The organism is Janthinobacterium salmonicoloratum, assembly GCF_051380845.1.
GTDB classification, from domain to species: Bacteria; Pseudomonadota; Gammaproteobacteria; order Burkholderiales; family Burkholderiaceae_D; genus Janthinobacterium; species Janthinobacterium lividum_F.
Window position 1 is genome coordinate 57672 of the sequence record NZ_JBNYXV010000007.1, and the last position, 57302, is coordinate 114973.

The 57302-nt window shown below is 62.1% G+C and carries 53 protein-coding genes and 1 pseudogene (2 of these 54 cut by a window edge); 46 read left to right on the forward strand and 8 right to left on the reverse strand.

Annotated features, from left to right (window positions below):
- From ACQ4WY_RS24600 to tatC, 26 genes are all read left to right on the forward strand, one after another.
- Positions 1 to 769 carry the 3' portion of a glutamate synthase-related protein gene (locus ACQ4WY_RS24600; RefSeq protein ID WP_436506324.1) on the forward strand. It extends 3932 nt beyond the left edge of the window, so only the last 769 of its 4701 coding nucleotides appear in the window; the start codon falls outside the window, past its left edge; the stop codon is at positions 767 to 769.
- A gap of 79 nt (positions 770 to 848) precedes the next feature.
- A complete protein-coding gene (locus ACQ4WY_RS24605) occupies positions 849 to 2312 on the forward strand; it encodes a glutamate synthase subunit beta (protein ID WP_436506326.1) in 1464 nt (487 codons plus the stop codon).
- Between the two features lie 259 nt (positions 2313 to 2571).
- Positions 2572 to 3381 carry an ABC transporter ATP-binding protein gene (locus tag ACQ4WY_RS24610; RefSeq protein ID WP_436506327.1) on the forward strand — a complete coding sequence of 270 codons (810 nt, stop codon included), beginning with the start codon at positions 2572 to 2574 and terminating at the stop codon, positions 3379 to 3381.
- Positions 3378 to 4163 carry a lipid asymmetry maintenance ABC transporter permease subunit MlaE gene (gene mlaE, locus ACQ4WY_RS24615; protein WP_436506328.1) on the forward strand — a complete coding sequence of 262 codons (786 nt, stop codon included), beginning with the start codon at positions 3378 to 3380 and terminating at the stop codon, positions 4161 to 4163. The genes ACQ4WY_RS24610 and mlaE overlap by 4 nt, the downstream gene beginning before the upstream one ends.
- Positions 4164 to 4242: 79 nt before the next feature.
- Positions 4243 to 4713, forward strand: coding sequence for an outer membrane lipid asymmetry maintenance protein MlaD (mlaD, locus tag ACQ4WY_RS24620; protein WP_353659525.1), 471 nt, complete (start codon positions 4243 to 4245; stop codon positions 4711 to 4713).
- Complete coding sequence (locus ACQ4WY_RS24625) at positions 4710 to 5594, forward strand: MlaA family lipoprotein (RefSeq protein WP_436506329.1); 885 nt, start codon at positions 4710 to 4712, stop codon at positions 5592 to 5594. Before mlaD ends, ACQ4WY_RS24625 begins: the two co-directional genes overlap by 4 nt.
- Before the next feature lie 72 nt (positions 5595 to 5666).
- On the forward strand, positions 5667 to 6302 hold the full coding sequence (locus ACQ4WY_RS24630; RefSeq protein ID WP_353659527.1) for an MlaC/ttg2D family ABC transporter substrate-binding protein: 636 nt from the start codon (positions 5667 to 5669) through the stop codon (positions 6300 to 6302).
- 52 nt (positions 6303 to 6354) lie between these two features.
- Positions 6355 to 6702, forward strand: coding sequence for an STAS domain-containing protein (locus ACQ4WY_RS24635; protein ID WP_034780949.1), 348 nt, complete (start codon positions 6355 to 6357; stop codon positions 6700 to 6702).
- 203 nt (positions 6703 to 6905) lie between these two features.
- Entirely contained in the window at positions 6906 to 7823 is a 918-nt protein-coding gene (locus tag ACQ4WY_RS24640) for an ABC transporter ATP-binding protein (RefSeq protein ID WP_436506331.1), read from the forward strand.
- The gene (locus ACQ4WY_RS24645) at positions 7820 to 8581 is read left to right on the forward strand and encodes an ABC transporter permease (protein ID WP_034753822.1); all 762 of its coding nucleotides are present in this window, start codon (positions 7820 to 7822) and stop codon (positions 8579 to 8581) included. The genes ACQ4WY_RS24640 and ACQ4WY_RS24645 overlap by 4 nt, the downstream gene beginning before the upstream one ends.
- Before the next feature lie 46 nt (positions 8582 to 8627).
- Positions 8628 to 8864, forward strand: coding sequence for a BolA family protein (locus ACQ4WY_RS24650; protein WP_034753824.1), 237 nt, complete (start codon positions 8628 to 8630; stop codon positions 8862 to 8864).
- A gap of 4 nt (positions 8865 to 8868) precedes the next feature.
- Positions 8869 to 10119 (forward strand): UDP-N-acetylglucosamine 1-carboxyvinyltransferase, encoded by a 1251-nt coding sequence (gene murA / locus ACQ4WY_RS24655; protein ID WP_436506333.1) that lies wholly within the window; start codon positions 8869 to 8871, stop codon positions 10117 to 10119.
- A 6-nt stretch (positions 10120 to 10125) separates the two neighbouring features.
- Positions 10126 to 10800: an ATP phosphoribosyltransferase gene (hisG, locus tag ACQ4WY_RS24660; RefSeq protein ID WP_436506334.1), complete on the forward strand. Its 675-nt coding sequence runs from the start codon at positions 10126 to 10128 to the stop codon at positions 10798 to 10800.
- 24 nt (positions 10801 to 10824) lie between these two features.
- Positions 10825 to 12150: a histidinol dehydrogenase gene (gene hisD / locus ACQ4WY_RS24665; protein ID WP_436506335.1), complete on the forward strand. Its 1326-nt coding sequence runs from the start codon at positions 10825 to 10827 to the stop codon at positions 12148 to 12150.
- Positions 12147 to 13079: a DNA-methyltransferase gene (locus ACQ4WY_RS24670; RefSeq protein WP_436506337.1), complete on the forward strand. Its 933-nt coding sequence runs from the start codon at positions 12147 to 12149 to the stop codon at positions 13077 to 13079. The genes hisD and ACQ4WY_RS24670 overlap by 4 nt, the downstream gene beginning before the upstream one ends.
- Before the next feature lie 33 nt (positions 13080 to 13112).
- A complete protein-coding gene (gene hisC, locus ACQ4WY_RS24675; RefSeq protein ID WP_436506338.1) occupies positions 13113 to 14207 on the forward strand; it encodes a histidinol-phosphate transaminase in 1095 nt (364 codons plus the stop codon).
- Positions 14208 to 14226: 19 nt separating this feature from the next.
- Entirely contained in the window at positions 14227 to 14817 is a 591-nt protein-coding gene (gene hisB / locus ACQ4WY_RS24680) for an imidazoleglycerol-phosphate dehydratase HisB (RefSeq protein ID WP_010402123.1), read from the forward strand.
- A 35-nt stretch (positions 14818 to 14852) separates the two neighbouring features.
- Positions 14853 to 15491, forward strand: coding sequence for an imidazole glycerol phosphate synthase subunit HisH (hisH, locus tag ACQ4WY_RS24685; RefSeq protein WP_436506339.1), 639 nt, complete (start codon positions 14853 to 14855; stop codon positions 15489 to 15491).
- Positions 15492 to 15572: 81 nt separating this feature from the next.
- Positions 15573 to 16346, forward strand: coding sequence for a 1-(5-phosphoribosyl)-5-[(5-phosphoribosylamino)methylideneamino]imidazole-4-carboxamide isomerase (gene hisA, locus ACQ4WY_RS24690; RefSeq protein ID WP_070219639.1), 774 nt, complete (start codon positions 15573 to 15575; stop codon positions 16344 to 16346).
- Between the two features lie 58 nt (positions 16347 to 16404).
- On the forward strand, positions 16405 to 17166 hold the full coding sequence (gene hisF, locus ACQ4WY_RS24695; RefSeq protein ID WP_070219637.1) for an imidazole glycerol phosphate synthase subunit HisF: 762 nt from the start codon (positions 16405 to 16407) through the stop codon (positions 17164 to 17166).
- 34 nt (positions 17167 to 17200) lie between these two features.
- Complete coding sequence (gene hisI / locus ACQ4WY_RS24700) at positions 17201 to 17638, forward strand: phosphoribosyl-AMP cyclohydrolase (RefSeq protein ID WP_353659535.1); 438 nt, start codon at positions 17201 to 17203, stop codon at positions 17636 to 17638.
- Positions 17635 to 18006 (forward strand): phosphoribosyl-ATP diphosphatase, encoded by a 372-nt coding sequence (locus ACQ4WY_RS24705; RefSeq protein ID WP_436506340.1) that lies wholly within the window; start codon positions 17635 to 17637, stop codon positions 18004 to 18006. Before hisI ends, ACQ4WY_RS24705 begins: the two co-directional genes overlap by 4 nt.
- A gap of 15 nt (positions 18007 to 18021) precedes the next feature.
- Positions 18022 to 18393 carry a histidine triad nucleotide-binding protein gene (locus ACQ4WY_RS24710; RefSeq protein ID WP_289952478.1) on the forward strand — a complete coding sequence of 124 codons (372 nt, stop codon included), beginning with the start codon at positions 18022 to 18024 and terminating at the stop codon, positions 18391 to 18393.
- Between the two features lie 80 nt (positions 18394 to 18473).
- Positions 18474 to 18710: a Sec-independent protein translocase subunit TatA gene (tatA, locus tag ACQ4WY_RS24715; RefSeq protein ID WP_353659536.1), complete on the forward strand. Its 237-nt coding sequence runs from the start codon at positions 18474 to 18476 to the stop codon at positions 18708 to 18710.
- Between the two features lie 48 nt (positions 18711 to 18758).
- Positions 18759 to 19292: a Sec-independent protein translocase protein TatB gene (tatB, locus tag ACQ4WY_RS24720; RefSeq protein WP_353659537.1), complete on the forward strand. Its 534-nt coding sequence runs from the start codon at positions 18759 to 18761 to the stop codon at positions 19290 to 19292.
- A complete protein-coding gene (gene tatC, locus ACQ4WY_RS24725) occupies positions 19289 to 20044 on the forward strand; it encodes a twin-arginine translocase subunit TatC (RefSeq protein ID WP_436506341.1) in 756 nt (251 codons plus the stop codon). Before tatB ends, tatC begins: the two co-directional genes overlap by 4 nt.
- Before the next feature lie 267 nt (positions 20045 to 20311).
- Here the strand turns inward: tatC and ACQ4WY_RS24730 are convergent, their stop codons facing one another.
- From ACQ4WY_RS24730 to ACQ4WY_RS24745, 4 genes are all read right to left on the reverse strand, one after another.
- On the reverse strand, positions 20312 to 22171 hold the full coding sequence (locus ACQ4WY_RS24730; RefSeq protein ID WP_436506450.1) for a DUF885 domain-containing protein: 1860 nt from the start codon (positions 22169 to 22171) through the stop codon (positions 20312 to 20314).
- 169 nt (positions 22172 to 22340) lie between these two features.
- Complete coding sequence (locus ACQ4WY_RS24735) at positions 22341 to 22829, reverse strand: hypothetical protein (protein ID WP_436506343.1); 489 nt, start codon at positions 22827 to 22829, stop codon at positions 22341 to 22343.
- Between the two features lie 55 nt (positions 22830 to 22884).
- Complete coding sequence (locus tag ACQ4WY_RS24740) at positions 22885 to 27066, reverse strand: DEAD/DEAH box helicase (protein WP_436506344.1); 4182 nt, start codon at positions 27064 to 27066, stop codon at positions 22885 to 22887.
- Positions 27063 to 29006 carry a dipeptidyl-peptidase 5 gene (locus ACQ4WY_RS24745; protein ID WP_436506345.1) on the reverse strand — a complete coding sequence of 648 codons (1944 nt, stop codon included), beginning with the start codon at positions 29004 to 29006 and terminating at the stop codon, positions 27063 to 27065. Before ACQ4WY_RS24745 ends, ACQ4WY_RS24740 begins: the two co-directional genes overlap by 4 nt.
- Positions 29007 to 29204: 198 nt before the next feature.
- Between ACQ4WY_RS24745 and hemE the strand changes: the two genes are divergently transcribed.
- Both hemE and ACQ4WY_RS24755 read left to right on the forward strand, forming a co-directional pair.
- Positions 29205 to 30290 carry a uroporphyrinogen decarboxylase gene (gene hemE / locus ACQ4WY_RS24750; protein ID WP_436506346.1) on the forward strand — a complete coding sequence of 362 codons (1086 nt, stop codon included), beginning with the start codon at positions 29205 to 29207 and terminating at the stop codon, positions 30288 to 30290.
- A gap of 840 nt (positions 30291 to 31130) precedes the next feature.
- A complete protein-coding gene (locus tag ACQ4WY_RS24755; RefSeq protein ID WP_436506347.1) occupies positions 31131 to 33182 on the forward strand; it encodes a primosomal protein N' in 2052 nt (683 codons plus the stop codon).
- Here ACQ4WY_RS24755 and ACQ4WY_RS24760 read toward each other — a convergent pair whose 3' ends face one another.
- Complete coding sequence (locus tag ACQ4WY_RS24760) at positions 33183 to 34073, reverse strand: ArgP/LysG family DNA-binding transcriptional regulator (RefSeq protein WP_436506348.1); 891 nt, start codon at positions 34071 to 34073, stop codon at positions 33183 to 33185. It abuts the gene before it with no gap.
- 129 nt (positions 34074 to 34202) lie between these two features.
- Here ACQ4WY_RS24760 and ACQ4WY_RS24765 point away from each other — a divergent pair, with 129 nt between their 5' ends.
- Both ACQ4WY_RS24765 and ACQ4WY_RS24770 read left to right on the forward strand, forming a co-directional pair.
- Entirely contained in the window at positions 34203 to 35651 is a 1449-nt protein-coding gene (locus tag ACQ4WY_RS24765; protein WP_436506350.1) for a dihydrolipoyl dehydrogenase, read from the forward strand.
- Between the two features lie 164 nt (positions 35652 to 35815).
- Entirely contained in the window at positions 35816 to 36937 is a 1122-nt protein-coding gene (locus ACQ4WY_RS24770; RefSeq protein WP_436506351.1) for an HD-GYP domain-containing protein, read from the forward strand.
- 9 nt (positions 36938 to 36946) lie between these two features.
- Here the strand turns inward: ACQ4WY_RS24770 and ACQ4WY_RS24775 are convergent, their stop codons facing one another.
- Positions 36947 to 37432 carry an SRPBCC family protein gene (locus tag ACQ4WY_RS24775; protein ID WP_101483211.1) on the reverse strand — a complete coding sequence of 162 codons (486 nt, stop codon included), beginning with the start codon at positions 37430 to 37432 and terminating at the stop codon, positions 36947 to 36949.
- A 211-nt stretch (positions 37433 to 37643) separates the two neighbouring features.
- On the opposite strand from ACQ4WY_RS24775, the gene ACQ4WY_RS24780 reads away from it, so the two are divergent.
- Complete coding sequence (locus ACQ4WY_RS24780; protein ID WP_166448575.1) at positions 37644 to 39704, forward strand: UvrD-helicase domain-containing protein; 2061 nt, start codon at positions 37644 to 37646, stop codon at positions 39702 to 39704.
- Positions 39705 to 39715: 11 nt separating this feature from the next.
- On the opposite strand, the gene ACQ4WY_RS24785 is transcribed toward ACQ4WY_RS24780, so the two are convergent.
- Together ACQ4WY_RS24785 and ACQ4WY_RS24790 are read right to left on the reverse strand one after the other, a co-directional pair.
- Positions 39716 to 40072 carry an addiction module antidote protein gene (locus ACQ4WY_RS24785; RefSeq protein ID WP_353659549.1) on the reverse strand — a complete coding sequence of 119 codons (357 nt, stop codon included), beginning with the start codon at positions 40070 to 40072 and terminating at the stop codon, positions 39716 to 39718.
- Positions 40069 to 40455, reverse strand: a complete 387-nt coding sequence (locus ACQ4WY_RS24790) for a type II toxin-antitoxin system RelE/ParE family toxin (protein WP_436506352.1) — start codon at positions 40453 to 40455, stop codon at positions 40069 to 40071. The genes ACQ4WY_RS24785 and ACQ4WY_RS24790 overlap by 4 nt, the downstream gene beginning before the upstream one ends.
- A gap of 158 nt (positions 40456 to 40613) precedes the next feature.
- Between ACQ4WY_RS24790 and ACQ4WY_RS24795 the strand changes: the two genes are divergently transcribed.
- The 15 genes and pseudogenes from ACQ4WY_RS24795 to ACQ4WY_RS24865 form a co-directional block, all read left to right on the forward strand.
- Entirely contained in the window at positions 40614 to 40832 is a 219-nt protein-coding gene (locus ACQ4WY_RS24795; RefSeq protein ID WP_436506354.1) for a SlyX family protein, read from the forward strand.
- A 155-nt stretch (positions 40833 to 40987) separates the two neighbouring features.
- Positions 40988 to 43144: a M3 family metallopeptidase gene (locus tag ACQ4WY_RS24800; protein ID WP_436506355.1), complete on the forward strand. Its 2157-nt coding sequence runs from the start codon at positions 40988 to 40990 to the stop codon at positions 43142 to 43144.
- Between the two features lie 238 nt (positions 43145 to 43382).
- Entirely contained in the window at positions 43383 to 45536 is a 2154-nt protein-coding gene (locus tag ACQ4WY_RS24805) for a M3 family metallopeptidase (RefSeq protein ID WP_436506356.1), read from the forward strand.
- 109 nt (positions 45537 to 45645) lie between these two features.
- The gene (locus ACQ4WY_RS24810; protein WP_070219603.1) at positions 45646 to 45858 is read left to right on the forward strand and encodes a VF530 family protein; all 213 of its coding nucleotides are present in this window, start codon (positions 45646 to 45648) and stop codon (positions 45856 to 45858) included.
- 11 nt (positions 45859 to 45869) lie between these two features.
- Positions 45870 to 46148, forward strand: coding sequence for a DUF4404 family protein (locus ACQ4WY_RS24815; RefSeq protein WP_099411273.1), 279 nt, complete (start codon positions 45870 to 45872; stop codon positions 46146 to 46148).
- Positions 46149 to 46374: 226 nt separating this feature from the next.
- Positions 46375 to 48636, forward strand: coding sequence for a YgiQ family radical SAM protein (locus tag ACQ4WY_RS24820; protein WP_436506451.1), 2262 nt, complete (start codon positions 46375 to 46377; stop codon positions 48634 to 48636).
- Between the two features lie 280 nt (positions 48637 to 48916).
- Positions 48917 to 49021 (forward strand): annotated as a pseudogene (locus ACQ4WY_RS24825) (zinc-ribbon domain-containing protein); the annotation flags it as partial.
- 195 nt (positions 49022 to 49216) lie between these two features.
- Positions 49217 to 49960: a hypothetical protein gene (locus ACQ4WY_RS24830; protein ID WP_436506461.1), complete on the forward strand. Its 744-nt coding sequence runs from the start codon at positions 49217 to 49219 to the stop codon at positions 49958 to 49960.
- 49 nt (positions 49961 to 50009) lie between these two features.
- The gene (locus tag ACQ4WY_RS24835) at positions 50010 to 50735 is read left to right on the forward strand and encodes a hypothetical protein (RefSeq protein WP_436506357.1); all 726 of its coding nucleotides are present in this window, start codon (positions 50010 to 50012) and stop codon (positions 50733 to 50735) included.
- Positions 50736 to 50800: 65 nt separating this feature from the next.
- Positions 50801 to 51913, forward strand: coding sequence for a hypothetical protein (locus ACQ4WY_RS24840; protein ID WP_436506358.1), 1113 nt, complete (start codon positions 50801 to 50803; stop codon positions 51911 to 51913).
- A gap of 8 nt (positions 51914 to 51921) precedes the next feature.
- Positions 51922 to 53016, forward strand: coding sequence for a zinc ribbon domain-containing protein (locus tag ACQ4WY_RS24845; RefSeq protein WP_436506359.1), 1095 nt, complete (start codon positions 51922 to 51924; stop codon positions 53014 to 53016).
- Between the two features lie 165 nt (positions 53017 to 53181).
- Positions 53182 to 54063 (forward strand): EamA family transporter, encoded by an 882-nt coding sequence (locus ACQ4WY_RS24850; protein WP_436506360.1) that lies wholly within the window; start codon positions 53182 to 53184, stop codon positions 54061 to 54063.
- Positions 54064 to 54271: 208 nt separating this feature from the next.
- A complete protein-coding gene (locus tag ACQ4WY_RS24855) occupies positions 54272 to 55231 on the forward strand; it encodes a sugar ABC transporter substrate-binding protein (RefSeq protein WP_436506361.1) in 960 nt (319 codons plus the stop codon).
- Positions 55232 to 55315: 84 nt separating this feature from the next.
- Complete coding sequence (locus tag ACQ4WY_RS24860; protein ID WP_436506362.1) at positions 55316 to 56872, forward strand: sugar ABC transporter ATP-binding protein; 1557 nt, start codon at positions 55316 to 55318, stop codon at positions 56870 to 56872.
- A gap of 18 nt (positions 56873 to 56890) precedes the next feature.
- Positions 56891 to 57302: the 5' portion of an ABC transporter permease gene (locus ACQ4WY_RS24865; RefSeq protein ID WP_436506363.1), read on the forward strand. Its footprint extends 560 nt past the window's final position; 412 of the gene's 972 nt are visible here — the first part of the coding sequence; it begins with the start codon at positions 56891 to 56893; its stop codon lies beyond the right edge, outside the window.

Sequence of the window (57302 nt, forward strand, 5' to 3'; positions counted from 1 at the left end):
CGGCGAAGTGGCGAAGAAATATGGCCACGCCGGTTTGCCGGACGACACCATCCACATCCAGTTGCAAGGCACGGCGGGCCAGTCGGCCTGCGCCTTCCTGGCGCACGGCATCACGATCGACCTGGTGGGCGAGGGTAATGATTACGTGGGCAAGGGCTTGTCGGGCGGACGCATCATCGTGCGGCCGAATACGGAATTCCGCGGCTGGGCCGTCGACAACATCATTATCGGCAACACGGTGCTGTACGGCGCCATCGCCGGCGAAGCCTTCTTCAATGGCGTGGCCGGTGAACGTTTTGCCGTGCGCAACTCGGGCGCCACTACGGTGGTCGAGGGCCTGGGCGACCATGGCTGCGAATACATGACGGGCGGCACGGTCGTGGTGTTGGGCAATACGGGACGCAACTTCGCGGCCGGCATGTCGGGCGGCATCGCCTATGTGTATGACCCGGCCGGCGACTTTGGCAGCAAGTGCAACACGGCCATGGTCGGCCTGGACAAGGTCGTTTCTGCAGCGGAACAGCATCTCGACCGCGATGCCTGGCATACGCAGCACCGCGACGGCGTGCCGGAAGCGGACGAGGTCATCCTCAAGCGCCTGATCGAGCGACACTTCAAGCACACGGGCAGCACCCGCGCCCGCGTCCTGCTGGACGACTGGGCCGCGGCGCGCGGCAAGTTCGTGAAAGTCTTCCCGAACGAATACAAGCGCGCGCTGATTGAGATGGCTGCCGATGCCGCCATGGAAGTACAAGCCGTCGCCGCCTGAGCCAGCTAAGCTCATTGCCAAATGAATGACCAGGGAGCGGCCCGGCCGCTCCCCGCCAGCCTAATACAAAGGAACTATCGTGGGTAAAATTACCGGCTTCATGGAATTCAAGCGCCAGGACGAACATTATCTGGAGCCTGCCGCGCGCCTGAAGAACTACAAGGAATTCGTGCTGCACCTGTCGGATGCGCAAGCGACCGTGCAGGGCGCGCGCTGCATGGATTGCGGCATTCCCTTCTGCACCACGGGTTGCCCCGTGAATAACATCATTCCCGACTGGAATGACCTTGTGTACCGCGGCGCCTACCGCGAAGCGCTCGACATCTTGCATTCGACGAATAACTTCCCGGAATTTACGGGCCGCATCTGCCCGGCGCCGTGCGAATCGGCCTGTACCCTGGGCATCCACGAAGATCCGGTCGGCATCAAGTCGATCGAACATAAAATCATCGACATGGGCTGGGAGCACGGCTGGGTCACGCCGCAGCCGGCAGGCTTCAGCACCGGCAAGAAAGTGGCCATCGTCGGCTCCGGCCCCGCCGGCCTGGCGGCGGCGCAGCAACTGGCGCGCGCCGGCCATGCCGTGACCGTGTTTGAAAAGAGCGACCGGGTCGGCGGTTTGTTGCGTTATGGCATTCCCGACTTCAAGATGGAAAAGTCGCATATCGACCTGCGCGTGAAACAGATGGAGGCCGAAGGCGTGGTCTTCCGCACCAGCGTGCTGGTCGGCAAGGATTTTCCTGCCCACGTGAACAACTGGGCCAAGGAAACCATTTTCCCGGAAGACCTGGAAAAAGAATTTGACGCTGTCATCATGGCCGGTGGCGCCGAGCAGCCGCGTGACTTGCCCGTGCCGGGCCGCGAACTGAAAGGCGTGCACTTCGCCATGGATTTCCTGCCGCTGCAAAACAAGGTCAACGCGGGTGACAAGCTCAAGGACCAGATCAAGGCCACGGGCAAGCACGTGGTGGTGATCGGCGGCGGTGACACGGGCTCCGACTGTGTCGGCACCTCGAACCGCCATGGCGCCGCCTCGGTGGCCCAGTTCGAACTGATGCCGCAGCCGCCGGAACAGGAAAACAAGCCGCTGGTCTGGCCGTACTGGCCAACCAAGCTGCGCACCTCGTCCTCGCATGAGGAAGGCTGCGAGCGCGACTGGGCCGTGGCCACCAAGCGTTTCGAAGGCAAGGGCGGCAAGGTGGAAAAGCTGATCGCCTGCCGTGTCGAATGGAAGGACGGCAAGATGAGCGAAGTGCCGAACTCGGAATTCGAGATGAAAGCGGACCTGGTCTTCCTGGCCATGGGTTTTGTTTCCCCTGTACAACAGGTGCTGGAAGCGTTCGGCGTCGATACGGATGCGCGCGGTAATGTCAAGGCGACAACGGATGGCGCAGGCTGCTACCAGACTTCGGTCGCCAAGGTGTTTGCGGCCGGCGACATGCGCCGCGGCCAGTCGCTGGTGGTCTGGGCCATCCGCGAAGGGCGCCAGTGCGCGCGCGCCGTCGATGAGTTCCTGATGGGCACATCCCTGCTGCCGCGCTAAGAAACGAGCATTTGTTCGTTTTTTGCCAGGGCCACGGCGCGGATTGCGACGTGGCCCTTGTTATTTTTACTTATCAAGTCAACAGCTGCGAATGTCATCGGGCAGGGACGTGATGTGGCGGCCGAATTTCCACTACAATATCTGACTTTCAATTCATTAGTGTTGTATTCTTCCCCTTTACGGGGCTGTCTCTAGGGGTGTCTCAGCAGAGGTTGGCGTTTCTGCACTACAATACGCCATTAAAATAGTGAGCTTCGTCGTGCCAAATCTTGTTGAGATCCGTGATTTACACTTTGCCTATGGAGAACGTTCGATTTTATCGGGCCTTCAAATGGATTTCCCACGTGGAAAAGTTGTGGCCGTCATGGGTGGCTCCGGCAGTGGCAAGACGACCGTACTGCGCCTGATCGGCGGGCAGTTGCGTCCCAGGTCCGGTTCCGTGAACGTCGACGGCCAGATCGTGCATACGCTGGCGACCGACGAGTTGTATCAAATGCGCCGCAAGATGGGCATGCTGTTCCAGCACGGGGCCCTGTTTACGGACTTGACGGCGTTCGAGAACGTGGCGTTCCCCCTGCGCGAACACACGGATTTGAATGAAGAGCTGATCCGCACCCTGGTGCTGATGAAGCTGCACGCCGTGGGACTGCGCAATGCGGCGCAATTGAAGCCGGCCGAGATTTCCGGCGGCATGGGCCGCCGCGTCGCGCTCGCGCGCGCCATCGCGCTCGACCCCGAACTGATCATGTACGACGAGCCCTTCGCCGGCCTGGACCCGATTTCCATGGGCGTGACGGCAAATTTGATCCGCAATCTGAACGATGCGCTGGGTTCCACGTCTATCCTGGTATCGCACGACGTGAAGGAGTGTTTCGCCATCGCTGATTATGTCTATTTTCTGTCATCGGGCAAGATTGTGGCGCACGGCACGCCGGCCGAGATGGCCGTGTCGACGCATCCGTACGTCAAGCAGTTCGTCAATGCCGAGGCCGATGGCCCCGTGCCCTTCCATTATCCGGGCAAGTCGCTGGCCGACGACCTGGGCCTGAATACGGGAGCGGGCCGATGATCGCGCGGTTCCTGGCGGCGATCGGAGCATGGTTGCGCAATTCAGTACAAGACCTCGGCTTTGCCGTGCGTTCGTTTTTTATCATTATCGCCTCGTCGGGCGGCCTGTGGCGCCGTCCGGGCCTGGTAATCGAGCAACTGTTTTATCTCGGCAGCCGTTCGGTGGTGATCATCGCCGTCTCTGGCCTGTTTGTCGGCATGGTGCTGGGTTTGCAAGGCTATTACACACTGAGTACCTTTGGCGCGACGCAGTCGCTGGGGCAGTTGGTGGCGCTGTCCTTGATGCGTGAATTGGGTCCGGTCGTCACGGCGCTGCTGTTCGCGGGCCGCGCCGGCACCTCGCTGACGGCGGAAATCGGCCTGATGAAGGCGGGCGAGCAATTGTCGGCCATGGAAATGATGGCCGTCAATCCGATCCAGCGCGTGCTGGCGCCCCGTTTCTGGGCCGGCGTGATCGCCATGCCTATCCTGGGTGGCATCTTCACGGCCGTCGGCGTCATCGGCAGCTACCTGGTCGGCGTGGTGCTGATCGGCGTCGATGAAGGCTCGTTCTGGTCGCAGATGCAGGGCGGCGTGAATGTCTGGAAAGATATCGGCAATGGTACTTATGTCAAAAGCATGGTCTTCGGCATTGCGGTGACGTTCATCGCACTGTTCCAGGGGTACCAGGCACAGCCGACGCCGGAAGACGTGTCCGGCGCGACCACGCGTACGGTGGTCATTTCGTCGTTGATGGTGTGGTGGCTCGATTTCATGATGACGGCGTTGATGTTTAGCAAGTAATTGCCGATCAGCGACAAACAGCGGGCCTGGGCAAGATGTTGCGCAGGCGGCAGCAAGTAAAAATTATTTAGGATTGTTTATGCAACGTAAATCTTTGGATGTCTGGGTCGGCTTGTTCGTCTTGCTGGGTGTGGCGGCAGTGATGTTTCTGGCGTTCAAGGCTGGCAATATGAGCTCGCTGTCTTTCAGCAAGACGTATACCATTAGTGCCAAGTTCGACAATATTGGCGGCCTCAAGCCGCAGGCGCCCGTCAAGGGTGCTGGCGTGGTGGTGGGGCGCGTGGCGGAGATCCGGTTTGACGACAAGACTTACCAGGCGCTGGTGAAACTCGACATCGAAGATGGCTACAAATTTCCGAAAGACAGCTCGGCCAAGATTTTGACGGCCGGTTTGCTGGGTGAGCAATATATCGGCCTGGAAGCAGGCGGTGATTTGGCGAACCTGGCAGAGGGCGACAAGGTCGCCCGTACTCAATCGGCCACAGTGCTGGAGGACCTGATCAATCAGTTCATCTACAGCAAGGCAGCGGAAGGAAAGGACAGCAAATGAGCGAGTCGACCAAGAAATCCCAAGGCAGTCTGGTACGTATCGGCCTGGCCCTGGCCATCGCCGCCAGCGTGAGCGCCTGCGCCACCGGCACCAATCCGCGCGACCCGCTGGAAGGGTACAACCGCGCCATGTTCAAGTTCAACGACACCGTCGACCAGGTCGCCCTGAAACCGGTCGCCACGGCCTACAAGAAGGTCACGCCGTCGTTCGTGCAAACGGGCGTGGGCAATTTCTTCGGCAACTTGTCCGATGTGTGGAGCGCCGTGAACAACTTGCTGCAAGGCAAGGGTGAAGCGGGCCTGCAAGACGTCGTGCGCGTCAGCATGAACTCGACCTTCGGACTTCTCGGCCTGCTCGACATCGCGTCGCAGGCGGGCATTCCCAAGCATAACGAAGACTTTGGCCAGACCCTGGGCTGGTATGGCGTCCAGCCTGGTCCGTACGTGATGCTGCCGCTGCTGGGCCCATCGACCGTGCGCGACACGGCGGCCCTGCCGCTCGATATTGCGGGCGACCCATGGCGCTACAAGGATCCGGTCAATGTGCGTAATATCGGCACGGTGACGCGCGTGGTCGACAAGCGCGCCGCGCTGCTCGACGCGACCAACCTGATGGAAGCGGCTGCGCTGGACCGCTATGAATTCATCCGCGACGGCTTCCTGCAGGCGCGCGAAAGCAAGGTTTTCGATGGCGATACGGACCGCCGCGACCGCAAAGTGCCAAAAAACGACACCAGCGATTATGAGCCGGCCTATGAGGCGCAACCGCAGGCTGTCCCAGCGGAAACGCCGCCTGCGACGGCAGCGGCCGATGTGGCGCCGGCTGACCTCGTAACATCTGGTAGCAAAACCGTGGCTTCCGAGGCAAAGCCTCAGGAGTAAACTCTGGTACAGGAACACCACGGCTGCGATCAACGCCAGCCGGTGCATAGCAACACCATGAAAGGTAGAACCATGAAAATGATGAAACAACTGCTGGCGATGGCCACCATCGCCTTTGCCACCGCCGCCCAGGCCGCCCCCGCCTTGGAAGCGCCGGATGTATTGGTCAAACGCATCAGCCAGGACGTGATCGACACGGCCAAGGCCGACAAGGCCATTCAGGCTGGCGATATCAAGCGCGTCACCGAATTGGTGGAAAGCAAGATCCTGCCATACGTGGATTTCCAGCGCATGACGGCGCTGGCCGCCGGCCGCTTCTGGCGCGATGCCACGCCGGACCAGCAGAAGCAGCTGGCCGCAGAATTCCGCACCCTGCTGATCTACACGTATTCGGGCGCCCTGTCGCAGATCAAGAACGAAACCGTGGAATTCAAGCCGTTGCGCGCCGATCCTAGCGATACGGAAGTGGAAGTGCGCTCGCAGGTGAACGTGGCGCGCGGCGAACCCGTGCCCCTCAACTACCGCGTGGCGAAAACCCCGACCGGCTGGAAGATCTATGACATCAACGTGCTCGGCGCGTGGCTGGTGGAAACGTACAAAAGCAGCTTTGCCAGCGAGATCAGCAAAGGCGGCGTCGATGGCCTGATCAAGACCCTGGCTGCGAAAAACAAGGCCCTGGCCAGCCGTCCCGCTGTCAAAGCCAAATAATCGGCTATCATATAGCTCCTGAACCAGCTCCAGACAAGCGCAGCCCGACGCCATGCCCGACTCTCTCGACACCTTGCAGTCCCTGACTTCCCTGACCGTGCACAATGCCACTTCGGCATTGGAGCAGGGTCTGGACGCCATCCGCTCGGGTCAGACGAAGTTTGATTTGCGCAACGTCAAGGCCGTCGATTCGGCAGCCGTCTCCGTCATGCTGACGTGGCAGCGCGCCGCGCAGGATGCCGGCGGCGTGCTGGAGCTGAAAAACCTGCCGAACAATCTGAAAAACCTCACCAAGCTGTATGGCGTCTGCTCGCTCGTCTCGAGCACCCTGAGCGCCGACGACTGCGCCAGCGCCGGCGGCCACGCCGAACGCAGCCCGTCCGACCTGCATCATCATTGATCCTGTCCCACTCCCCGCATCAGCAGTAGCTTTCAAGCCGGCAGGCCAGCAGCGCCGCCGGATTGATCTCCAAGTGTTCCACGAATTTTCCAACTATAATTGACTGTTGCGCTGTCCTCGCTTGAAGGCGGCGCCCTGCACCGGCCTGGATATCTCCGGCAACTGGCGCATCACACCAGACGCATTACACTTGAAACAAGCACATGACCGCAATTCAAATAACGAATGTAGAAAAGAGCTATAAATCGCTCAAGGCGCTGGGCGGCGTGTCGCTGGCCATCGAGGAGGGCGAATTTTTCGGCCTGCTCGGCCCGAATGGCGCCGGCAAGACCACCCTCATTTCCATCATCGCCGGCCTGATACGCCCCGACGCGGGCACTGTCAAGATCCATGGCCACGATGTGGTCACGGACTTCCGCAATGCGCGCCGCAACCTGGGCGTGGTGCCGCAGGAGCTGGTGTTCGACCCGTTTTTCACCGTGCGCGAAACCCTGCGCCTGCAGTCCGGCTATTTCGGCCTGCCGAACAACGACAAGTGGATCGACGAGGTCATGGAAAACCTCGACCTGACTGGCAAGGCCGACACGAATATGCGCGCCCTGTCCGGCGGCATGAAGCGCCGCGTGCTCGTCGCCCAGGCGCTGGTGCACAAGCCGCCCGTCATCGTGCTCGATGAGCCGACTGCCGGCGTCGACGTGGAACTGCGCCAGACCCTGTGGAAGTTCATCTCGCGCCTGAACCGCGAAGGCGGCCACACGGTCGTGCTGACCACCCACTACCTGGAAGAGGCGCAAGCCATGTGCCAGCGCGTGGCCATGCTGAAAACCGGCAAGGTGGTGGCGCTCGACACCATGTCGGCCCTGATCCGCCGCATCGCCGGCTCGCAGCTGCAGGTGCACCTGAAACACGGCGCCTTGCCGGCCGACCTGCAGCACCTGGTGCTGCACCCGGAAGAACAGCAGGCGCCGAACAAGTTCAGCCTGCGCGTCAACGAATACAGCGAAGTCGAGAAAATCCTCGCCCGCCTGCGCGAATCTGGCGCCGAGATCGATGAAATGCAATTGCAACAAGCCGACCTGGAAGATATCTTCTTGCAGATCATGGATAAAGGTACCGTATGATTTCGACAGGATTTCGCACCCTCGTCTACAAAGAGACGCTGCGCTTCTGGAAAGTGGCGACGCAAACCGTGGCCGCGCCCGTGCTCACGTCGATGCTGTACCTGCTGGTGTTCGGCCATGTGTTGGATGGCCGCGTGGAGCCGAGTCCCGGCGTCAGCTATACGGCCTTTTTGATTCCCGGCCTGGTGATGATGAGCGTGCTGCAAAACGCCTTCGCCAATTCCTCGTCCTCGCTGATCCAGTCGAAGATCACGGGCAACCTGGTGTTCGTGCTGCTCACTCCCCTGTCGCACTGGGAAATCTTCTCGGCGTATGTACTCGCTTCCGTTGCGCGCGGCCTGGCTGTGGGCTTTGGCGTGTTTGCCATCACTTGCTGGTTCGCTGACCTGTCGTTTGTCGCGCCCCTGTGGATCGTCGTCTTCGCCTTCCTGGGCGCCGCCATGCTGGGCACCATGGGCCTGATCGCCGGCATCTGGGCCGAGAAATTCGACCAGCTGGCCGCCTTCCAGAACTTCCTGATCATGCCGGCCACCTTCCTGTCGGGCGTGTTCTATTCGATCCACTCGCTACCTGCCTTCTGGCAGACGGTATCGCACCTGAACCCTTTCTTTTACATGATCGACGGCTTCCGCTACGGCTTCTTCGGCGTATCCGACGTCAGCCCGTGGCTCAGCCTTTCCATCGTCGCCGGCTTCCTCGTGATCCTGGCGCTGGCGTCGATCCGCCTGTTGAAAAGCGGCTATCGTTTGCGCCACTGATTGCGGCACATCACATCACTACATTATTCAATATCAAGGACTTATCGTGACCACCACTCCAGAACTGATCCACGGCTATCTGTCGGCCGGCCTCGAATGCACGCACCTCGAAGTGGAGGGCGATGGCCAGCACTTCCAGGCCGTGATCGTTTCGCCCGCGTTTGCCGGCAAGCGCCTGATCCAGCGCCACCAGATCGTCTACGCGGCGCTGGGCGACCGCATGCGCGAAGAAATCCACGCGCTGTCGATGAAAACCCTGACACCTGAAGAATTCCAAGGATAAGCACATGGACAAGCTCCTCATCAACGGCGGCAACCGCCTGAACGGCGACATCGCCATCTCCGGCGCGAAAAACGCCGCCCTGCCCATCCTGTGCGCCGGTCTCTTGACCGCGGGCGACCTGGACCTGACGAACGTGCCGCACCTGCACGACGTCGCCACCATGTTGAAACTCCTGGGCCAGACGGGCCTGAAAGTGCAGCAGGACGGCGACCGCGTGGTCTTGAACGGCAGCGCCATCGACACCCTGGAAGCGCCGTATGAACTGGTGAAAACCATGCGCGCCTCGATCCTGGTGCTGGGCCCCATGCTGGCGCGCTTCGGCGAAGCCAAGGTCTCGCTGCCGGGCGGCTGCGCCATCGGTTCGCGTCCTGTCGACCAGCACATCAAGGGCCTGGAAGCGCTGGGCGCCGAGATCCGCATCGAGGCGGGCTACATCTACGCCAAGTGCGCCAAGCTGAAAGGCGCGCGCATCGTTACCGACATGATCACCGTCACCGGCACCGAAAACCTGCTGATGGCCGCGACCCTGGCCGAAGGCGAGACCATCCTGGAAAACGCCGCCTGCGAACCGGAAGTGACCGATTTGGCCCACCTGCTGCTGGCCATGGGCGCCAAGATCGACGGCATCGGCACCAGCCGCCTGGTGATCCAGGGCGTGGACGCGCTGCACGGCGCCTCGCATTCGGTGATCGCCGACCGTATCGAAACGGGCACCTTCCTGTGCGCCGTGGCAGCCACCGGCGGCGATATCACCCTGCGCAATGTGCGCACCGATATCCTCGACGCGGCGCTCGACAAGCTGCGCGCCATGGGCCTGACGATGACCTTCGGCGCCGACTGGATCCGCGCCGAGATGTCGGCTCGTCCGAACCCCGTCAGTTTCCGCACCACGGAGTACCCGGGGTTCCCGACCGACATGCAGGCGCAGTTCATGGCCGTGAACACGATCGCCAATGGCGCCAGCCGCGTCACCGAGACGATTTTCGAGAACCGCTTCATGCACGTGCAGGAAATGAACCGCCTGGGCGCCGACATCACCATCGAGGGCAACACGGCCATCATCGCCGGCGTCAAGCAGTTGCGCGGTGCGCCCGTGATGGCGACCGACCTGCGCGCCTCGGCGTCGCTGGTGATCGCGGCCCTGGCCGCCGATGGCGAAACCCTGATCGACCGCATCTATCACCTCGACCGCGGCTACGACCGCATGGAAGTGAAATTGTCGGCCGTCGGCGCGAACATCGTACGCATCAAATAACAAGGAATGAGCATGAACGGATCGAACACGGGCGACAATTCGCAGCTGATACTGGCGCTCTCGAAAGGCCGCATTTTTGAGGACACCATGCCGCTGCTGGAAGCGGCCGGCATCAAGGTACTGGAAAACCCGGAGACCTCGCGCAAGCTGATTTTGGCGACCAACGATCCGAACGTGCGCGTCATCATCGTGCGCGCCAGCGACGTGCCGACCTACGTGCAGTACGGCGCGGCCGATTTCGGCGTGGCGGGCAAGGATGTCTTGCTCGAGCACGGCGGTGAAGGCCTGTACCAGCCGATTGACCTGAATATCGCCGCCTGCCGCATGTCGGTGGCGGTGCAGGCCGGTTTTGACTACGAAAAAGCCGTGCACCAGGGCGCGCGCTTGCGCGTAGCCACCAAGTTCGTGCACACGGCGCGCGAGCATTTCGCCGCCAAGGGCGTGCACGTCGACCTGATCAAGCTGTATGGCTCGATGGAGCTGGCGCCCTTGGTGGGCCTGTCCGACGCCATCGTCGACCTGGTCAGCACGGGCAGCACGCTGCGCGCGAACAACCTCGTCGAGGTCGAGCACATCATGGAAATTTCGTCGCGCCTGGTGGTCAACCAGGCTGCGCTCAAGCTCAAGCGCGAGCGCTTGCAGCCGATCATCGAGGCGTTTGAACGCGCTTCGCAAGCCTAGACACTCAGTAGCAGAAAGCCGATTATGCCGATACAGATACGCAAGCTCGATTCAAGCCAGGATGGTTTCCAACAATCGCTCGACACCTTGCTGGCGTTCGAGGCGGGCACCGATGCAGCGATTGAAACGTCGGTCGCGAAAATCCTGGCCGATGTGAAAACGCGCGGCGACGCCGCCGTACTGGAATACACCAACCGTTTCGACCGCATCCCGCATGGCGGCGCGGCGGAAATGGCGGCCTTCGATATTTCGCAAGCCGAATTGCAGGCGGCCCTGAACGGCTTGCCGTCGGCGCAGCGCGAAGCGCTGCAGATCGCCGCGCAGCGCATCCGCGCCTTCCACGAACGCCAGCGCGAGGAATTGCGCGGTTTTACCTACACCGAGCCCGATGGCACGGTGCTGGGCCAGAAGATCACGCCGCTGGACCGGGTCGGCATCTACGTCCCGGGCGGCAAGGCAGCGTATCCATCGTCCGTGCTGATGAACGCCATTCCCGCGCACGTGGCGGGCGTGGGCGAAATCATCATGGTGGTGCCGACGCCCGATGGCGTGAAAAACCAGATGGTGCTGGCCGCCGCCGCGATTGCCGGCGTGACGCGCGTGATCACCATCGGCGGCGCGCAAGCCGTCGGCGCGCTGGCCTACGGCACGCAGACGATTGCCGCCGTAGATAAAATCGTCGGTCCCGGCAACGCCTATGTGGCTGCCGCCAAGCGTCGCGTGTTCGGCATCGTCGGCATCGACATGATCGCCGGACCGTCCGAAATCCTCGTGCTGTGCGACGGCACGACGGACCCCGACTGGGTCGCGATGGACCTGTTTTCGCAGGCCGAGCACGACGAGCTGGCGCAAGCGATTTTGCTGTGCCCCGACGCCGACTATATCGCGCAAGTCGAACAGAGCATCGCCAAGCTGCTGCCGACGATGCCGCGTCAGGCCACCATCAGCACCTCGCTGCAGGACAGGGGCGCGCTGATCAAGGTGCGTAGTATGCAAGAAGCGTGTGAAATCGCCAATTCCATCGCCGCGGAACACCTGGAAATCTCGGCGGAAAACCCGCAGCAGTGGGCCGAGCAGATACGCCACGCGGGCGCCATGTTCCTGGGCCGCTTCTCGTCCGAATCGCTGGGCGACTATTGCTGCGGTCCCAATCACGTGCTGCCGACCTCGCGCACGGCGCGCTTTTCGTCGCCGCTGGGCGTATACGACTTCCAGAAGCGCTCGTCCATCATTCATGTCAGCGAGGCTGGCGCGCAAACCCTGGGTCGTGTCGCCGCCACCCTGGCGTATGGCGAAGGCTTGCAAGCGCACGCGCGCAGCGCCGAACTGCGTTTGAAGCCGCAGTCATGACGAATATGGCGGATCAGCCGGACTGGGTCAACCGGGTCTATTGCGAAGACGCGCTGGCGGGGCTGGCGCGCATTCCCGATGGCTCGGTGGACCTGATCCTGACGGATCCGCCCTACAACCTGGGCAAGGATTACGGCAATGCCTCGGACCAGCAGTCGGTGGCTGACTACCTGCGCTGGACAGAACAGTGGATCGATGCGGCGCTGCCCAAGCTGAAAGCCAACGGCAGCCTGTATATCTTTCTGACCTGGCGCTATTCGCCGGAGATCTTCGTCATGCTGAAACAGCGCATGGCGATGATGAATGAAATCATCTGGGACCGCCGCGTGCCGTCCATGGGCGGCAGCGTGCGCAGCTTTTCATCGGTGCACGACACCATCGGCTTCTTCGTCAAGCGCAAGGATTACTACTTCGACCTTGACGCGGTGCGCATCGCCTACGACGCGGCCACCAAGAAAGCCCGTTCGCGCTCGATCTTCATCGGCGCCAAATGGCTGGAAGTGGGCTACAACCCGAAAGACTTGTGGAGCGTGTCGCGCCTGCACAAGGAGCACCCGGAACGGGCCGACCACCCGACGCAAAAGCCGCTGGAAATCATCGAGCGCATGGTCAAGGCTTCGTGCCCGCCCGGCGGCGTGGTGCTCGACCTGTTCATGGGCAGCGGCACCACGGCCCTGGCGGCGAAGCGCTGCGGGCGCGCTTTCGTCGGCTTTGAATTGAATCCCGATTACTGTGCCATCATCGAACAGCGCCTGGCGGCATTGACGCAGGAGCTGGCCGCGCCGGCCGCGACTAAGCCCGCCAGGGCGGCAGCGAAGAAAGTGGCGGCTGTCAAGAAGCCGGCTGCCGTGAAGAAGTCACTGGCCGTGAAAAAAGCACCGGCCCGCAAGGCGCGCAGCGCCGCCGTGCCGGAAGACGTCGTCATTTAGTCTCCATTTAATTCCATCAGGAGTGTTTGCAGCATGTCTTTCCTCGATCAGTTAATCAGCAACACCGTGCGGTCCGATGTGCGGGCCGTCAAAAGCTACCAGGTAGCCGATGCCAGCGGTTACATCAAACTCGATGCGATGGAAAACCCGTATCCGCTGCCGCAGCATTTGCGCGAGGAACTGGGCGCGCGCCTGGCCGGCGTGGCGCTGAACCGCTATCCGCCGTCCTACGCCAGCCTGCAGGCGGCCATCTGCGCCAAACTCGGCGTGCCCGCCGGCTATGAGGTCATGCTGGGCAACGGCTCCGATGAACTCATTTCCATCCTGGCCATGGCTTGCGCCCACCAGGAGCCGGGCAAGCGCGCCGTGTTGCTGGCGCCCGTGCCGGCCTTCGTCATGTATGCCCGCTCGGCGCAGTTTGCCGGCATGGATTTCGTCGGTGTGCCGTTGAAGCCGGACTTCAGCCTGGACATGCCGGCCATGCTGGCGGCCATCGAAGAGCACCGCCCGGCGCTGGTGTTCCTCGCCTATCCGAACAACCCGACGGGCAACCTGTTTGCTAGCGCCGATATCGAACGCATTCTCGCCGCCCTCGGCGACACGGGCATCGCCGTCGTCGACGAAGCGTACGAGCCGTTCGCGCAGCACAGTTTCATGGGCCGCCTGCCCGAATTCGAGAACCTGGTGGTGATGCGCACCGTGTCGAAACTGGGCCTGGCCGGCATACGCCTCGGCTATATGTCGGCCGCGCCGGCCTTGCTGGCGCAACTTGAAAAAGTGCGTCCGCCGTACAATGTGAATGTGCTGACGCAGGCGGCGGCCGAATTCGCGCTCGAGCACCTCGACGTGTTGAATGCCCAGGCGGCCTTGCTCAACAGCGCGCGCGACGACCTGGCGCTGCGCCTGGCGGAGCTGCCAGGCGTGACCGTGTTCCCCTCGAAGGCAAATTTTCTTCTGATTCGTGTGGCTGATTCCGACGATGTTTGCGCAAAACTGCTTGCCCGCAGGGTTTTAATTAAAAATATGAGTAAAATGCATGCTGCGCTGGCCAATTGCCTGCGCATCAGCGTCAGCACCCCGGAAGAGAATTCCCTTTTTTATGATGCCTTCAAGGCATCCCTCGTTTAGCCTATCGCCAGAGCCTCCCATGAACCGCACCGCAGAAATCACGCGCAACACCAATGAGACGCAAGTTCGCGTCGCCCTCAATCTGGATGGCACGGGCCAGCAGAAGCTGAACACCGGCGTGCCCTTCCTCGACCATATGCTGGACCAGATCGCCCGTCACGGCTTGATCGACCTGGATATCGAAGCGACGGGCGACGTGCATATCGACAACCACCATACGGTGGAAGACGTGGGCATCACGCTGGGCATGGCCGTGGCCAAGGCCATTGGCGACAAGAAGGGCATCCGCCGCTATGGCCATGCGTACGTGCCGCTGGACGAGGCGCTGTCGCGCGTGGTGCTCGATTTCTCGGGCCGCCCGGGCATCGAGTACCACATCCCGTTTACGCGCGCCATGATCGCCGGCTTCGACGTCGACCTGACCCTGGAATTTTTCCGCGGCTTCGTCAACCATGCAGGCGTGACCTTGCATATCGACAATTTGCGCGGCACGAATGCCCACCACCAATGCGAAACCGTGTTCAAGGCCTTTGGCCGCGCGCTGCGCATGGCTGCCGAGCTCGACGAGCGCGCGGCCGGCATCATTCCATCGACCAAGGGCAGCCTGTAAGCGCCCGCGAACCACTGTAGATTCCGAGATCAAACATGAATAAAATTGTGGTGGTGGATTACGGCATGGGCAACTTGCGCTCGGTGGCGCAAGCGCTGCGTGCCGTGGCGCCGGAAGCCGACGTGCGCATTTCCGGCCTCGCTGCCGATATCGACAGCGCCGACCGCATCGTCTTGCCAGGACAGGGCGCCATGCCCGACTGCATGCGCAGCCTGCGCGAATCGGGCGTGCTGGAAGCGCTGCTGCGCGCCGCCGACAGCAAGCCCGTGCTGGGCGTGTGCATCGGCGAGCAAATGCTGTTCGACGGCAGCGAAGAGGGCGACGCGGCCGGTCTGGGCTTGCTGCCAGGCAAAGTCGTGCGCTTCCAGCTCGACGGCCAGGTGCAGGAAGACGGTTCGCGTTTCAAGGTGCCGCAAATGGGCTGGAACCAAGTGCGTCAAACGGCGTCCCATGCGATGTGGGATGGCATAGACGACAACGCGTATTTTTACTTTGTGCACAGCTATTTTGCTCAACCTCAAGAGGCGGCGCACACGGTGGGCGAGACTATCTATGGCGCGCCGTTCGCGTGCGCCGTTGCCCGTGATAATATTTTCGCGACACAGTTTCACCCTGAAAAAAGCGCTGCCGCTGGCTTGCAGCTGTACAAGAACTTTGTTCACTGGCAACCCTGACGTACCTTTTAATGTACCTGATAGATGTACCTTCGTGGCCATCCGGCTTCGCTCCTCACTCACTCTGACACCACACTGACCATGCTGCTTATTCCCGCCATCGACCTGAAAGACGGTCACTGCGTACGCCTGAAACAAGGCGATATGGAACTTGCCACCGTATTTTCCGAAGACCCGGCCGAAATGGCCCGCCATTGGCTGATGCAAGGCGCGCGCCGGCTGCACCTGGTCGACCTGAACGGTGCCTTTGCCGGCAAGCCGAAGAACGAAGGCGCCGTGAAAGCCATCCTGAAGGCCGTGCAGGATTTCGCCGTGGAAAACGATATCGAGGAAATCCCCGTGCAGCTGGGCGGCGGCATCCGTGACCTCGACACCATCGAGCGCTATCTCGACGCCGGCATCACCTACATCATCATCGGCACGGCGGCCGTGAAAAGCCCCGGTTTCCTGCACGACGCCTGCGGCGCCTTCCCGGGCCACATCATCGTCGGCCTCGATGCCAAGGATGGCAAGGTGGCAACGGATGGCTGGAGCAAGATGTCGGGCCACGAAGTGATCGACCTGGCGAAAAAATTCGAAGCCTACGGCGTCGAATCGATCATCTACACGGACATCGGCCGCGACGGCATGATGGGCGGCATCAATATCGAAGCCACCGTCAAGCTGGCGCAAGCCGTCAAGATCCCCGTCATCGCCTCGGGCGGCCTGCACAATATCGGCGACGTGGAAGCGCTGTGCGCGGTCCAGGCCGAAGGCATCGAAGGCGTGATCTGCGGCCGTTCCATCTATGAAGGCACGATCGACCTGGCGCAGGCGCAAGAGCGCGCCGACGAATTGACCGACGCCGCCGTTTAAGCCAGCCCGGCCGGGTGTGCGCATGCATGCCCGGCCTGGCGACAATCTGGATACCATCATGCTTGCAAAACGTATCATCCCCTGCCTCGACGTGACCAATGGCCGCGTCGTCAAAGGCGTCAATTTCACGGAATTGCGCGACGCCGGCGACCCGGTGGAAATCGCCCGCCGTTATGACGAGCAGGGCGCCGACGAAATCACTTTCCTCGACATTACCGCGTCCAGCGACAACCGCGGCCTGATCTTCGACATCATCGAAGCCGTGGCGTCGCAAGTGTTCATTCCGCTGACCGTGGGCGGCGGCGTGCGCGTGGTGGAAGACGTGCGCCGGCTGCTCAACGCGGGCGCCGACAAGGTCAGCATCAACACCTCGGCCGTGACGAATCCGCAACTGGTGTTTGAGGCATCGCAAAAGCATGGCTCGCAATGCATCGTCGTCGCCATTGATGCCAAGCAGGTGTCGCCCGGCAAGTGGGAAGTGTTTACCCACGGCGGGCGCACTGCCACCGGCCTGGACGCGTTCGAATGGGCGCGTAAAATGGAAAGCCTGGGGGCCGGAGAAATCTTGCTCACCAGCATGGACCGCGACGGCACCAAGGTGGGTTTCGACCTGGGCCTGACGCGTGGCGTGTCCGATGCCGTCAGCATTCCCGTGATTGCCTCGGGTGGCGTAGGCGGCTTGCAGGATCTGGTCGATGGCATCAAGGTGGGCCGCGCGGACGCCGTGCTGGCCGCCAGCATCTTCCATTATGGCCAGCACACGGTGCAGGAAGCCAAGCGTTTCATGGCGCAGCAGGGCATTCCGATGCGCCTGGCGTAACTACAGGCAGTAAATACAAGCAGGGTAGAAGAACATGCAAAACGGAACCATCGTAGCAAGCAATGCCAAGTGGCTGAAAAAGGTCAAATGGGACGAGCACGGCCTGGTGCCCGTGATCGCGCAGGAAGCGGGCAGCAATGACGTGCTGATGTTTGCCTGGATGAACCGCGACGCGTTGGCGCGCACGGTGGAGCTGGGTGAAGCCGTGTACTGGAGCCGTTCGCGCAAGAAATTGTGGCACAAGGGCGAAGAGTCCGGCCACACGCAAAAGGTGCTGGAAATCCGCCTCGATTGCGACGAGGACGTGGTCTTGCTGAAAATCGAGCAAGCCGGCGGCATCGCCTGCCATACGGGCCGCCATTCGTGCTTCTTCCAGAAATTCGAAGGCGATGAAAAAACGGGAGAATGGCAGATCACCGACCCCGTCCTGAAAGACCCTGACACGATTTATGCGGAAAGCAAGAGCAAATGAGTGAAACCTTGAAGCGCCTGGCCGCCGTGATCGAATCGCGCAAGCCGGCCAACGGCGGCGACCCCGCCACGTCCTATGTCGCGCGCCTGTTTGCCAAGGGCGATGACGCCATCCTGAAAAAAATCGGCGAAGAGGCCACGGAAACGGTGATGGCCGCCAAGGATGCGCGGCGCGACAACGACCCGTCGAAGGTCTTGTACGAATGCGCCGACCTGTGGTTTCACTCGCTGGTGATGCTGGCGCAGTTCGACCTGACGCCGCAGCAGGTGCTCGACGAGCTGGCGCGCCGTGAAGGCTTGTCGGGCCTCGAAGAAAAGGCGGCACGCAAGGATGCACTGCGCGACGCTGGCGAAACAGACAAACACTGACCTACTGGAGCGTGCGTGGATAACTGCATTTTCTGCAAGATTGCTGCAAAACAAATTCCTTCGTCTATCGTGTATGAAGACGAGGACTTGCTGGCCTTCAAGGACATCAACCCGGCCGCCCCCGTGCATCTGCTGTTGATCCCGAAGCGCCACGTGGCCAGCCTGTCCGACTGCGATGACAGCCATACGGAAATACTGGGCAAGCTGCTGCGCCTGGCGCCGAAGCTCGCTGCCGAGTTCGGCTGCGCCGTCACGTATGAGGCCGATGGCACGCCTGCCGGCGGCTTCAAGACCATGATCAACAGCGGCCCGAACGGCGGTCAAGAGGTGTATCACCTGCACATGCATGTGTACGGCGGTCCTCGCCCCTGGCGCGGCCAGCACTGATTTCGCCGTACGCCGGGTTCGCGTGTATACTACCGGCATTGGTTGACGCTATTCGGGCACCGTCCCGCAAGGAGAATGTGATGGGTTCATTGAGTATTTGGCACTGGGTGATCGTTCTGGTCATTGTGATGCTGGTCTTCGGCACCAAGAAACTGGGCAATATCGGCGGTGATATCGGCAAAGCCGTCAAAGGTTTCAAGGATGGCGTCAAGGGCGACGATGACGCCGCGGCAGCCAATACCCCTCCTGCTGCGCCATCGCAAGTGGCCGACAAAAGCACCATCGACGTCGAGACGAAAGAGAAAAGCAAGTTCTGATAGCGTGGCGGGGCGCTTGCCTCGTCCGGTAACAGCCCTTGTCCGCTTATGATCGATCTCGGTCTCTCTAAAATCGCCATCATCGGCGTGGTTGCGTTGATAGTCATCGGCCCTGAAAAGCTGCCGAGAGTGGCGCGCATGGCCGGTACCCTGTATGGCCGCGCGCAACGCTACCTGAACCAGGTGAAATCCGAAGTCTCGCGCGAAATTGAAATGGAAGAGCTGAAAAACCTGCAGAAGGAAGTGCAGGATGCGGCCCATTCCGTCAAGCAAAGCGTGGAGAAATCCATGCATGGCGTGGAAAACTCGATCTCCGGCAACCTGGCCGAGGTGGAAAACGCCTGGCGCGGCGATGCAAGCGCGTATGAGGGGCATCACGACGCCCATGAAGCCATGCTGCGCGCTACCAACGATGACCTGGCCCGCAAGGCGCGCGAATTTCGCCGCAAGAAGCTGGTGCGCAATTCCGCCATCCCTGGCTGGTACAAGCAGCGACATGGCGGCAAGCAGCACGTGCAGTCGGCGGCTGCTCGCGTGGCGCGTTTCCGTCCGCGCGCCAGTTCCTCCTCCTTTTACTCATGAGTAGCAAATCCCCGGTGGAAGAAACCTTTATCTCGCATCTGGTCGAGCTGCGCAACCGCCTGGTCAAGGCCTCGATCGGCATCGCCATCGTCTGCGCCGTGCTGTTTTACTGGCCCGGCCCCTCGCATATCTACGATTTTATTGCCGCGCCGATGATCGCTTCGCTGCCGGCCGGCTCGAAAATGATCGCCACCGGCGTCATTTCACCGTTCCTGGTGCCGATGAAAGTGACCCTGGTGATCGCCTTCATCGTTGCCTTGCCCTGGGTGCTGTACCAGATGTGGGCCTTCATCGCCCCCGGCCTGTACACGCATGAAAAGCGCCTGATCGCGCCGCTGGTCATCTCGTCTTCCCTGCTGTTCATCGCCGGCGTGGCTTTCTGTTATTTCTTTGTGTTTGGCCGCGTGTTTCACTTCATCAGCGACTTTTCGCCGTCGTCGATCGCCGTCACGCCCGATATCGAAAACTACCTCGATTTCGTCATGTCGATGTGCCTGGCCTTTGGCGCCACCTTCGAGGTGCCCGTGGTAGTGGTGATCCTCGTGCGCATGGGCTTGGTCAGCATCGCGAAACTCAAGGAAATACGTCCCTACATCATCGTCGGCGCCTTCGTGATTGCCGCCATCGTCACGCCGCCGGACGTGGTCAGCCAGTTCTCGCTGGCCATCCCGATGTGCTTGCTGTTCGAGCTGGGCCTGCTGGTGGCGCCCATCTTCGTCAAGGCCACCCAGGCGCCGGAAGAAGCGTCCTAGACGAAAGCAAGATACTGCAAGCACTATACGCAGGCAAAAGCCGCTGACCTCCCTCGGGAGCAGCGGCTTTTTCATTGGGCAGGCGCTTGGTGAGCATTTACTGCATACGCTTCCCCTTGCTGGAAAATCGGCAATTGCCAGTGAGGAGTGCGGTGGCGCTTGCCTTCCCATGAGCTTAATGGACCGGGACGCCGGTGGTTTGCGGTGGCGCAAACGGATGCAAAAAGGGCGCCGCGGCGCCCTTTGCAAGATGATGTTGCGTACCGCTTAATTCATCAGTTCCTTGATGACTTTCACGGGCGCGCTGCCGTAGCTGAGGAATTGCTCATGGAAATCCTTCAGCACGAATTTGCTACCCAGCGCTTGCTTGCGTTGTTCGCGCAAGTCCATGATCTCGCTGTAACCGCTGAAATAGCTGGTCAGTTGCACCGAGCTGAGCTGCACGCGGCGCCATTTTTCTGTTGCTTCACGCTTGGTCTGGAAGGCCTGGCGCGTCAGCAGGTCGAGTGCCTGTGCTTCCGTCATGCCCAGCACGTGCACGCTGTAGTCGAGGATGGTGTTGGTGACGCTGCGTAAGTTCCACTTCGAATACATCAGCCACATTTCCGGCGCGTTATTGCCATAGCCCGATTCGAGCATCATGCGTTCGCCATACACGGCCCAGCCTTCGATCATGGCGCCGTTGCCGAAGATGGACTTGACCAGCGAGGGCGACTTGTTGGCGTACACAAGCTGCGTGTAGTGGCCGGGGATGGCTTCGTGGATGTTCAGGATCTGCAAGATCCAGTGGTTGTACTCGCGCAAGCTGCTTTCCGCCTGTTCCGCCGTTTCGCCATCGAGTGGCGTCACGTTGTAATAGGTGCGGTCCTGCGGGCGATACGGGCCGGGCGCCTCGATGCTGGCGCCCGCCACGCCGCGCTGGTAAGCGGGCGTTTCACGCACGACCAGGGGCTTTTTCGGGTCCATCGTCAGCAGGTTGTGGCTGCTCACCCATTCCTGCAATTCCGGGATCTGGCGGCGGATTTCCGGTACGAAATCGGCGGGCGCCACGTGATTGCTGGAGAGCTTGTCGATCACCATGCCGATCTTCGCCGTGCGGTCCGCCGGCTTGGCCGTGGCGCCCATGGTTTTCACCCACAGTTCGTCGGACAGGCTATCCATGTGCTCAAGCAGCGTTTCGCGCGCCGCCAGGGCTTTCTGGTACATCTGCTCGGCGCTCACGCTGGCTTGGATATCGTAGGCAAATTTCTGTTCATACAAATCCTTGCCGATGCGGAAGGAACGCGCGTTGCCGTTCTGCGCCAGCGCGGCATCCTGTTCCGTTAGCCAGGCCGCATAGCCTTGCACGGCCGTGCGGGCCGCGGCGATGCGTGCGTTGTACAGCTGTTTTTCCGTCGGCGTCAGGATGGAGCCCTGTGCCGTCTTGTTCAGGTCGTCAAGCACGCTCAGTACGCCGGCGCTCTGGGCGATGGCCAGCTGCGTGTGTTCGCGCGTGGGGTTGACGATGCTGGCGCGGGCGGCCGCATAGTATTGCGGCACGGTGGCGATGCGCTTGAGCAAGGTGCGCAGGCGCTGCGGCTGGGCCGCGTACTCCGTATTCAGGATGAAGTCGATCGAGCCGGCCACGTTGTACTGGGCGGGATTCCATTCGAATTCGCGGAAGGTGGTCAGATACCAGCGGTCCGATTGCAGTTTATTCGTCAGCAAGGCCAGGTCGGTACGTTGCTTGTCCGACATTTTGCTGGCATTCAGCTTGCCGAACTTGCCCAGCCATTCTTCGATGAAGGCCAGTTGCTTCTGGCGGCTGGCCGCGTCGGGAATGCTCAGGTTGGCGGCGCCATCGTACTTGCCGACCGAAATCGCGCTTTCCGGGTCCAGGCGCCACAGGGCCGTGAGGAACTGGCCACTCAGGTTATTCATGGAACGGTCGCTGCTGTTTTCGCTGGCGACAGCGGCGACCGTGGCTGCCGTGGCGGCGCTGACGACGGCCGCTTTCTTGGCGACGGTTTTTTTCTTGCTGCTGCTGGTGCTGGCCTTGCCGTTTTTCTGCGGCTTCTTGGCGGCGCTGGCCGGTGTCAGGGTAAAGGCCATCATCAATGCGGCGAGCGCAACTTTATTTTTTATCAGCATAGTTTATCTCTTGAATATTTTGCTGTTTGTTCTAATCAGAAAATAATAAACTGATAATATAAGTAACAAACAACTATTGAAAGGTTGGCCTTGCTTGTCTGGGCGGCCCAAAGATTAGCATTAATTGCCGCCGCTGCGCAGTTTTTTGCGCCGGGCGCGCGCGGCGCTAGACGACGATGGCGCTGCCGCGCAGCATGTCCTGGTGGCGCGCATTGATGGCCGCCACGGCATCCTTGCCGCGCGCCATGCCGGTAGCGTGGATTTCGATGTCCTGCGTGTAGCGCTGGCTGACGCGGACCGTGTAGGACTGGAACAGCCAGCTCCAGAAGTTGGTTTCATAGACGGCTTCATCCATGTCGCGCCATTTGACGCCCGTGAGTTTCTTTTTCCACGGCAAGATGCCGGACGCCAGCCACACGCCAGCCTCGTCGTAGTACAGCTGATAGCTGCGTATCGTCAGCAGGCGGTAGGCGACGATCAGGGCCGAGCCGATCAGCACGACGAAAGCGGCGCGCGCGTTGTACTTGAAGGCGAGCGGCAAGGCGGCAAAAAACAGCAGCACGGCGATGACGAAGGTGCTGACGTAGGCGGTCCAGGATTTGCCGCACAAAAAGGTGGCGCGCTGGCCGGCGCTGGTGGCGATATAGTCGGTCATGGCGTGGCAGAGAAACAGGGAAAAAGGATCATCGCATGGAACGCGGCTTCGCCGTTCATTTTTTCAAGCCCTCCTGCAGCATGCCCAGCATGTCATTGGCCGACATGCGCGCGGCCGCGTCGCTGCCTTCCAATAAACTGTCGGCCAGGTCGCGCTTGTGCTGGTGTAATTCGACGATGCCTTCCTCGATCGTGTGTTTGGCCACCAGGCGGTAGATGGTGACGGGGCGCAATTGCCCCATGCGGTGGGCGCGGTCCGAGGCCTGGTCTTCCACGGCCGGATTCCACCACGGATCCATGTGGATCACGTAATCGGCCGCCGTCAGGTTGATGCCCATGCCGCCCGCCTTCAGGCTGATCAGGAATACATCGCCTTCTCCCGCCTGGAAGGCATCGACCCGGCGCTTGCGTTCCTGCATGGGCGTGCTGCCGTCGAGATACTGGTAGCTGACGCCGTGCTGCTCCAGGTGCTTGCGGATCAGGGTCAAATGGTCGACGAACTGGCTGAAGACGAGCACCTTGTGGCGGTTTTCCAGCAAGCCCGACAGCAATTGCGCGAAGGCCGCCAGCTTGCTGCTGGCCAGGCCCAGCTCCGGCGCCACCAGTTGCGGATTGCAGCAGGCGCGGCGCAGCTTCATGATCTCGGCCAGGATCTGGATGGCTTTTTTCGACGCCGGCCCCTCCACCATCGCCAGCTTTTCCAGCGCTTCGCGGCGCAAGGATTCGTACAGCGCCGTTTCCTGCGGCGACAGCTCCACTTCCAGCACGATTTCCGTGCGCGATGGCAATTCCGACAGCACTTGCGTCTTCGTGCGGCGCAGGATGAAGGGCGCGATCAGGCGGCGCAGCCGCAATCGCGCGCCAGCCGCCGCCCGCTTGTCCTGATCTTTCTCAATGGGACCGGCAAAGCGCAGGTTGAACTGATCGAGGGTGCCCAGTAAACCGGGGTTAATGAAGCGGAACAGATTCCACAATTCGCCCAGGTGGTTTTCCAGCGGCGTGCCGCTGGCTACCATGCGGAAATCGCCTTGCAGCGCCATCACGGCTTGCGAGCGCTTGGTGGCGCCATTCTTGATGGCCTGCGCTTCATCGAGCACGATGGAATGCCAGCGCACGCCGGCAAACAGGGTGGCTTCCTGCTGCAGCAAGCCATAGCTGGCCACCACCACGTCGAACGGCTGCAATGTTTCCAGCATGTCGGCGCGGTCGCCGCTGCCGAACAGTTTGATATTCAAGGTGGGCGCGAAGCGCTGCGCTTCGCTGATCCAGTTCATGCACACGGACGTGGGGGCGACGACGAGGGTGGGGCCGTTCGGCGCGCGCGCCAGGATCAGGGCCAGCGCCTGTAAGGTCTTGCCGAGTCCCATGTCGTCGGCCAGGCAGGCGCCCACGCCCCAGTGCGCCAAGCGCGCCAGCCATTGGTAGCCGGCCAGCTGGTAGTCGCGCAAGTCCGCCTGCAGGGTGCTGGGCAACTGCGGTTGAAAGTCGTCGAGGGCGCGCAGGCGCAGCAGGTGTTCACGCCACAATTTGTCGGCCTTCACGCCGCCCGCATCGTTGGCCAGCTCTTCCAGCGCGAAGGCGGCCAGCGGGTGGATGTGCACGCCATCGGCATGCGCCTCGCCATATGCGGCCAGCTCCGACAGCCGGCGGTGCAGCTCATCGCTGAGGGCCAGGAACTGGTTGTCGCCCAGGGCCACGAAGCGGCTTTTATTGTTCTGCATCAAATCGAGCAGGGCGCGCAAATCCATCACCTTGTCTTCGTCGATCTGCACTTCGCCGCTGGCGGCAAACCAGTCTTTTTCGCTCTTGATATTCAAGCGCATCTGGCCGCTGTCGATACGTTTCGACACGCGCATGGTTTCGCCTTCGGGCCACGCCAGTACCATGCCGGCGGGATCGAGCGCCTGCAGCTCCACCAGCAGTTGCAGGCCCAGGGCAGGCTGGCCCAGCAGCCACTCGCCATGCTCTTCTTCAGCCTCTTCCAGCACCAGGCAACGACCGATGAGCTGGCGCTGCGCTTCGCGTTCCGCGTTCAGGTCGCGCCGCGCCTGCACGGCCCGGCCCGCCACGTCGGCAAACACGCTTTCGGCGCCGCTGCCGGGCGCGTAATAGGCGCCGTTGTCGAGCAGTGGCCGCACGAGGATCTGCATTTTCAGCCCCTGCTGGTAGGGCAGCAGATGCACGTGCAGGCGGTGGTCGGCCGTGATCGCTTCCGCGTCGCCGGCGCCGCCGCCGATATCCGATTGCACGGTGACCATGGACGAGATGGCGCCGATCGCCTGCATCACCTGTTTTTCCGCGTGGAGAGGCACAGACAGGCCCAGGCCTACGATGGCGCCGATGCGCCGGTGCTCGTCGAGGATGTGCACCACGCGCAAGCGCGTCGGCGTTTCGCGCTGCACCACCACATTGCTGCCGTTGTCGGGTAATGGCGGCTGCATGCCCAGCCACAGCTGCCCCTCGTGCGACTTGATGAGGAGTTCGGGCGCGCCGGCGATCAGTTCCACGCGCGTCTCGGGATGGTCGAGCCAGAAGACGAGCGGGTGGCCCACCAGCAAGACGGCGGCCTTGTCCAGCTCGACTTCATAGCGGGGCGCCGACGAATAGTATTGCTTGAACGGCGCGATGCTGCCTGCCGCGCGGGCGTCTTGCGGTGTGAGGAAATCGATGTCACCCGCCTCTTCGGCCAGACGTTTGAGGCCCATGGCGCGGCCCTTGCTCCAGCCGCCGCGTGCGTCGCGTTTCTGCTCGCGCACTTCCACGGCCGTGAGGCCAAAGCGCGGGTCGAACGTCACCAGCCACACCAGGCGCGAGACGCCGCCCAGCGCTTCGGCGGGCGCGTTCTGTTGCAGGTTGATGAGGGCGCTCAACTGGCGCTGCCACGCTTCCTGGCGTTCGAACCACGGCGCCATGTCCGTCAAGCCGTGTTGCGCCCGTTTGGCTGTCGCAAAGCGCTCTTGCTGCGGCTCGCCCATCAAGCCCAGCAAGCCGGCCGCCTGCGCGGCGATCAGATCGTAGCCGGCGGCGTCCGCTTGCTGCACCAGCGATCGCAGCTGGTCCTTGCGTTCGCTCAATTGCGGTAGCGCCAGCCAGTAGTACAGCAAGGCCTGGAATAGTTGTGCCTGCAGTCCCGTTTCCCAGCTCCGCGTGGGGATGCTTTCCGCCAGCTGCACGCCGCCGCGCACCAGGCGCAAGGTATTCAATTGCTGGTAGACGATGCTGTCGTGGTTCGGCTGCGCGTGCAGCGCGATATCGAGATAGGTCTCCGCGCTTTTCAGCAGCTTGGCGTCGTTGCCGCGCAGCAGGGCCAGCACGTACAGGTGGCCGCCGATGCCCGTAAAGCACAGCTTGCGTTTGCCCGCCTCCTTGCGCAGCCCTTTCAGGGCCGTTTCGAAGCCCGCCACGGCGTGCGCATGTTCGCCGCGCAACAGGGCAATGCTGCTGTCGACAAACAGCGCCTGCGGCCCCTGCTGGCCCGCCAGGTAGCGGGCGGCCGCGTCGAGTTCGCCGCACAGCAGGGCGTCTTCGGCCAGGGCCAGGGGCAGGGCGGCGCCGATATGGTCGCCGGCGGCCGCCTGGCGCGCGTGGTGGGCGCGCGCGTAGCTACGGATGGCGTGCGCCGTGGCCGGCTCGCGCGGGGCATTGCCCAGCAGCACGGCGAGGATGTCATCCTGCAGTTGCGGCATGACGAAAGACAGCATCTCCGGTTCGAACGGCCGGCCGAAAATCTCGATCAGCGGATGCAGCTGCTGCGCTTCATAGCACGCCATGCAGGCGGCCAGGATGGCAGCCACGTGGCGTACCTCGTCATTGCGCAGCAGGGCGATGCGCAGGCGCGCCACGCCTTGCCGGTAGCTGCGTAATTCCACATAGCCATCCCAGTTGCGGCGCACGGGATTGATCAGCTCGATGGCCTGGCACAGGTCGCGAAACACCAGGTGTTCGATGGCGGCGCGCATGGCGGGCCAGCGCAGTCTGGCTTCGCAGGCAAAGCCCCGTCCCACCACCTCGCTGGCCAGCGCCAGACGCGTCAGCCGCAGCAGCATGTTGGTCACCACCAGCAGGGAAAACGGCGTGCCGTCCGGCTCGACGATATTGGCGCGCTGCAAGTGTTCATACACGGCATGCTTGCCCACCGGTTCGCCCGTGATCGCCAGCATGGCCAGGATCATCTGTTCGTGCTGCTCCAGTGCGGCGAACTCGTCCAGCAGGTGCTGCTCTGCATGCAGCTCGCTCATGCGGGCAAATTGGCGATATGCACGGGCGGCTCGCCGGCCGCCACGGGCAGGCCGAACACGCGCTGGTAGAAATACAGTTCCGCATCCAAGGTGCGCACGATGTTTTCCGCCTTGCGGAAGCCGTGCCCCTCGCCTTCCAGCGGTACATAGGCGACGGGCACGCCGCGTGCCTGCAGGGCGTCGACCATCAGCTGCGACTGCTGCGGCGGCACGACCTTGTCATCGAGGCCCTGGAAGAAAATCATCGGGCGCGACAATTTATCCGTGTGGTGGATGGGCGAGCGCTCAAGGTACAGCGCCTCGGCTTGCGGCTGCGAAGCGATCAGGTAATCGGTGTAGCGCGATTCGAACTTGTGCGAATCGTTGTCCAGGCCCTTCAGGTCGGACACGCCATAGTAACTGGCGCCCGCCTTGAAGACGTCGTGGAAGGTCAGGGCGCACAGGGTCGTCAGGCCGCCGGCGCTGCCGCCGCGGATGATCAGGCGTTCCGGGTCGGCCAGGCCGTTGGTCGCCAGGTAGCGCGCGCCGGCGATGCAGTCTTCCACGTCGACGATGCCCCATTGCCCGCGCAGCGCGTCCCGGTATTCGCGGCCGAAACCGCTGCTGCCGCCGTAGTTGACGTCGAGCACGCCGATGCCGCGGCTGGTCCAGTATTGCGTCGCAAGTTTCAAGGTATTGCTGGCCATGCTGGTGGGGCCGCCATGGCTGATGACGATGACGGGTGGCAAGGTTCCTGCCGGCGCCTGCACGTCGCCATTGGTAGGCGGATAAAAGAAGGCGTAAGCCGTGCGGCCATTGCTGCTAGGAAAGCTCAAGCTGCGCGGCACGGACAGGTAGTCGAGCGCGGGCAGTGCCGTGATCGACTGCGCCAGCACTTCCAGCTCATGGTTCGACAAATCGATGCGCGCCAGTTCCAGCGCGATGGTGGGGCTGCCGCCCAGGAGCGCGACGAAGCCGGGCCCCACGCGCAGTTCGCGGATTTCCTGGTAGGGGTGGGGAATCGGCTCGAGCTTGGCCGCCGCGACGTTCAATTGCGCCAGGTAGCTGATGCCGGCCTGGATATACGTGCAGACGATCTCGTCGTCGGAAAGAAAACCGTACATGCTGCCGCCGAAGGTCCAGTGCGGCGTGGCAAATTCCGCTTCCATCGGGCATAGCGCCTCGATGTCGGCGCCATGCAGGCGATACAGATTCCACCAGCCGCTGCTGTCGGAAACGAAGTGCAGCAAGCCGTTCGGCGACCATTCCGGCTGGCAAATCGATTCGCGCGCGCCGCCGGCGATCAGGCGCGGCGAACCCAGGCTGCCGTCCGCCTGCACGTCGGCCAGCCACAGTTCCGTGCCTTGCCACGGCAGGCGCGGGTGATCCCAGCTGATCCAGGCGAGCTGGCTGCCGTCCGGCGACAGGCGCGGCGCCGCATAAAAATCGTGGCCGCGCGCCAGCACCGTTTCGCGTCCGTCGAAGCCGACGGCGGCCAGGCAGTTTTCGGGAAGGGCATGACCTTCTTGCGGATGTTGCTCGCGCACGGCGATCAGGCGGGCACGGGCCGCATCGACAACGAAGTCCGCATGGCGCGTGTTGCCGCCCGTGGTGAACGCTTCGGGCACGCCGTCGCCGCTCACGCGGTACAGGCAGTTGTCGGCGAAATGCGAGAAATACACGGTATCGCCGGCGACGGCATACGCGCCGCCGCCGTATTCATGCACGCGGGTACGCACATTGAAGGGCGCCAGCGTCAGTTCATCGATGCGCGCGCCGCGCTGGCGCAGCAGAGTGTTGCGTCCCGCCTCGCTGGCGCGCCCAGCCAGCCAGTACACATCGCTCCCATCCGCACCGCCCAGGGCCAGCTGCGTCAGCGGCGAGGCGCCAGCGGCGACGATGGCCGCGCTGATCGGCGATGGCCAGATGCCATAAGGGGTGCTGGATGCGGTCGAGGTCATGCGGGCTCCGTATAGTGGGGGGATCAAGGGCCGCCAGGCAGGGTCAGGGCGCGCGGCAGCGTGCATCATCATAATGGAAGGGCTGGCACAACGAAAGTCATCGCTGTGCGTGGCAAATGCTGCAAAGCGACACTTGAATCAATGAAATGGCGGCAATTGGATGCGATAATACCGCTTCTCCAAGCTCGATTGCCTGCCATGCCACAATTTGCTCCGCTCCAGAATGATTCTTTCCTGCGCGCCCTGTTGCGCCAGCCGACCGAGCACACCCCTGTCTGGCTGATGCGCCAGGCGGGCCGCTATTTGCCCGAATACCGCGCCACGCGCGAGCGGGCCGGCTCTTTCCTGGGCCTGGCAAAGAATCCCGATTACGCCACGGAAGTGACCTTGCAGCCGCTGGAGCGTTTCCCGCTCGACGCCGCCATCCTGTTTTCCGACATCCTGACGGTGCCTGACGCGATGGGCCTGGGCCTGTATTTCGCCGATGGCGAAGGCCCGAAGTTCGAGCGTCCGCTGCGCACGGAACAGGACGTGCAGGCTTTGCGCGTGCCGGATCTGGAGTCGCTCGACTACGTCTTCAAGGCCGTCACGCAAATCCGCACGGAATTGAACGGCCGCGTGCCGCTGATCGGTTTTTCCGGCAGCCCGTGGACCCTGGCGTGCTACATGGTGGAAGGCGGCGGCTCGAAAGAGTTTCACACCATCAAGAAGATGCTGTACAACCGCCCGGACCTGATGCACCACATCCTGGCCATCAACGCCACCTCCGTGGCGCAGTACCTGAATGCGCAAATCGATGCCGGCGCGCAAGCCGTGATGATTTTCGATTCCTGGGGCGGTGCGCTGGCCGATGGCGCCTACCAGGAATTCTCGCTGGCCTACATGCAACAAGTGGTGGCGCAGCTGAAGCGCGACAAGGATGGCGTGAAAATCCCCGCCATCGTATTTACCAAGGGCGGCGGCCAGTGGATCGAACAGATCGCCGATATCGGCGCCGATGCCGTGGGCCTGGACTGGACCGTCAACCTGACGCGCGCGCGCCAGCTGGTGGGACATAAGGTGGGCTTGCAGGGCAATCTCGACCCCGCCATCCTGTTCGCCAGCCCCGAGCAGATCCGCGCCGAAGTGGCGAAAGTGCTCAACGCCTTTGGCGCGCCGTCGGCAGGCACGGGCCATGTATTCAACCTGGGCCATGGCATTTCCCAGTTTACGCCGCCGGAATCCGTGGAAGCCATGGTGGAAGCCGTGCACAGCATGAGCCGCGCCATGCGCAGCGGTCAGTAATTCCCCGTTTCCCCTGGCGCAGGGGCAGAGAAGGCAGGCTTTCCAGTGGAAGCCTGCCTTTTTCTTTGCTGCGCACTAGCAAGAAAATACCGACTTATGCACAATTTTTTTTGCTGCGGAAATAAGAGGCAGTCGAAGAGCCATGCCCGGGGAAGCTCTGCAAGTGCTTGATTATTAAGAAATAAAAAATGCCTTGCTCAGCGGACTTTGTTGCAATTGATAAGGTTATTCTTCCGTTTGCTGGCCTTATTCCTTCATTGTCCACAAAGTTATCAACAGATTCTGTGGATAAAATTGAAAAGTAATTTGTTAACCGATACTTAGCGCAGATGTTCAGGTTTCACCTGAAGTGTATGCTGCAGTGCATGATAATTGCACAATGTTTCGCCGCCCGGCAGGCAAAAACGAACGCTTGCCCGGCAATTGTCAAATTTGCCGCATGCGGCAGGTGTTTTTCCGGATCGGACACCTTAAAACGGTGCTGATTTCTGTATAAATAAATTACAAATGGTTCAGTTATGCACAGCGGCGGAAATGCCCCATGGATTTATAGCCTTCCGGGCATCAATTTTTAAGTCATTGATTTTAAATAGTTAATTTTTCTTGCGTGCCCCTCTTGACGGCGATCGAAATCTTCTATCCACATTTTTCTGAAAGTTAATTTTGCTTTGTCCACAAAGTTATCCACAGAATTTTCTTCAGGCACGATGACGCGCTGTTGCGTCCGCCGTTAGGCGTTTGAGGGGCGGAACAAGTATTATGGCCGGCTCGCTTGATGCCTGACATCCCGCCGCGCCATTGACCCTGCGGCGCGCTTTTTTAATGAGATAGGCCACCCCCATGTCGCAGTGCTTTTCGACGTCGTGCATCCTGAAAATCGCGCTCGACACGCCCCTGAACGCCCTGTTCGACTACCGCTGGAACGCATTGGCGGATGCGGACGCTGCCGTGCCGCTGCCGCAAGTGGGGCAGTTGGCGCTGGTGCCGTTCGGCCGGCGCGAAGTGATGGGGCTGATCGTCGGCGTGTCCGACAGCACCGACGTGCCCGCCGCGAAATTGAAGGACGTGCTGGCCGTGCGCAGCCAGCTGGCGCCGCTGTCGGAACAGTGGCTGGCGCTGGCCGCCTTTGCCGCCGTTTACTACCAGCGTCCGCTGGGTGAAGTGGCGCTGCCGGGATTGCCGAAGAATTTGCGGGTGCTCACCACCGTGGCGCTGGACCGGGCCATCAAGAAGCTGGCCAAGCTGGCCGACGCGCATGACGGCACGCCACTGAACATGCCGGCGCTCAATCCTGCTCAGCAGGAAGCAGCCGATGCCATCGGCGGCGCGCAGGGTTTCAAACCCACCCTGCTATATGGGGTGACGGGCAGTGGCAAGACGGAAGTGTATCTGCAAGCCTGCGCCCAGGTGCTGGCGCGCGACGAGGCGGCGCAAATCCTCATCCTGGTGCCGGAAATCAATTTGACGCCCCAGTTGGAAGGCAATATCCGCGCGCGCTTTCCCGGCGTCATGCTGGCAACCTTGCACAGCAGCCTGTCCGAGGGCGAGCGCATGCTGCACTGGCTGGCCGCCCACCAGGGCCAGGCGCGCATCGTCCTCGGCACGCGATTAGCCATCCTGGCGTCCTTGCCGAATCTCAAACTGATTGTCATCGACGAGGAACACGACCCTTCCTATAAGCAGCAGGAAGGCTTGCGCTATTCCGCGCGCGACCTGGCCGTATGGCGCGCCTGGCAATTGCAGATACCCATCGTGCTCGGTTCGGCCACGCCTTCGCTGGAAAGCTGGCACCACGCCCAGACGGGACGCTATCGCAAGCTGGAATTGCGCGAACGGGCCGTCAAGAACGCGGTGTTGCCTCGCGTCAAGATTTTGGACATGGAGCGTGACAAGCCTAAAGATGGCCTGACTTCGCATCTGGTAGCCGCCTTGAAACTGCGCATGGAGCGGGGAGAGCAGTCGCTGCTGTTCTTGAACCGGCGCGGCTATTCGCCCGTGATCTGCTGCGAATCGTGCGGCTGGATCAGCAATTGCACGCGCTGCACCTCGTTCATGGTGCTGCACAAGCCCGAACACCGCCTGCGCTGCCACCATTGCAGCCTGGAATTGCGCATTCCCCGCCATTGCCCCACCTGCGGCAATGTCGACTTGCAGCCGCTGGGACGCGGTACGCAGCGGGTGGAAGAGGGCTTGCAGCAACTGTTTCCCGAGGCGCGCATTTTGCGCATCGATGCCGATTCCACGCGCAAGAAGGGCAGCGCGCAGGAAGCGTTCGACACCGTCCACCGGGGCGAAGTGGATATTTTGATCGGCACGCAGATGGTGGCCAAGGGCCACGATTTCAAAAAGCTGACTTTGGTGGGCATTTTGAATCCGGACACGGCCCTGTTTTCCCAGGATTATCGGGCCAGTGAACGCCTGTTTGCCCAGTTGATGCAGGTGGCGGGCCGGGCCGGGCGTGCCGCGCAGACGGAGGGCGGCAGCGTCAGTGAGGTGCTGATCCAGACGCGCTATGCGCGCCATCCGCTGTATGACGCCGTCGTCAATCACGATTACGACCACTTCGCCACGACCTTGCTGGAAGAGCGGGCCCAGGCGGCGCTGCCGCCGTATCTGTTCCAGGCCCTGCTGCGCGCCGAAGCGCCCGAGCTGGCCACGGCCATCGAGTTCCTGCAGGCGGCCAAGGAATGCATGGAGCATCCGCAGGTGACCATCAATGACCCGATTCCCATGAGCATGACGCGCGTGTACAACGTGGACCGCGCCCAGCTGCTGCTCGAATCCGCCTCGCGGCCTGCGCTGCAGGCGTTTTTAAAAGAATGGCTGACTGAATTGCGCGCCATGAAGTCGCGCGTGAAATGGTCGCTGGAAGTGGACCCGCTGGATATCTGATTAGTTCAGGTAGTCGCGCGCCGACTTGACGATCTGCTCGGACAGCAGTTTGGTAAACGGCGTGTCCAGGGTCCACGCATGCCAGCTCAGCGGCACGTCCAGGGTGCTGCCCGGCATCAGATCCACGAGACGGTCTGTTGCCAGCGCTGGCGCGGCCAGACGCTGTGGCATCAAGCCGTAGGCCAGGCCATCCTGGATGCAGGCGCGGCGCGCCGCTTCGACCGGTAAAGTATGGTGTGGAAACGGTTCACGCATGCTTAATTGTTCAGCGAGGAAACGCGCCAGCAAGCCGTGCTGGCCCACGACGGCGGGCGCCAGTTGCACCGCCTCGGCAATAAAACCATCGCCGAACCAGTGGCCCGCAAACACGGGCGTGGCCACGCAGACATAGCGCAAGGTGCCCAGCGGCGTGACGCTGGTGGCGGCCGCCGCGTCGATCGCTGTGCCGGACTCGGCCGACACGCAGCCAAACACGGAACCGTCGCGCACCATTTGCAGGGCGCTGTCGCTGTCGGCCAGGCGCACGTCGAGCTGGCAGCGCGGCGGCGCCAGCAGGGAGGACAAGGTGTCGGGGAACCAGGTGGCCAGGCTGTCGGCATCGATGGCGATGGCGATTTCCGGCATGCTGACGCTGTTGCCCAGGTCGATGTCGAGCGACGCTTCCATCAGCTTGACGTTGCGGTGATGCACGATCAGGCGCTGGCCCAGGCCCGTCGGCACGGCTGGCTGGCCACGGATGATCAGCAGGCGCCCGCTGGCGTCTTCCAGCGCCTTGATGCGCTGCGAGACGGCCGACTGGGTGATGCCCAGCGCCAGGGCGGCCTTGTCGAAACTGCCATGGCTGGCGACGGCGTCCAGCACGGCCAGCGCGCGATAATCGAGTGATCCCATTAGCTCAGCTTATAAATTTTGAAAATGATTAGTTATACTAATGCATATATTGCTGCAAAGTAAAACCTTATTTTCACCAAACGGGTAGTATCGAACGCTGTGAGCAAACTCAGTGGGATGGACGGCACGATGAAGACGATACAAGTGGATGTGGCCGTGATCGGCAGCGGCACGGCCGGCATGACGGCGCACAGGGCGGCGCGCATGCAGGGCAAGCGCGTGCTGATGATCGAAAGCGGGCCGTACGGCACGACGTGCGCGCGCGTGGGCTGCATGCCCAGCAAACTCTTGATCGCGGCGGCCGAGGCGGCCCATGCCGTGGCTGCCGCGCCGGCGTTTGGCGTGCATCCGGGCCCCGTGCGCATCGATGGCCGACAAGTGATGGCCAGGGTGCGCAGCGAGCGCGACCGTTTTGTCGGCTTCGTGCTCGACGGCGTCAACGCCATCCCCGAGGAAGAAAAACTGCGCGGCCATGCACGCTTCATCGCGCCCGGAAAATTGCAGGTGGATGAGCATACCCTTGTCGAGGCCACGAGCGTGGTGATCGCCACCGGTTCCACGCCCGTCGTGCCGCCCGAGTGGCAGGCGGGCGGCGACAGGGTCATCACCAGCGACGCCGTGTTCGAGTGGACGGACTTGCCAAGCTCCGTGGCCGTGGTGGGCAGCGGCGTCATCGGCCTGGAGTTGGGGCAGGCGCTGGCTCGCCTGGGCGTGCGTGTGACCCTGTTTGCGCGCGGCAATAAAGTCGCGCAGCTGACGGACCCGCTGGTGTTGCGGGAGGCGGACGCCGTGCTGGCGCGTGAACTCGATATCCGTTTCATGACCCAGGTCGCGCATGTGGCAAAAACGCCAGACGGCAGCGGTATCGCGCTGACCAGCCGCGATGGCGATGGCGTGGAAAAAACCGAGCAGTTCGCGTATCTGCTGGCCGCCATCGGCCGCCGTCCGAACGTGGACCAGATCGGCCTGGAAACGGCGCAAATCGAGCTCGACCGCCACGGCATCCCTCTGCATGACCCGCATACCATGCAGTGCGGCAAGAGCGCCATCTTCATTGCGGGCGACGCCGACAATGCCTTGCCGCTGCTGCCCGAGGCGGCCGACGAGGGCCGCATCGCGGGTGATAATGCGGCGCGCTTTCCTGACGTCAAACCGGGCTTGCGCCGCACGCCGTTGACCATCGCCTTCACGGAGCCGCAGATTGCCACCCTGGGCGCCACCTACCAGCAATTGTGCGTGAGCCACGCGGGCCGCTTCGCCGTCGGCGCCGTGTCGTTCGGCAACCAGGGCCGCAGCCGCGTGATGCTGCAAAACCAGGGCTTGCTGCGCGTGTATGCGGAATTTGGCAGCAAGCGTTTTCTCGGCGCCGAGCTGATCGGCCCAAGGGCGGAACACCTGGGCCACTTGCTGGCCTGGGCGTGCCAGGCCCAGCTGACGGTGCCGGCCATGCTCGACATGCCGTTCTATCACCCCGTCATCGAGGAAGGCGTGCGCACGGCCTTGCGCGAGCTGGCGCTGCACCTGGAAAAAGACCCGGAACACGCGCCCGGCTGCGCCGATTGCACACCTGGACCTTGAATGCAACTTTATGCTTTATATAATTTTGTAGACAAGCTCACATGATTGCGCGATCATCGCTGGCACATTGAAATATTGATTAAAAGCAAAAAACATTTCAAATGGTTCATGCCCACGACCACCCGATGGTAAAAAGGGTGGCGGCTAGCGATGACGGAGACGATGTGAAAATTCGGCGCATTTATGCGGGAGAGCTCGCCCTGGGCGTGGCCCTGCCCTGGGACGTGTACGGCGAGACGGGCGGCTTGCTGGCCAGGCTGGGCCATGTCATCAGCAGCGAGAACCAGATCGAATTGCTGCTGGCGCGCGGCGTCATCGCCGACACCAGTGCGGACGCGCCGCGTACGGCCACGGAAGCGCCGTCGGCACTGCGCATGCTGAATCTCGTCACGGCAGGGCTGGCCCTCGTCTTGCCGGCTATTGCCGCCAGGCAGGCGGATGGTCACGCATCCTTGGCGCCGCTGGCGCAACTGGTGGAAGAGGCGGTTGCACTGGACGCGGACGTGGCGCTGGCCTGCATCCTGCACAACCAGGGCGCGGGCGATTTTGCCGTGCGCCACAGCGTCGACACGGCCGTCATCACGGCCTTGCTGGCGCGCGCCCTGAAACTCGATGATGGTGTGATCCGCAGCGTGGTGCTGGCCGCGCTGAGCATGAATGTGGGCATGCTGGAACGCCATGCGGATTTCCAGCACAAGGCGGGGCCGCTGGACGCGCAGGAGCGCGCCTATTTGCGCGCCCATCCGCAAGCGGGTGTCGATTTGCTGCGCGCGACGGGCTTGACGGACGCCGTCTGGCTGCAGGCCGTGCTGCAGCACCATGAAAATATCGATGGCAGCGGCTATCCGCTGGGCACGCAAGGCGAGGCGATCGGCATCGGCGCGCGCCTGATCATGCTGGCCGACCGCTATTGCGCGCGCGTGTCGAAGCGCAGCTATCGCCAGCCCTTGCTGCCGAACGTGGCCTTGCGCGAAATGTTGATGGCCGACAAGGCCACCCTGGATGCGCCGCTGGCGTCCCTGCTGGTGCGCGAGCTGGGCATCTACCCGGTCGGCACCTTCGTCAAACTGTTAAATGGTGAAATCGGCGTCGTCACGCGCAAGGGCTTGAATGCCAGCACGCCCCACGTGCAGTCGCTGATCGGTCCGCGTGGCGCGCGCCTGGACGTGCCGCTGCGCCGTGATACGCGCGTGGATTTGCACGCCATCCGCGAAGTGCTCAGTGCGGAGCAGGCGGGTTTGCAGTTTCGCCCTGATCAGCTGTGGGGCCGCAGCGCGCGAATTTAGCCCAAGCGTTTAGTTCAGCAAGCCCGCATCCAGCCGCCCTTCGAGCGCCAGCTCGCGCATGATGCGCACAGTGTCGATGTCGGACTCCTTGTAAGCGGAGCGGCGGAAGTCGTCGTACAGGGCGTTGGCCGCATCGGTGGCCGCGTCGTGGCCGTCGTCGTACTGGAAGCGCACCCACAGGCTGGCCTCGTCGGGCATCTCGATGGTCATCACCAGCGAGGAGGCGCTGATATCCTTTTGCGCCGGCACTTCGTAGCGCACCTGCAGTTGCGGCACCAGCACCACCCTGTCGTTGATGACCAGCTCGCCATAGCGCAGGCTGCGCGCGAAACCGGCGTCGCTGCGCTCGCTGATCTGGCACTCGTCCAGGTGCGGCACGAACAGCTTGGGCGACTCGGCGCGCAAGACCAGGCCGCGCCAGACCTGTTCCAGGCTCAAGGTGTCGATCAGCGGGTTCAGCGGATCGTTGATTTCAATCAGGTGTTCAAATTTCATGGGACTGTCATTCGGTAAGTGGGCGCGCACGGGCGAGATATAGGCGGAATGGTACTCCAGGCTTGGCCTCGCCGCACGCATGGCATGGCCCAAGATGGCGTCACATGACGATATATCAATGCCATTGCCTGTTTTTAAGGCACTGCCTGCTGCGCAAATAGCCCACGCGACGCTGTTACAATGGGCTGCTGTTCCCTGCGGAAATACCCTGATGTCCAAAGCACCACAGTTCGGTCTGAATGCGCCCCAAAGCGAAGCGGTTACCTACCTCGACGGCCCCTGCCTCGTGCTGGCGGGCGCCGGCTCGGGCAAGACGCGCGTGATCACGCAAAAGATCGCCCATCTGATCGAAGACCGGGGCTATGACCCACGCACCATCGCTGCCTTGACCTTCACCAACAAGGCGGCGCTGGAAATGCAGGAACGCATCGCCAAGCTGCTCAAGCAGCCACGCCAGGCCAAGCAGTTGACGGTGTCGACCTTCCACTCGCTGGGCGTGAAAATCCTGCGCCAGGAAGCCAATGGCGTGGGCTTGAAAGACCGCTTCTCCATCATGGATAGCGACGATTGTTTTTCGCTCGTGCAAGACTTGGCCATTACCACCGATAAACAGGTGATCCGCGGCATCCAGAACGCCATGTCCTTGTGGAAAAATGGCTTGATCGATCCGGACATGGCCCTGGCGCAAGCGAAGGATGAAGACGAGGCGAACGCGGCGCGCATCTACCGCAGCTACGTGGCGACGCTCTCTGCCTACCAGGCCGTCGATTTCGACGACTTGATCCGTTTGCCGGTGGAATTGTTCCGCAACAACGGTCCCGTGCGCGACAAATGGCAGCGCCGCTTGCGCTACCTGCTCGTCGATGAATACCAGGACACGAATACGTGCCAGTACGAACTGGTGAAACTGATGGTGACGGGCATCGGCAAGAAGCCGATGTTTACGGCCGTGGGCGACGACGACCAAGCCATTTATGCCTGGCGCGGCGCCACGGTGGAAAACCTGAAAACGCTGGAAACGGATTTCCCCGATTTGCGTGTGATCAAGCTCGAGCAGAATTACCGCTCCACCATGCGCGTGCTGAATGCGGCCAATGCCGTCATCGGCAACAACCCGAAGCTGTTTGAAAAGTCGCTGTGGTCGGAACATGGCCTGGGCGAGCCGATCAAGGTGCTGGGCATGCAGACGGACGAGCAGGAGGCGGAACAGGTCGCCATCATGATCTCGGCCGACCATTTCGAGCGAAAAAATAAATTCTCCGATTACGCGATTTTGTACCGGGGCAACCACCAGGCACGGATCATCGAGCAATGTTTGCGCAAGGAACGCATCCCGTACACGATCTCGGGCGGCCAGAGCTTCTTTGACAAGGCCGAGATCAAGGACATCATCAGCTATCTGCGCCTGCTGGCCAACGAAGACGACGACCCGGCCTTCATCCGCGCCGTGACGACGCCGCGCCGTGGCGTGGGCCAGTCGACTTTGGAAGTGCTGGGCGCGTTTTCGGGGCAGTGGCAGTGCTCGCTGTTCCAGGCCGTGTTCAAGGGCGGCATCGAGGCCAAGCTGACTGACCGCCAACTGGGGCCGCTGCGCGACTTCTGCAACTTCATCAACGACCTCGAATCGCGCGCCAGCCGCCCGGGCGCGGCCGGCAGCGGCGACAACGCGGCCGAAGTGCTGGATGACATGATGAAGGAAATCCACTACGAATCGTATCTGTACGATGCCTTCGAGGAACGGCAGGCGCAGAGCAAGTGGCAGAACGTGCTGGAATTCGTCAACTGGCTGAAGGAACGGGGCAGGGGCGGCAAGGACCGCGACGGCGAAGAAAAAAACGTGCTGGAATTGACGCAGATGGTGGCCCTGATGACCATGCTCGAGGGCAAGGACGAGGAGCAGGACGCCGTGCGCATGTCGACCCTGCACGCGTCGAAAGGCCTGGAGTTTCCGCATGTGTTTCTGGTGGGCGTGGAAGAGGGGATTTTGCCGCACAAGGGCGACCCGGACGCGCCGGCCGAAACCATCGCCGCGCGCATCCAGGAAGAGCGGCGTCTGATGTATGTGGGCATCACGCGCGCCCAGCGCACCTTGCACATCACCTGGTGCAAGAAGCGCAAACGGGCGGGCGAGCAAGTCCATTGCGACCCGTCGCGCTTCATCAAGGAAATGGAACTCGACGTGGGCGACGCCGTGCCGACGGAGGCGGAAGTGATTTCGCCCAAGGAACGGCTGGCGCGCATGAAGGCCTTGCTGGCTGCGCCGAAAGTTTAGTTAAAGAACGGTCACGCTTCCACGGCGCCATCTGGCGTGGTTTTTGGCACGATGGCCAGCTGCATGCCCAGCGCATCGAGCATTTTTAAAATGGTTTCGAAGCGCGGCTTGCTGCCTTCGCGCAAGGCTTTATACGCGCCTTCGCGCGTGATGTCGGCCCTGGCCGCGACCTTGCCCATGCCGTAGGCGCGCACCACGTCGTTCATGGCGGATTGGAACAGTTCCGCGTTGCCCGTGGCGACGATTTCGCTCATGTAGGCGGCCACGGCGGCTTTGCTGGTCAGGTGTTGCGTCGGGTCAAACTTGCTCAGGCCTAATGCTTCCAGGTCGTCGAGGTCGAAGGTGTCATGGTCGGGGTGTTGGTTCATTTCTTTCGTGCTCCTGTCGATGGGGCTGCTGCCGCTTTCCTGATGGCTGCCTGCCGGGCTTTCAAGTCCCTGAGGATTGCTTGCGCCTGCTTGATGTCGCGCCGCTGGCTGGACTTGTCGCCGCCCAGCAGCAGCAAGATCAGGGTGCCCCGATTCGTTTCGTGAAAATACACGCGCCAGCCGGGCCCCGTCTGTAAAAAGCGCAGCTCGCAGACGCCTTCGCCTACCGGCCGCCAATCGCCTTTTTTTCCATGCTGCAAATGCTTGATGCGCGCATCGATGGCGGCGGCCGCCACGTCGTGCAGGCAATCTTCCCAGCGCCGGTACTCAGCCGTCTTGCGCGTGTCGATCAGGGATGGCTCAGGAGCCGCAGGTGTGTTCATTGTAATCGTTTGTTCTCATTCGTCAAGCGGCTTGAGCCCATGTGTGCAGAATAAACAGAAATCGGGGCCCGCCTAGCGGGGAATGGAGGGAGTTTGTCCTGGCTCACGCCGCTGCGGCGGTAGAATGCCGCTTTTAGTCAGGAATCACCGAGAGCACCATGAACAATGCAGAACAGATGGAAGTACGTTTCGTCGATATCGAAATCAAGCTGGCGCAGCAGGAAGACCTGGTCGAATCGCTGAACCAGATGGTGTACCAGCAAGGCAAGCGCATCGACCAGCTGGAAGCGATGTTGCACAAGCTGGGCGAGCACGTGCGCGACGGGGCGCAGCAGGCGAATGGCGGGCTGGTCAACGAGCGCCCGCCGCATTACTAAATCGGCATTGTGACGCGGGGATGCATGAAAACCATTCATTACCCGCCAACCCGCTACCGTCAGTAGTTGCTGGTGACGCAAGTGTGTCAGGCTGTTATTATTTCAGGCTGGCCCGCGACACAATCGCGGCTCTCTTGCGTTTCTTGAAAGAAGACATGACCCGTCCAACAATGCTCGTCATCGCCGCCAGCCTGATGCTGGCGCCAGCCGCCGCTTTTGCCGCCACCGCCACCGTGGTGTCTGCCGCTACCGCGGCGCCAGCCTTGCCCGTCTCTAACCCGTTTGCGCAGGCCAGCAGCCTGCCCTTCAACTATCCACCGTTCGACAAGGTGCAGGATGCCGACTACGCTCCGGCCTTTACGGCAGGCATGGCCGCCAACCTGGCGGAAATCAACGCGATTGCCAATAACCCGAAAGCGGCCACGTTCGACAACACCATCGTCGCCATGGAACGCTCGGGCCAGTTGCTGAGCCGCGTGCGCACCGTGTTTTCCGTGATGTCCGGTTCCAACACGAATGACACGATCCAGGGCCTGGAACGCGAGCTGGCGCCGAAAATGGCGGCCCACAGCGACGCGATCATGCTCAACGACAAATTGTTCAAGCGCATCGATACCCTGTACGCCAAGCGCGACAAGCTGGGCCTCGATGCCGAATCGAAACGCCTGCTGGAGCGCTATCACACGGACTTCGTGCGCGCGGGTGCCAAGCTGTCGGCGGCTGACAAGGAAAAGCTGCGCGCCTACAACGGCCAGCTGGCTGCCCTGTCGACCAAGTTCGCGCAGAACGTGCTGAAAGAATTGAACGCCTCGGCTGTCGTCGTCGATACGCGCGAGGAACTCGACGGCCTGTCGCCAGCCGCTATCGAAGTGGCCGCGGGCCTGGCCAAGAAGCGCGGCCTGGATGGAAAATATGTAATCGCCCTCGTCAACACGACGGGCCAGGCGCCGCTGTCGCTGCTGACCAACCGCGCCGTGCGCGAACGCATCATGGCCGCTTCGCAAGCGCGTGGCAGCCGTGGCGGCGAGTTCGACAACACCCAGGAAGTGCTGGAACTGGCGAAACTGCGCGCCGAACGTGCCGCGCTGATGGGCTACCCGAATTACGCTGCCTATTCGCTGGAAGACCAGACGGCGCACGACACCACCGCCGTGAACGCCTTGCTGGGCGAGCTGGCGAAGCCGGCCGTCGTCAATGCGCGCCGTGAAGCGGACGATATCCAGAAGGTCATCGATGCAGGAAAAGGCGGCTTCAAGGTGGGCGCTGCCGACTGGGCTTTCTACAGCGACAAGGTACGCGCAGAACGCTACAACTTTGACGAGAATCAACTCAAACCGTACTTTGAGATGCACAGCGTGCTGACCAAGGGCGTGTTCTTTGCCGCTGGCAAGTTGTACGGCCTCACCTTCAAGCAGCGCACCGACTTGCCCGTCTACACGGCTGATATGCTGGTGTACGACGTCTTCAATGAAGACGGCACGCAGCTGGCCATTTTCACGCTCGACCCTTACGCGCGCAGCAACAAGCGCGGCGGCGCCTGGGCGAATGCCTACGTGGGCCAGTCAAGCTTGTTGGGTCGCAAGCCGGTCATTGCGAATAACCTCAACATTCCGAAGCCGGAAGCGGGCCAGCCGACCCTGATGACGTTTGACGAAGTCAACACCATGTTCCACGAATTCGGCCATGCGCTGCACGGCATGTTTTCGAACGTGAAATACCCGCGCTTTGCCGGCACCAGCGTGCCGCGCGACTTCGTCGAATACCCATCGCAAGTCAATGAAATGTGGGCGCTGTGGCCGGAAGTGCTGCAAAACTACGCCAAGCACTACCAGACGGGCGTGGCCATCCCTGCCGAACTGCTGGCCAAAGTGACGGCGGCCGACAATTTCAACCAGGGCTATAAAACCACGGAATACCTGGCATCGGCCCTGCTGGACCAGCGCTGGCATCAGCTGACCCCGGCGCAGATCCCTAGCGACGTGCTGGCGTTTGAGAAAGCCGCCTTGACGGATGCGGGCGTCGATTTCGCGCCGGCGCCGCCGCGCTACCGCACCACGTATTTCTCGCACGCGTTCGCGGGCGGCTATTCGGCCGGCTATTACGCGTATCTGTGGTCGGAAAAGCTCGACGCAGACACGGTCGAGTGGTTCAAGGAAAACGGCGGCCTGACGCGCAAGAACGGCGACTGGTTCCGCAATAAACTGCTGTCGCGCGGCGGCAGCGCCGATGCGCTCGACATCTACCGCAACTTCCGTGGCCGCGATGCGAAGATCGAGCCGCTGCTGGAACGCCGTGGCCTGAGCGTTAAATAAGCCGGCAAGTAAATCGCATCATTCCCGGCCTCAAAGCCGGGTGCATGAAAATGGCTGCCAAGCGATTGGCGGCCATTTTTATTTGGAGATGTTGATGCCAAACCGTGGTAAACCGCGCATTTGGCGTGATGCACCACAGGATAGCCCATGTTGGATGACGCCTGTGTGACAGGCTGCTATGATCTGCCACTGGCCCGCGACGCGATCGCGGTTCTTCCCGCGCTTCCTGAAAGATGTCATGATCCGTCCACAACTGCTCGTCATCGCCGCCAGTGTCATGCTGGCCCACGCCGCTCCGTCCGCCATGGCTGCCGCCACTGCAAAATCCACGCCTGCCGCCGCCGTCAGCGCCCAGAACCCCCTGCTCAAAGCGAGTCCGCTGCCGTTTCAGATGCCGCAGTTCGGCCTGATCAAGGATGCTCACTATGCGCCGGCGTTTGCCGAAGGCATGAAACGCCAGCTGGCCGAAGTCAACGCGATTGCCAGCAACCGTCAGGCACCCACGTTTGAAAACACCATCGTGGCCCTCGAGCGCACGGGGCAGTTGCTGCACCGCGTGCAAAGCATCTTCAGCAACATGACCTCGACCAACACGAATAGCGTGCTGGAAGCGGTGGAAGTCGACGTGTCGCCGAAACTGGCCGCGCATGGCGACGCGATCACCCTGAATCCGAAACTGTTTACCCGCATCGACACCCTGTACGCCAAGCGCGACAAGCTGGGCCTCGATGCCGAATCCTTGCGCCTGCTGGAACGCTATCACACGGATTTCGTGCGCGCCGGCGCCAAGCTGTCCGATGCGGACAAGGAAAAACTGAAAGCCTACAACGCTGAGCAGGCGGGCCTGGAAACGGCCTTCGCGCAAAACGTGCTGAAGGAAACGAATGCCAAGAGCATCGTCGTCGACACGCGCGCTGAGCTGGCGGGCATGACGGACAGCGATATCGATACGGCCGCCGCCGCCGCCAAGGAACGCGGCCTGACGGGCAAGTTCCTCATCGCCCTCGTCAACACCAGCGGCCAGCCGCCACTGGCGGTATTGACGGATCGCAAGACACGCCAGCGCCTGATGGATGCGTCGCTGAACCGCGGCAGCCAGGGCGGCGAGTTCGACAACCGCGCCATCGTGCTGAAGCTGGCTAAACTGCGCGCCGAACGGGCCACGCTGCTCGGTTACGCCAATTACGCCGCGTATTCGCTGGAAGACCAGACGGCCAAGACCACCACGGCCGTCAACACCCTGCTGTCGGAACTGGCGAAACCGGCCGTCGCCAATGCGCGCCGCGAAGCTGCCGACCTGCAGCAAGTGGTCGATGCGGAAAAAGGCGGCTTCCAGGTAGCGGCGGCAGACTGGGCCATCTACACGGACAAGCTGCGCAAGCAACGTTTTAATTTTGATGAAAATGAGCTGAAGCCGTACCTGGAACTCAACAGCGTGCTGAACAACGGCGTCTTCTTTGCCGCCAATAAACTGTACGGCATCAGCTTCAAGGAACGTAAGGACTTGCCGGTGTACAACCCGGACGTGCGCGTCTACGACGTGCTCGATGCGAACGGCAAGCCGCTGGCCCTGTTCATCGCCGACTTCTATGCGCGCGGCAACAAGCATGGCGGCGCGTGGATGAATGAATACGTGTCGCAATCGTCGCTGATGGGCACGCACCCCGTGGTGGCCAACCAATTGAACATTCCGAAGCCGCCCTCCGGCCAGCCGACCTTGCTGACGTTTGATGAAGTGACGACCATGTTCCACGAATTCGGCCATGCGCTGCACGGCATGTTTTCGAACGTGAAATACCCACGCTTTGCTGGCACCAGCGTGCCGAGCGACTTCGTCGAGTACCCGTCGCAAGTCAATGAAATGTGGGCCGTATGGCCGGAAGTGCTGCAAAACTATGCCAAGCACTACCAGAGCGGCGCGGCCATGCCGCAGGAATTGCTCGACAAGGTCACTGCGGCGAAGAAATTCAACCAGGGCTTCATGACGACGGAATACCTGTCGGCGGCTCTGCTGGACCAGCGCTGGCATCAGCTGGCGCCGAGCCAGATCCCGACGGACGTGCTGGCCTTTGAAGCGGCATCCTTGAAGGATGCGGGCGTCGATTACGCGCCCGTGCCGCCACGCTACCGCACCAGCTACTTCTCGCACAGCTTCTCGGGCGGCTACTCGGCAGCCTACTACGCCTACCTGTGGTCGGAAAAGCTGGACGCGGAATCGGTCAACTGGTTCAAGGAAAACGGCGGCCTGACGCGCAAGAATGGCGACTGGTTCCGCAGCAAATTGCTATCGCGCGGCGGCAGTGTCGATGCGCTGCAACTGTTCCGTGACTTCCGCGGCCGCGACGCCACCGTGGAACCGTTGCTGGAACGTCGGGGCTTGAACGCCAAGTAAGCCGTCCTCATCTGAAGCTTGCGTTGCGTTGACATGGCGCACGCAAGCTTTCCGTGCCGGGGGCGTAGAATTGAGTAAGATGTAAATAAGAAGGCAGTTGAAAGAGTATATGAGTCAGCAAGATTTGAATGGCATTACCCTGGAAGGTATCGTGACGCGCCTGCACGCCCACTACGGTTGGGACGGCCTGGCCAAGCACATCGATATCAATTGCTTCATCAGCGATCCCAGCATCAAGTCGAGCCTGAAGTTTTTGCGCAAGACCCCGTGGGCCAGAAGCAAGGTGGAACAATTGTTCCTGGACACGCAATTTACTGACTGACAGGAAAAAACATGGATAGCAAACTCAAGGAATCTCTGCAACAACTGCATTCGACACTAGCAACCAGCGGTCCCGTCGATGAAGAACTGCATGGTTTGCTGCAAAAACTCGATGTCGACATCAAGCTGCTGATGGAAAAGCGCGCCGCGCAAGAGCAGGAAGAAGAGTCGACGACCTATGGCCTGGCCGAGCGCAGCCAGGAATTGTCGGCGAAGTTCGCCGTCAAGCATCCGAAACTGGAGCCAGCGTTGCGCGAATTGGGTGAAATTTTAGCCAATATGGGTATTTAAGCAAGTCGCGGGAAATGCCGGGCCTTGTCCTGCCGGGACGGGCCTTCTTTCCCCAAGTGATTGAAAAATAAACGTTTTTTGCACTGAAATCCAACAGTAAAAAGCAGGCCGTCAGGTTGGAAATGGCCAATTCCGGTACAATCCGTACCCTATGAGCTCCCCTACCAATTTATTTGCGACCGTTCCCAAGCGGTCTGCCCGCGCTGCCGTGGCGCCTTTCCTGCCGATGTCGCGCGCCGAGATGGACGCGCTGGGCTGGGACCAGTGCGACGTCATCCTCGTCACGGGCGACGCCTACATCGACCATCCGAGTTTCGGCATGGCCCTGGTTGGCCGCCTGCTCGAAGCGCAAGGCTACCGTGTGGGCATCATCAGCCAGCCCGACTGGCTGTCGGCCGAAGCGTTCCGCATCCTCGGCAAGCCGCGCCTGTACTACGGCATTACTGCCGGCAACATGGATTCCATGGTCAATCAGTACACGGCCGACCGCAAGATCCGCTCCGACGACGCCTATACGGCAAATGCGGAACCGAACAAGCGCCCGGACCGCGCCGTCACCGTGTACGCTCAGCGCGCGCGCGAAGCGTATTCCGATGTGCCTATCGTCATCGGCAGCATCGAGGCATCCTTGCGCCGCATCGCCCATTACGATTACTGGTCGGATAAGGTCCGCCGTTCCGTCTTGCCCGATTCCAAGGCTGATTTGTTGATTTTCGGCAATGCCGAGCGGGCGCTGGTCGACCTGACGCACCGCCTGGCCGCCGGCGAACACATCAAGGATATCCGCGACTTGCGCGGCACGGCCTTCATGGTGCCGTCCGGCTGGCTGCCCGGCGACGACTGGGGCGTGCACAATTCCACCCGCGTCGACGTGCCCGGCAAGATCGACCCGCACTACAGCCCGTACGAGATGGTGCAGGAAGACAAGACCGCCTGCGCCACGGAAAATGCCTCGAAATCCGCCGAAGTCATCAAGCCGATCCGCATCATGAGCCGCGAAGAGCGCCTGGCCATGGCCAAGGAAAAGCACGACAAGACGGTCGTGCGCCTGCCTGCGTATGACGTCGTCAAGGATGACCCCGTCATGTACGCGCACGCGTCACGCGTGTTCCACCTGGAATCGAATCCCGGCAATGCGCGCGCCATGGTGCAGGCGCACGGCGAACGCGACGTGTGGCTCAATCCGCCGCCGCTGCCGCTGGCCATGGACGAGATGGATGGCGTGTACGACATGAATTATGCGCGCGCCCCGCACCCGAGCTATGGCAAGGCACATATCCCCGCCTGGGAAATGATCCGTTTTTCCGTCAACATCATGCGCGGCTGCTTCGGCGGCTGTACCTTCTGCTCGATTACCGAGCACGAAGGGCGCATCATCCAGAGCCGTTCGGAACCGTCGATCCTGCGCGAAATCGAGCATATCCGCGATAAGACCAAAGGCTTTACGGGCACCATTTCCGATATGGGTGGCCCGACGGCGAATATGTACCGCCTCGCTTGCAAGGAAAAAGAGATCGAAGTCTCGTGCCGCCGCCTGTCCTGCGTGTATCCGTCCATCTGCGTCAACCTGGGCACGGATCACAGCAAGCTCATTTCCCTGTACCGCAAGGCGCGCGCCATTCCTGGCATCAAGAAAGTGCTGATCAGCTCGGGCTTGCGCTACGACCTGGCCGTGCGTTCGCCCGAGTACGTCAAGGAACTGGTCACGCATCACGTCGGTGGCCTGCTGAAGATCGCGCCCGAGCACACGGAAGAGGGGACCTTGTCGAAGATGATGAAGCCCGGCATCGGCGCGTATGACGAGTTCAAGGAAATGTTTGACCGTTTCTCGCTGGAAGCAGGCAAGAAGCAGTACCTGATCCCCTACTTCATCGCCGCCCATCCGGGCACGACGGATCTGGACATGCTGAACCTGGCCCTGTGGCTGAAGAAGAACAACTTCAAGCTGGACCAGGTGCAAACCTTCATGCCCACGCCGATGGCCATGGCCACGACGATGTACCACACGCGCAAGAATCCTTTGCGCAAGGTCACGGCCGACTCGGAAGTGGTGGAAACGGCCCGTAGCGGCAAGATCCGCCGCACGCATAAAGCCTTCCTGCGCTACCAGGACCCGGCCAACTGGCCGATCCTGCGCGAAGCGCTGGTCAACATGGGCCGTGGCGACTTGATCGGCAATGGCGACAAGCATTTGATACCGGCATGGACGTCGTCAGAATCGGGCGGCCTGGCCGCAGGCGAACGCAGCCGCCAGACGCATGGCGCCGGCACGCCGGACAAGTTCAAGGTTACGCCAGGCAAGAACCGCATCGCCCTGGGTGGCACGGCAGCGGCGCCCAAAGCGTCCGCCGCCGAATCGAAGGTGCGCCCATCGATCCTGTCGACCATCAAAACGAAGGCCAAGCCGGCCGCCGTACCGATGGGCCGTGGCAGCAAGCCGCCAGCCAAGGGCGGCCATGCCGCGCCAGCACGGGGCGGACGCAAGTAAACGGCCCCGGCCCCTCGGGCAGAGCCTGAAAACCCGGCAACGCGTACTGCGTTGCCGGGTTTTTTGCTATCTGCGCACCAAGATGGGGCTCGGCACGCCATGGTGGCGGGATTTTTACCAATATTTAAAAATTGAATAGAGCAAAAGGCAATTTTCCCTTGTGGCAACTTGGTGTTTGAAAATATACTCGTTGAATATTTAGCCGTACGGCAACAATGCTGCCATTCTGGCAAGCGCCAGCGTACGCGACTCCCAGCGTTTAGATGAAAAGAGATGCCAATTGAAATGCCTTTCCTGCCAGGCCGAGAATAAGCCGGGCGCAAAATTCTGTTCCTCTTGCGGCACGACGTTTGCCGTTGCTCCTGCCGCCGCCACGGTGCCAGGCAAATCCTGTGGCCAGTGCGGCCACGATTGCAAGCCAGATGCCAAGTTCTGCCCCAAGTGCGCGTTCAGCTTTGCCGTGGCGCAAGTGGCGTCGCCGGAGCCGGTTCCTGAGCCGACTTCTGAACCGGTTCCTGAGCCGATTCCTGAGCCAGCGAGTGTGTTCCTTCCAGAACCCGCGCCAGTGGCAGCAGTGGTCGTGGAAGTTGTCCCGGAACCCGTTCCCGTCCCCGTCGCTCTCCCGGAACCGGTCGCGCCGCCACCGCCCGTGCTGGAAAAGTGCCGTGCCGATCCCGCACCTGCGCCGGAACCGGAAGCCACTCCCGTACCGGTGCCGGACCGCGTTCCCGACACGCCGGCGGACAACCCACCGGCTGGCAAGCGCATGAAACTGATCGCCGCAGCCGTCGCAGCGGTGGTACTGCTGGGCGGTGCGGGCGCTTACTATTTCTTGTCAAGCAAGCCGCCTGCCGCTGTGCCGGAACCCGCTCCGGCCTTGCCCGCGCTGGCGGACCCTGCGCCTGCCGCCGAGCAGCCGCTGGCCATCAGCGACCCTGCGCTCGATGGCGCCACGACGGCCGACCATGCCGCGACACCTGCCGCGGCCGAACCCGCGCCAGTGCCGGCGGCCGAACCGGCACCTGCACCGGCTCCAGCGCCAGCGCCAGCACCAGCACCGGTTCCGGTGGCGGAAAAGCCCGCCAAGCCCGTCAAGGCCGTGCCGCCACCGGCGCCTGTCAAGCAGACTAGCGGCCTGGAAAGCGTGATCACGGACAGCCTGTCGGAAGCGAGCCATTGCATGAGCCAGCGCAAATACGACTGTGCCATTGCCAATGCGAATGCCGTGCTGCGCATGGATACGGGCAACCGCCATGCGCTCGACATCAAGCGCAAGGCGAAAGAGGCGCAAGACAAGGCGCTGTCGCAAATTCAGATCGAGTAAGCCGCGCTGCTCGCCTTCCATTCCAATTTTGATCCTCCTGGAGAATGACGTGAAAAACTTGAAACAAATTGCCACGCCCATGGTGGCGCTGCTGGTTGTGTCCTCGATGCTGGCCGGCTGTGCCGCGCCTGGCGGCCCTGGCGCCACGGGCAATACCACCACCGCAGGCACGGAAGCGGCCAGCGGCGAATGCAATACGGCCATGCTGGCCGGCATCGGCGCCGTCGTGGGCGGCTTGCTGGGCGGTGGCAACAACACCGTGCGCGGTGCGGCCCTGGGCGCCAGCCTGGGCGCGCTCGCCTGTGTGGCCCTGAATTATCAAAGCCAGCAAGTCAAGACGGCGCAGCAGGTGCAGACCGATTACAAGGTGGCCAACAAGGGCAAGCTGCCCGAGCAATCGACCTTGGTGAAGTACGAGACGGGCTTTACGCCGTCCTCCGTGCGTCCGGGCCAGAAGGCACAGACCAATTCGTATATCGAAGTGGCGGCCGGCACGCGCGATCCGAACCCGCTGGTGGAAGAGGAGTTGAGCCTGTACAAGCCAAATGGCGACCTGATTAAAACCGTGCGCAAGGTGGTCAGCAGCAATAACGGCAGTGGCGCCTACAAGGGCGGCTTCTCGATTCCCATGCCAGAAGGCGTACCGCAGGGGATTTACCCGGTGCGCACGGCTCTGTACCTGAATAGCAAGCGCGTCGGTGGCCAGGACGTCAAGCTGCAGATCGTCCAGCGCCAGGCGCCTGCGAGCGAGCTGCAACTGGCGCGTGCCTATTAAACAATCATTAGCACGGGGCGGCCAGGCAGGCCGTCCCATTCCGATTTACCCCTTCCAGGCTAGACATGACCATTTCCACCGAAGCACATAAACCTCTTCCCTTTTCCTCCGCCGTGGGCTCGCTGATCGAAGCGACTGACGCCATCAAGAACTTCCGCGCGATTGCCCTGCTGGCCCTGACCTTCATCGGCGCCGTGCTCGTCGGTGGCGTGCTGACGATGCTCGCCGGCAGCATGAGCAGTGTCGTGCTGGCCTTCCTGGGCGGCCTGATGGCCTTCCTCGTGATGTTTTACGGCTCCAACGCCGTGGGCATCCTGCTGATGCGCGATGCGCAGGGCCAGCCGGGCCTGAGCCTGGTTGATGCCGTGCTCGTCTCGCTGTACACGAGCCACCGCCTGATCGCGGTCGTCTTCCTTGAATTCCTGATCGTGCTGGCGGCCATGATCGCCATCGCCATCATCTTGTTCGTCTGCAAGATCCCCGTGCTCGGCCCCGTGCTGTACACGGTCGTCTTCCCGCTGTCTGCCATCGTGCTGGGCGTGCTGGTGTTTGCGCTGTTCTACGTGATGCTGCCGCTGGCCGGCCCTGCCGCCTGGTCGGGTGCCAGCGTGTTCCAGATCATTGCCCGCCTGAACCAGATCGTGCGCACCAAGCTGGTGTCCGTGATCCTGCTGGAAGTGCTGCTGTTCCTGATCACCTCGTTTGTCGCGCTGCTGATCTTTGGCGTGCTCGGTACCGGCGTGTCGCTGACCAGCGGCATGTCCGCAGGCATCCTGGGCCTGGGCGGCCAGATGAACATGTATTCCCTGGCTTCGGGTCTGAGCGGCGGTTCCGGCTATATCATCGCAGCGGGTCTGGGCGGCGGCTTGCTGCTGGCGGCCGCGGCCGTGGTGCCGGGCCTGATCTTTACCAAGGGCGTGTGCATCATTTACCTGGACGCCACGCGCAATGTCGATTTCAGCGCTTCGGAAGCGAGCCTGAACGATGGCCTGGCCACGGTCAAGAAAAAAGCCGAGGAAGCGCGTGAACGCGCGCGTGCCCTGGCCGAGCAGGCCGCGGCACCCGCCGCTCCCGCTCCGGCTGGCGCACCCATTGAGAGTTTGCACTGCCCGAGCTGCAAGGCGCCGGTCGCATCCGACGATGCGTTCTGCGGCGAATGCGCACATAAACTCAAGTAAGGCACACCATGGCTCACTTCTGCACCAAATGCGGCACCGCCTACCTCCCCGGCGCGCGCTTTTGCGATGAATGCGGCAAGGCCTTGAATGCCGTGCCGTCGCCCGGACCTGCGCCGGTACCCGTTGCGCCTGCCAAGCCGGCTGGCGCTGGCGTGCAGCGGCGCCACCTCATCCTGGCCGGCGGCGTGCTGGCGGTGCTCATCGTGGCCGGCGGCGTCCTGGCTTGGCTGCTGGCGCCAGAGGCGGCCTCGGCCAGCAGTTTCAGCCGCGCCATCGATGCCCATCTGGCGGCCGACGAGGCGGCGCGCGACAAGTTGCTGTGCCTCACCAACTTGCCGTACCAGAAGGAAGAGATCCGCGTGGCGTCGTACGACAGTTCCACTCGGCAATGGCTCGATATCCTCGTGCGTAGCGGGCTGTACAACGCTCCCGTCGAACAAGGCAGCGGTGGCTGGCTTGCGCAATCGCAATTTGTCTACGTGCTGGCCGCACCGGGCAAGGCAGCCTTGCGCGGCGACAAGCTGTGCGTGGCCAAGGGCGTGAAAGTGGCCAAGGTCAGCGGCTACGACCAGGTGCGTGACCTGGGCGCACAGCACGTGGCGATGGCCAAGGCCACCCTGGCGTTGACCGATGAGGCGGCGTGGCTCGCCAAATCGCCGGACCGCGCGCTGATCCTGCAACGCTTGCAGGACGGTGACCTGGAAGTGCGGTTGCCGCTGGCGCTGGTCGACAAGCAGTGGCAAGTCATCGACGAAGCGCAGATGAGCCAGGCGGCCATGACGGGTGCGCTGGGCAAAGCGTCTGCCGTGCAGGGCGCGGGCATGCTGGACAAGCTGAAAAGCGTGTTCAGCTTTGGCGGCCACCCGCTGGTGGGCAAATGGAAGAGCTCGACGGGTGCAGTCCTGGAATTTACGCAGGACAGCATGATCGAGAACGGCAGGACGACCAAGGCCACCTTTGCGACGGAAGGCAATGTCGTGACGATCGTTTCGGAAGAGGGGGGCGGCATGGCCGCTCAAATCAGCCTGAGCAACAGCAACAATACGGCCATGCTCACCGTCGGCGGCATGCCGATCGCGGCGATGCAGCGCGTGCGCGATTAAGCATCAGGCCCGGCGGCGCAGCGTGCCGCCTTGCATCATTCCCAGAGCCCGGTCATGCCGGGTTTTTTTTTATGGCGACCGCACTGCGGCATGGCAAGGTATTTATCTTGACATTAAGATAGTTTGCGACCACACTCGGTTTTTATCTTAGTGTCGAGATAGTGTATGTCTGCCTCTGCTGTCCGCCCCGCCTGGGGCGATATCGTGCTCACGGCGCTGGCGCCCCTGATCTGGGGTTCCACGTATATCGTCACGTCCGAACTGCTGCCGCCAAACCGGCCCTTCACGGCGGCCCTGATCCGCGTGCTGCCGGCCGGCCTGCTGTTGCTGCTCCTCATGCGACGCCTGCCCGTGCGGCGTGAGTGGATCCGCGTGCTGATCCTGTCGGCGCTGAATATCGGCGTGTTCCAGGCACTGCTGTTCGTGGCCGCCTACCGCTTGCCGGGCGGCTTGGCGGCCGTGGTGGGCGCCATCCAGCCGCTGCTGGTGATGGGCCTGGCCTGGGGCGTGGAAGGGCGCCGTCCGGCCCGCCTGGCCTTGCTGGCCAGCGTGCTGGGCGTGGCCGGCATGGGCGTTTTATTGTTGTCGCCACGCACCGTGTGGGAACCGATCGGCATTGCCGCCGCGCTGGGCGGCACCGCCTGCATGGCGGCCGGCACTTACCTGACGCGGCGCTGGAAGCCGGACTTGCCCGTGCTGGCGCTGACGGGCTGGCAATTGCTGCTCGGCGGCCTGATGCTGGCGCCCGTCGCCTGGCTGGCTGACGCGCCCTTGCCGGCGCTATCCTTGCAGCAAGTGCTGGCCTATGCCTACCTGTGTCTGGCCGGCGCCTTGCTCGCGTATGCCCTATGGTTCCGCGGCATCGCCAGGCTGTCGCCCGTGGCCGTCTCCTCGCTGGGCCTGCTCAGTCCCCTGATGGCCGTCGTGCTGGGCTGGGCCTTGCTGGGCCAGGCCATGACGGGCTGGTCGATGCTGGGTTTGCTGCTGGTGCTGGCCAGTGTGCTGGCCGTGCAGTGGGTCAGCGCCCGTCCCGCAACAAAGTCCTGACTTCCGCGCATTTCCCTTCGGCAGGCTGAGCGTATCAGCCTGCCTGTTTCCCTCTGGGCGCTCCCTTTTTGCTGCACCGCACATACAGTTTTGCTTGCACTGTAATAGGGCATTGAGGCACTATTCGCTTCGCGCAAACGTTTGCGCGCAATGAATTTCCTAAAAAGCATGCAGTACACGTGCTTGACCAACAACTTTGGAGACGCTCATGACATCCCGTATTCGCCTGAAAATGATTGCCGCCGCTGTCCTGGTGTGTGCCTTGCCCGCCGTGCCGGCGATGGCGCAGACACCTGCAAAGCCGAAGGTGGCACTGGTGATGAAGTCGCTCGCCAATGAATTTTTCCTGACCATGGAAAATGGCGCCAAGGCGCATCAGAAGGCCAATGCCGCCAAGTACGACTTGCTGTCGAACGGCATCAAGGATGAGACGGATACGTCGAGCCAGATCAAGCTGGTCGAGCAGATGATCGTCTCGCGCGTCAACGCGCTGGTGATCGCCCCGGCCGACTCGAAAGCGCTGGTGCCGGTGCTGAAGAAAGCCATCGACGCGGGCATCATCGTCGTCAATATCGACAACAAGCTCGACGAAGGCGCCCTGAAAGAGAAGGGTATTTCCGTACCGTTCGTCGGCCCGGACAACCGCAAGGGTGCCAAGGTCGTTGGCGACTACCTGGCCCAGCAGATCAAGAAGGGCGACCCCGTCGGCATCATCGAAGGCGTCTCCACCACCTACAACGCGCAGCAGCGCACTCTGGGCTTCCAGGACGCCATGAACGCGGCCGGCGCCAAGGTCGTCAGCGTGCAATCGGGCCAATGGGAAATCGCCCCCGCCAACACGGTGGCGGCCGCCATGCTGAACGCCAATCCGAATATCAAGGCTTTGCTGTGCGGTAACGACAACATGGCCATCGGCGCCATTTCCGCCATCAAGGCGGCCGGCAAGACGGGCAAAGTGCTCGTCGTCGGCTACGACAACATCAACGCCATCAAGCCGATGCTGGCCGATGGCCGCGTGCTGGCTACCGCCGACCAGTTCGGTTCGCAGCAAGCCGTGTTCGGCATCGACACCGTGCTGAAAGCCCTGGCGCAGAAGAAGAAACAGGCCGAGCTTGGTGGCGTCATCGAAACCAAGGTCGAACTGGTCGCCAAGGGCGCCAAGTCCTGATCGTTTGATCCCGCCGGGGCCGGCGCCCGCTTGCTCACCGAGCAGGCCCCGCCGGCCCCGCCGCCACTACCGCGGAGTTTTACCATGCCCACCGACATTCCACCGGCGCCAGCCGCCATTCCCCTGTTAACGCTCGATAACATCGGCAAGTCCTATGTCGGCCCCGTCCTCGGTGGCGTGGGCCTGCGCTTCGCCCCAGGCCAGGTGCTGGCGTTGACGGGAGAGAACGGCGCGGGCAAGAGTACCTTGTCGAAGATCATCTGCGGCCTGGAGCAAGCCACCACGGGCACGATGCTGCTCGATGGCAAGCCCTATCAGCCCGCCTCGCGCGGCGCCGCCGAGGCGCTGGGCATCCGCATGGTGATGCAGGAACTCAATCTGATTCCCACCCTGTCGATTGCGGAAAACCTGTACCTGAAAAATCTGCCGCAGCGCTTCGGCTTCATCGACCGTACGCGCCTCGAACGCGATGCGCGCGAACAGATGGAGAAAGTGGGCTTGGGCGGCCTCGACCCGTGGACCCTCGTGGGCGAACTGGGCATCGGCCACCAGCAAATGATCGAGATCGCGCGCAACCTGATCGGCGCCTGCCGCCTGCTGGTGCTCGACGAACCGACAGCCATGCTGACGCACCGCGAAGTGGAATTGCTGTTCCTGCAAATCGAGCGCCTGAAAGCCGACGGCGTGTGCATCATCTATATTTCGCACCGCCTGGAAGAACTCAAGCGCGTGGCTGACCGCATCGCCGTGCTGCGCGATGGGCAGCTGGTGTGCGACGACGCTATCGCGGGACACTCCGCCGCCGACCTGGTCAGCCTGATGGTGGGCCGCTCGGCCGACGATGCGGTGGACTTGAGCGGACGCACCATAGGCGCACCGCTGCTGCGCGTGCGCGGCCTGGCGCGCGGCAAGGTGGTCAACCCGACGTCCTTCGACTTGCGCGCCGGCGAAATCCTCGGCATTGCCGGCCTGATCGGTTCGGGCCGCACGGAATTGCTGCGCCTGATCTTCGGCGCCGACCGCGCCGATGCCGGTGAAGTTTTCCTCGGTGACAGCACAATCCCCGCCGCCTTGCATTCTCCGCAGGCAGCAGTGAAAGCTGGCATCGCCATGATCACGGAAGACCGCAAGGGACAAGGCTTGTTGTTGCGCCAGTCCATCGCCGTCAACACGACCCTCGCGTCACTCGACACGGTCAGTCACGCTGGTCTCGGCTGGCTCAACGACGCGGCCGAAGCGTCGGTGGCCGACGACTACATTCAACGCCTGGGCATCCGTTCGCGCAACAGCGCGCAAACGGTGGCCGAATTGTCCGGCGGTAACCAGCAAAAGGTGGTGATCGCCCGCTGGCTGTACCGAGACTGTCCCGTGATGCTGTTCGACGAGCCTACGCGCGGCATCGATATCGGCGCCAAGTTTGATATTTATCAGGTACTGGCCGAACAGGCGCGCCAGGGCAAGGGCCTCGTCATCGTCTCGAGCGACTTGCGCGAACTGATGCTGATCTGCGATCGCATCGCCGTGATGAGCGCGGGCAGCATCGTCGACACCTTCGAGCGCGGCGCCTGGAGCCAGGACGCGCTGCTGTCGGCGGCCTTCTCCGGCTATTTGACCCCCACTTCCACTCCAGCAGCGGCCTGATCCGCCGGAAAGATTCCCATGACCACCAATTCCTCTCCTTCGTATCTGCAGCGCAGCCTGGCCGACCTGAAAAACTATGCGGGCCTGATCGGCGCCCTGCTGGCCATGTGCGTGCTGTTCTCGTTTGCCAGCGAAAACTTCTTTACTCTGGCGACCTTGAGTACCCTGTCGAACAATATCCCGACGCTCGTCGTGATGGCTGTCGGCATGACCTTTGTGCTGATCATCGGCGGCATCGACCTGTCTGTCGGTTCCGTGATGGCGCTGGCCGCTTCCGTGCTGTCGCTGGCCGTCGTGCACTGGGGCTGGCCCGTGTGGAGCGCGGCCCTGCTGGGCATGTTCGTCGCCGCCCTGTGCGGCGCCACCACGGGCCTGATTTCCGTCGGCTGGCGCATTCCCTCGTTCATCGTCTCGCTGGGCGTGCTGGAAA

Coding starts and splice junctions, on each gene's coding strand:
- hisD (WP_436506335.1), top strand. CDS start 10,825: ATGCCGATACAGATACGCAAGCTCGATTCAAGCCAGGATGGTTTCCAA.
- ACQ4WY_RS24820 (WP_436506451.1), top strand. CDS start 46,375: ATGTCGCGCGCCGAGATGGACGCGCTGGGCTGGGACCAGTGCGACGTC.
- hisB (WP_010402123.1), top strand. CDS start 14,227: ATGAACCGCACCGCAGAAATCACGCGCAACACCAATGAGACGCAAGTT.
- ACQ4WY_RS24780 (WP_166448575.1), top strand. CDS start 37,644: ATGTCCAAAGCACCACAGTTCGGTCTGAATGCGCCCCAAAGCGAAGCG.
- hisA (WP_070219639.1), top strand. CDS start 15,573: ATGCTGCTTATTCCCGCCATCGACCTGAAAGACGGTCACTGCGTACGC.
- murA (WP_436506333.1), top strand. CDS start 8,869: ATGGACAAGCTCCTCATCAACGGCGGCAACCGCCTGAACGGCGACATC.
- ACQ4WY_RS24670 (WP_436506337.1), top strand. CDS start 12,147: ATGACGAATATGGCGGATCAGCCGGACTGGGTCAACCGGGTCTATTGC.
- ACQ4WY_RS24840 (WP_436506358.1), top strand. CDS start 50,801: ATGACCATTTCCACCGAAGCACATAAACCTCTTCCCTTTTCCTCCGCC.
- ACQ4WY_RS24630 (WP_353659527.1), top strand. CDS start 5,667: ATGAAAATGATGAAACAACTGCTGGCGATGGCCACCATCGCCTTTGCC.
- ACQ4WY_RS24740 (WP_436506344.1), bottom strand. CDS start 27,066: ATGAGCGAGCTGCATGCAGAGCAGCACCTGCTGGACGAGTTCGCCGCA.
- hisH (WP_436506339.1), top strand. CDS start 14,853: ATGAATAAAATTGTGGTGGTGGATTACGGCATGGGCAACTTGCGCTCG.
- ACQ4WY_RS24815 (WP_099411273.1), top strand. CDS start 45,870: ATGGATAGCAAACTCAAGGAATCTCTGCAACAACTGCATTCGACACTA.
- ACQ4WY_RS24785 (WP_353659549.1), bottom strand. CDS start 40,072: ATGAACCAACACCCCGACCATGACACCTTCGACCTCGACGACCTGGAA.
- ACQ4WY_RS24790 (WP_436506352.1), bottom strand. CDS start 40,455: ATGAACACACCTGCGGCTCCTGAGCCATCCCTGATCGACACGCGCAAG.
- ACQ4WY_RS24635 (WP_034780949.1), top strand. CDS start 6,355: ATGCCCGACTCTCTCGACACCTTGCAGTCCCTGACTTCCCTGACCGTG.
- mlaD (WP_353659525.1), top strand. CDS start 4,243: ATGCAACGTAAATCTTTGGATGTCTGGGTCGGCTTGTTCGTCTTGCTG.
- ACQ4WY_RS24765 (WP_436506350.1), top strand. CDS start 34,203: ATGAAGACGATACAAGTGGATGTGGCCGTGATCGGCAGCGGCACGGCC.
- ACQ4WY_RS24745 (WP_436506345.1), bottom strand. CDS start 29,006: ATGACCTCGACCGCATCCAGCACCCCTTATGGCATCTGGCCATCGCCG.
- ACQ4WY_RS24805 (WP_436506356.1), top strand. CDS start 43,383: ATGATCCGTCCACAACTGCTCGTCATCGCCGCCAGTGTCATGCTGGCC.
- hisG (WP_436506334.1), top strand. CDS start 10,126: ATGAGCATGAACGGATCGAACACGGGCGACAATTCGCAGCTGATACTG.
- hisI (WP_353659535.1), top strand. CDS start 17,201: ATGCAAAACGGAACCATCGTAGCAAGCAATGCCAAGTGGCTGAAAAAG.
- tatA (WP_353659536.1), top strand. CDS start 18,474: ATGGGTTCATTGAGTATTTGGCACTGGGTGATCGTTCTGGTCATTGTG.
- ACQ4WY_RS24760 (WP_436506348.1), bottom strand. CDS start 34,073: ATGGGATCACTCGATTATCGCGCGCTGGCCGTGCTGGACGCCGTCGCC.
- tatC (WP_436506341.1), top strand. CDS start 19,289: ATGAGTAGCAAATCCCCGGTGGAAGAAACCTTTATCTCGCATCTGGTC.
- ACQ4WY_RS24855 (WP_436506361.1), top strand. CDS start 54,272: ATGACATCCCGTATTCGCCTGAAAATGATTGCCGCCGCTGTCCTGGTG.
- hisC (WP_436506338.1), top strand. CDS start 13,113: ATGTCTTTCCTCGATCAGTTAATCAGCAACACCGTGCGGTCCGATGTG.
- ACQ4WY_RS24810 (WP_070219603.1), top strand. CDS start 45,646: ATGAGTCAGCAAGATTTGAATGGCATTACCCTGGAAGGTATCGTGACG.
- ACQ4WY_RS24735 (WP_436506343.1), bottom strand. CDS start 22,829: ATGACCGACTATATCGCCACCAGCGCCGGCCAGCGCGCCACCTTTTTG.
- mlaE (WP_436506328.1), top strand. CDS start 3,378: ATGATCGCGCGGTTCCTGGCGGCGATCGGAGCATGGTTGCGCAATTCA.
- hemE (WP_436506346.1), top strand. CDS start 29,205: ATGCCACAATTTGCTCCGCTCCAGAATGATTCTTTCCTGCGCGCCCTG.
- ACQ4WY_RS24640 (WP_436506331.1), top strand. CDS start 6,906: ATGACCGCAATTCAAATAACGAATGTAGAAAAGAGCTATAAATCGCTC.
- tatB (WP_353659537.1), top strand. CDS start 18,759: ATGATCGATCTCGGTCTCTCTAAAATCGCCATCATCGGCGTGGTTGCG.
- ACQ4WY_RS24850 (WP_436506360.1), top strand. CDS start 53,182: ATGTCTGCCTCTGCTGTCCGCCCCGCCTGGGGCGATATCGTGCTCACG.
- ACQ4WY_RS24800 (WP_436506355.1), top strand. CDS start 40,988: ATGACCCGTCCAACAATGCTCGTCATCGCCGCCAGCCTGATGCTGGCG.
- ACQ4WY_RS24795 (WP_436506354.1), top strand. CDS start 40,614: ATGAACAATGCAGAACAGATGGAAGTACGTTTCGTCGATATCGAAATC.
- ACQ4WY_RS24860 (WP_436506362.1), top strand. CDS start 55,316: ATGCCCACCGACATTCCACCGGCGCCAGCCGCCATTCCCCTGTTAACG.
- ACQ4WY_RS24645 (WP_034753822.1), top strand. CDS start 7,820: ATGATTTCGACAGGATTTCGCACCCTCGTCTACAAAGAGACGCTGCGC.
- hisF (WP_070219637.1), top strand. CDS start 16,405: ATGCTTGCAAAACGTATCATCCCCTGCCTCGACGTGACCAATGGCCGC.
- ACQ4WY_RS24775 (WP_101483211.1), bottom strand. CDS start 37,432: ATGAAATTTGAACACCTGATTGAAATCAACGATCCGCTGAACCCGCTG.
- ACQ4WY_RS24705 (WP_436506340.1), top strand. CDS start 17,635: ATGAGTGAAACCTTGAAGCGCCTGGCCGCCGTGATCGAATCGCGCAAG.
- ACQ4WY_RS24755 (WP_436506347.1), top strand. CDS start 31,131: ATGTCGCAGTGCTTTTCGACGTCGTGCATCCTGAAAATCGCGCTCGAC.
- ACQ4WY_RS24845 (WP_436506359.1), top strand. CDS start 51,922: ATGGCTCACTTCTGCACCAAATGCGGCACCGCCTACCTCCCCGGCGCG.
- ACQ4WY_RS24625 (WP_436506329.1), top strand. CDS start 4,710: ATGAGCGAGTCGACCAAGAAATCCCAAGGCAGTCTGGTACGTATCGGC.